The sequence below is a fragment of the Methanotorris formicicus Mc-S-70 genome (assembly GCF_000243455.1).
In the GTDB taxonomy this organism is placed as follows: Archaea; AGJL01; Methanococci; order Methanococcales; family Methanococcaceae; genus Methanotorris; species Methanotorris formicicus.
In genome coordinates this window covers 1-41,930 of sequence record NZ_AGJL01000011.1, presented here as the reverse complement: position 1 = coordinate 41,930, position 41,930 = coordinate 1, and the positions used below count along the sequence as shown (strand labels likewise).

At 34.3% G+C, this 41,930-nt stretch carries 38 protein-coding genes, 2 tRNA genes and 1 pseudogene; 13 read left to right on the top strand and 28 right to left on the bottom strand.

Features of this window, described 5'->3' with window-relative positions:
• Positions 1-198 precede the first annotated feature (198 nt).
• The 24 genes from METFODRAFT_RS02990 to METFODRAFT_RS02875 all read right to left on the bottom strand — a co-directional run bounded on the left by METFODRAFT_RS02990 (position 199) and on the right by METFODRAFT_RS02875 (position 25,469).
• A complete protein-coding gene (locus METFODRAFT_RS02990) occupies positions 199-2,112 on the bottom strand; it encodes an IGHMBP2 family helicase (protein WP_007044056.1) in 1,914 nt (637 codons plus the stop codon).
• A gap of 38 nt (positions 2,113-2,150) precedes the next feature.
• Positions 2,151-2,609, bottom strand: a complete 459-nt coding sequence (locus tag METFODRAFT_RS02985; protein WP_007044055.1) for a hypothetical protein — start codon at positions 2,607-2,609, stop codon at positions 2,151-2,153.
• Positions 2,563-3,555: a DHH family phosphoesterase gene (locus tag METFODRAFT_RS02980; RefSeq protein ID WP_007044054.1), complete on the bottom strand. Its 993-nt coding sequence runs from the start codon at positions 3,553-3,555 to the stop codon at positions 2,563-2,565. Before METFODRAFT_RS02980 ends, METFODRAFT_RS02985 begins: the two co-directional genes overlap by 47 nt.
• Positions 3,556-3,564: 9 nt before the next feature.
• Positions 3,565-4,062 (bottom strand): 4Fe-4S binding protein, encoded by a 498-nt coding sequence (locus tag METFODRAFT_RS02975; protein ID WP_007044053.1) that lies wholly within the window; start codon positions 4,060-4,062, stop codon positions 3,565-3,567.
• Positions 4,063-4,085: 23 nt separating this feature from the next.
• Positions 4,086-5,498, bottom strand: a complete 1,413-nt coding sequence (locus METFODRAFT_RS02970; protein ID WP_007044052.1) for a 4Fe-4S binding protein — start codon at positions 5,496-5,498, stop codon at positions 4,086-4,088.
• 16 nt (positions 5,499-5,514) lie between these two features.
• Positions 5,515-5,757: a hypothetical protein gene (locus tag METFODRAFT_RS02965; RefSeq protein ID WP_007044051.1), complete on the bottom strand. Its 243-nt coding sequence runs from the start codon at positions 5,755-5,757 to the stop codon at positions 5,515-5,517.
• Between the two features lie 146 nt (positions 5,758-5,903).
• Positions 5,904-6,677 carry a Na(+)/H(+) antiporter subunit B gene (locus tag METFODRAFT_RS02960; RefSeq protein ID WP_007044050.1) on the bottom strand — a complete coding sequence of 258 codons (774 nt, stop codon included), beginning with the start codon at positions 6,675-6,677 and terminating at the stop codon, positions 5,904-5,906.
• Between the two features lie 19 nt (positions 6,678-6,696).
• A complete protein-coding gene (locus METFODRAFT_RS02955; RefSeq protein ID WP_007044049.1) occupies positions 6,697-7,002 on the bottom strand; it encodes a hypothetical protein in 306 nt (101 codons plus the stop codon).
• A gap of 20 nt (positions 7,003-7,022) precedes the next feature.
• The gene (locus METFODRAFT_RS02950; protein ID WP_007044048.1) at positions 7,023-7,355 is read right to left on the bottom strand and encodes a DUF7132 family protein; all 333 of its coding nucleotides are present in this window, start codon (positions 7,353-7,355) and stop codon (positions 7,023-7,025) included.
• 10 nt (positions 7,356-7,365) lie between these two features.
• The gene (gene ehbF, locus METFODRAFT_RS02945; protein WP_007044047.1) at positions 7,366-8,811 is read right to left on the bottom strand and encodes an energy conserving hydrogenase EhbF; all 1,446 of its coding nucleotides are present in this window, start codon (positions 8,809-8,811) and stop codon (positions 7,366-7,368) included.
• Positions 8,812-8,823: 12 nt separating this feature from the next.
• Entirely contained in the window at positions 8,824-9,180 is a 357-nt protein-coding gene (locus METFODRAFT_RS02940) for a cation:proton antiporter subunit C (RefSeq protein WP_007044046.1), read from the bottom strand.
• Positions 9,181-9,467: 287 nt separating this feature from the next.
• Positions 9,468-9,773 carry a 30S ribosomal protein S10 gene (gene rpsJ, locus METFODRAFT_RS02935; protein ID WP_007044045.1) on the bottom strand — a complete coding sequence of 102 codons (306 nt, stop codon included), beginning with the start codon at positions 9,771-9,773 and terminating at the stop codon, positions 9,468-9,470.
• A 79-nt stretch (positions 9,774-9,852) separates the two neighbouring features.
• Positions 9,853-11,139, bottom strand: coding sequence for a translation elongation factor EF-1 subunit alpha (gene tuf, locus METFODRAFT_RS02930; RefSeq protein WP_007044044.1), 1,287 nt, complete (start codon positions 11,137-11,139; stop codon positions 9,853-9,855).
• 271 nt (positions 11,140-11,410) lie between these two features.
• Positions 11,411-13,594: an elongation factor EF-2 gene (locus METFODRAFT_RS02925; protein ID WP_007044043.1), complete on the bottom strand. Its 2,184-nt coding sequence runs from the start codon at positions 13,592-13,594 to the stop codon at positions 11,411-11,413.
• A gap of 92 nt (positions 13,595-13,686) precedes the next feature.
• Entirely contained in the window at positions 13,687-14,256 is a 570-nt protein-coding gene (locus METFODRAFT_RS02920) for a 30S ribosomal protein S7 (RefSeq protein ID WP_007044042.1), read from the bottom strand.
• 15 nt (positions 14,257-14,271) lie between these two features.
• Entirely contained in the window at positions 14,272-14,718 is a 447-nt protein-coding gene (locus tag METFODRAFT_RS02915) for a 30S ribosomal protein S12 (protein WP_007044041.1), read from the bottom strand.
• A 66-nt stretch (positions 14,719-14,784) separates the two neighbouring features.
• Positions 14,785-15,357 (bottom strand): NusA-like transcription termination signal-binding factor, encoded by a 573-nt coding sequence (locus METFODRAFT_RS02910; RefSeq protein ID WP_007044040.1) that lies wholly within the window; start codon positions 15,355-15,357, stop codon positions 14,785-14,787.
• Positions 15,357-15,674 (bottom strand): 50S ribosomal protein L30e, encoded by a 318-nt coding sequence (locus tag METFODRAFT_RS02905; RefSeq protein ID WP_007044039.1) that lies wholly within the window; start codon positions 15,672-15,674, stop codon positions 15,357-15,359. The genes METFODRAFT_RS02910 and METFODRAFT_RS02905 overlap by 1 nt, the downstream gene beginning before the upstream one ends.
• Before the next feature lie 201 nt (positions 15,675-15,875).
• The gene (locus METFODRAFT_RS02900) at positions 15,876-18,497 is read right to left on the bottom strand and encodes a DNA-directed RNA polymerase subunit A'' (RefSeq protein WP_007044038.1); all 2,622 of its coding nucleotides are present in this window, start codon (positions 18,495-18,497) and stop codon (positions 15,876-15,878) included.
• A gap of 56 nt (positions 18,498-18,553) precedes the next feature.
• Complete coding sequence (gene rpoA1, locus METFODRAFT_RS02895; RefSeq protein WP_048115411.1) at positions 18,554-21,220, bottom strand: DNA-directed RNA polymerase subunit A'; 2,667 nt, start codon at positions 21,218-21,220, stop codon at positions 18,554-18,556.
• Positions 21,221-21,311: 91 nt separating this feature from the next.
• Entirely contained in the window at positions 21,312-23,153 is a 1,842-nt protein-coding gene (gene rpoB / locus METFODRAFT_RS02890) for a DNA-directed RNA polymerase subunit B (RefSeq protein WP_141564047.1), read from the bottom strand.
• 88 nt (positions 23,154-23,241) lie between these two features.
• On the bottom strand, positions 23,242-24,753 hold the full coding sequence (locus METFODRAFT_RS02885) for a DNA-directed RNA polymerase subunit B'' (protein ID WP_048115409.1): 1,512 nt from the start codon (positions 24,751-24,753) through the stop codon (positions 23,242-23,244).
• A gap of 88 nt (positions 24,754-24,841) precedes the next feature.
• On the bottom strand, positions 24,842-25,075 hold the full coding sequence (locus METFODRAFT_RS02880) for a DNA-directed RNA polymerase subunit H (protein ID WP_007044034.1): 234 nt from the start codon (positions 25,073-25,075) through the stop codon (positions 24,842-24,844).
• A gap of 318 nt (positions 25,076-25,393) precedes the next feature.
• A tRNA-Met gene (locus METFODRAFT_RS02875) sits at positions 25,394-25,469 on the bottom strand.
• 151 nt (positions 25,470-25,620) lie between these two features.
• Between METFODRAFT_RS02875 and METFODRAFT_RS11360 the strand changes: the two genes are divergently transcribed.
• Positions 25,621-26,022 (top strand): transposase, encoded by a 402-nt coding sequence (locus METFODRAFT_RS11360; RefSeq protein ID WP_007044033.1) that lies wholly within the window; start codon positions 25,621-25,623, stop codon positions 26,020-26,022.
• A gap of 426 nt (positions 26,023-26,448) precedes the next feature.
• Here METFODRAFT_RS11360 and METFODRAFT_RS02865 read toward each other — a convergent pair whose 3' ends face one another.
• A complete protein-coding gene (locus tag METFODRAFT_RS02865) occupies positions 26,449-28,824 on the bottom strand; it encodes a Piwi domain-containing protein (RefSeq protein WP_052322764.1) in 2,376 nt (791 codons plus the stop codon).
• Between the two features lie 133 nt (positions 28,825-28,957).
• Between METFODRAFT_RS02865 and METFODRAFT_RS10585 the strand changes: the two genes are divergently transcribed.
• Both METFODRAFT_RS10585 and METFODRAFT_RS10580 read left to right on the top strand, forming a co-directional pair.
• A complete protein-coding gene (locus METFODRAFT_RS10585; RefSeq protein ID WP_007044416.1) occupies positions 28,958-29,380 on the top strand; it encodes a hypothetical protein in 423 nt (140 codons plus the stop codon).
• Positions 29,381-29,490: 110 nt separating this feature from the next.
• On the top strand, positions 29,491-30,009 hold the full coding sequence (locus METFODRAFT_RS10580; protein ID WP_007044031.1) for a hypothetical protein: 519 nt from the start codon (positions 29,491-29,493) through the stop codon (positions 30,007-30,009).
• Between the two features lie 134 nt (positions 30,010-30,143).
• Here METFODRAFT_RS10580 and METFODRAFT_RS02850 read toward each other — a convergent pair whose 3' ends face one another.
• Positions 30,144-31,262, bottom strand: a complete 1,119-nt coding sequence (locus tag METFODRAFT_RS02850) for a tRNA (guanine(10)-N(2))-dimethyltransferase (protein WP_007044030.1) — start codon at positions 31,260-31,262, stop codon at positions 30,144-30,146.
• Positions 31,263-31,410: 148 nt separating this feature from the next.
• On the opposite strand from METFODRAFT_RS02850, the gene METFODRAFT_RS02845 reads away from it, so the two are divergent.
• Together METFODRAFT_RS02845 and METFODRAFT_RS02840 are read left to right on the top strand one after the other, a co-directional pair.
• A tRNA-Sec gene (locus tag METFODRAFT_RS02845) sits at positions 31,411-31,500 on the top strand.
• A 105-nt stretch (positions 31,501-31,605) separates the two neighbouring features.
• The gene (locus METFODRAFT_RS02840; RefSeq protein ID WP_007044029.1) at positions 31,606-32,802 is read left to right on the top strand and encodes an argininosuccinate synthase; all 1,197 of its coding nucleotides are present in this window, start codon (positions 31,606-31,608) and stop codon (positions 32,800-32,802) included.
• A gap of 152 nt (positions 32,803-32,954) precedes the next feature.
• Here METFODRAFT_RS02840 and METFODRAFT_RS02835 read toward each other — a convergent pair whose 3' ends face one another.
• Entirely contained in the window at positions 32,955-33,179 is a 225-nt protein-coding gene (locus tag METFODRAFT_RS02835; RefSeq protein ID WP_048115405.1) for a TRAM domain-containing protein, read from the bottom strand.
• A gap of 179 nt (positions 33,180-33,358) precedes the next feature.
• Between METFODRAFT_RS02835 and METFODRAFT_RS02830 the strand changes: the two genes are divergently transcribed.
• The 7 genes from METFODRAFT_RS02830 (at position 33,359) to argC (ending at position 40,742) form a co-directional block, all read left to right on the top strand.
• A complete protein-coding gene (locus METFODRAFT_RS02830) occupies positions 33,359-34,093 on the top strand; it encodes a 7-carboxy-7-deazaguanine synthase QueE (RefSeq protein WP_007044027.1) in 735 nt (244 codons plus the stop codon).
• A gap of 166 nt (positions 34,094-34,259) precedes the next feature.
• The gene (locus METFODRAFT_RS02825; protein WP_007044026.1) at positions 34,260-34,889 is read left to right on the top strand and encodes an orotate phosphoribosyltransferase-like protein; all 630 of its coding nucleotides are present in this window, start codon (positions 34,260-34,262) and stop codon (positions 34,887-34,889) included.
• Between the two features lie 113 nt (positions 34,890-35,002).
• On the top strand, positions 35,003-36,085 hold the full coding sequence (locus METFODRAFT_RS02820; RefSeq protein ID WP_007044025.1) for a class II glutamine amidotransferase: 1,083 nt from the start codon (positions 35,003-35,005) through the stop codon (positions 36,083-36,085).
• 64 nt (positions 36,086-36,149) lie between these two features.
• The gene (locus METFODRAFT_RS02815; RefSeq protein WP_007044024.1) at positions 36,150-37,682 is read left to right on the top strand and encodes a glutamate synthase-related protein; all 1,533 of its coding nucleotides are present in this window, start codon (positions 36,150-36,152) and stop codon (positions 37,680-37,682) included.
• 66 nt (positions 37,683-37,748) lie between these two features.
• Positions 37,749-38,525, top strand: a complete 777-nt coding sequence (locus METFODRAFT_RS02810) for a GltB/FmdC/FwdC-like GXGXG domain-containing protein (RefSeq protein WP_007044023.1) — start codon at positions 37,749-37,751, stop codon at positions 38,523-38,525.
• Positions 38,526-38,606: 81 nt separating this feature from the next.
• The gene (locus METFODRAFT_RS02805; protein WP_007044022.1) at positions 38,607-39,677 is read left to right on the top strand and encodes a Coenzyme F420 hydrogenase/dehydrogenase, beta subunit C-terminal domain; all 1,071 of its coding nucleotides are present in this window, start codon (positions 38,607-38,609) and stop codon (positions 39,675-39,677) included.
• A 33-nt stretch (positions 39,678-39,710) separates the two neighbouring features.
• Positions 39,711-40,742 (top strand): N-acetyl-gamma-glutamyl-phosphate reductase, encoded by a 1,032-nt coding sequence (argC, locus tag METFODRAFT_RS02800; protein ID WP_007044021.1) that lies wholly within the window; start codon positions 39,711-39,713, stop codon positions 40,740-40,742.
• Here the strand turns inward: argC and METFODRAFT_RS09680 are convergent, their stop codons facing one another.
• A complete protein-coding gene (locus METFODRAFT_RS09680; protein WP_007044020.1) occupies positions 40,743-41,468 on the bottom strand; it encodes a CPBP family intramembrane glutamic endopeptidase in 726 nt (241 codons plus the stop codon).
• A 307-nt stretch (positions 41,469-41,775) separates the two neighbouring features.
• On the opposite strand from METFODRAFT_RS09680, the pseudogene METFODRAFT_RS11930 reads away from it, so the two are divergent.
• Positions 41,776-41,930 (top strand): annotated as a pseudogene (locus METFODRAFT_RS11930) (IS701 family transposase); the annotation flags it as partial.

Genomic DNA, 41,930 nt, shown 5'->3' with positions numbered 1-41,930 from the left:
TAAATCGATTTTAGATGTTGAGGGAAATTACCTAACGTACTGAAAAGAGCAATTATTGGGTTTGTTAGGTTTATAGCAATGGTATCAAACTGTATAGAATATTTAAGCCACAAATATGGATTATCATTCTATGAAGTGATTAAAGAGTGTAGTAAAGAACTAATAAAGAAAGGATTCTCGTAATCACACTGTCAGTTATTAATAACCCATAAACTCAGTTAATTTTGCTGATTTTATCAGTTCCCTATACGTCTCATCCTGACTCAGCAGTTCCTTACATCCAACAATTATGAGTTTTCTTTTTGCCCTTGTAATAGCAACATTCAACCTCCTCAAATCCTCTAAAAATCCAAATTTCTTAGTTCTTACAAAGGAGATTATAATGACCTCATCTTCTTTCCCCTGAAAACCATCTACCGTGTTAACTTCTCCATCACATAAATTTGATATCAACTTTACTTGAGCATCATATGGGGTTATTACACTAACTGGGATGTTGTATTTTTTAAATATTCCAACCAACTTTGCAACAACTTTGGCCTCCTCCTCATTGTAGTATGATGTTGAGTCCTTATCCCTCTTCTCCTTTCCTTTAACATCAATAAATACAATTGGTTCTTCATTTATGATAAATTTGTCTTCTTCATCAACCTCAACGTCTATTAAATCGAATATTGTGTGGGATTCTACTGATTTATGGGCTTTCAACTTGTTGTCATAAAATGCCTTATTTGGAAACTTCATGATCTTTTCATTCATCCTATATTGAATCTCTAAAATACTTGAGAAATTTGGATAAGTTTTTATTAACCTCTCAAATAATGTCTTTTTTAACTCCTCATCCTCACTTAAAACTGTTGGCGGAAGTTGCTTATGATCTCCTGCCATTATGAGTTTTTTTGACTTTACAATTGGTATTAAGGCAGATGGTTCCATTGACTGACTTCCCTCATCTATAACACACACATCAAACTCAAACTCCTCTAAAAAATCACATCCAGCCATGGAATTTGTGGCAACAACTACATCTGCCTTTCTTATGGTTTCTTTTATTATTTCATCCTCAATTTTTTTCATCTTTTCTCTTAGTTTTTTTATTTTTTCATTTGTTTTTATCCATTTTGCCATACTTTTAAGAATATCCCTTGGAATTCCCCTAATGTCTTTGTTTAATTTTGAAAATATAACTATTTCATCATCACTCATCCCCCTTCTCCATCTCGGTGTTGGTTTTTTATGCTTATCCCTCTCATCCATCAATCCTATCATATCTTCTTTTATTTTTTTAATGGCTTTGTATTTCTCATGCTTCTCTACCATATAAAATAAAGAATGCTCTATTAAATTCTTTGAAATCCTTGTTGGATGTCCAATCCTTACAACGTTTATGTTCTTATATTTTGATAGGTTACTCAATATGTTGTCTGCTGCTATGTTTGAATCTGCTGTTGCTAAAACTTTATTCTTCCTCATGCATTCTTGCACTATAACCTCTGTTATAGTTCTCGTTTTCCCAGTTCCTGGGGGGCCGTGGATTAAATATAAATCCATTGCCCTTAATGCATTTATCACTGCATTTTTTTGTGATTCATTTAAACTTTTATCAAAAAACCCTATTTTAACTTCTTTTCCCATCCTTGACTCATCAATACCCAAAATAATCCCAATTAACCTATTATCAATTTCTCTAAATTTATTTAGTGCTTTTTTCATTCTTTTGAAGGTTATATCATTAACATACAAATCAATCCTAACGTCCTTGTATGCCCATTTTGGTATCTCCTCATCAAACGCTATATCTATGAAGTTCTTTCCAATCTCCACAACATTTCCAAATAAATCACTATGCAATGGATTTCCCTTGCTTACTAAAACCACATCTCCAACAGATATTTCCAACCTCTTAAATGGCTTTTTTCTCCCATATCTAACAATTACACTTCCAAGTTCTTCTCTAAGTTTTCTACCTTTTAAATTTAATATTGCTCTTCCAACATCTTCCCTTTTATCTCCAAGTTTCTCTATTTCTTTCCTATGAAAATCCATCTCATATTTTCTTTCTTTTTCTATCAATTTTATAAATTTATCAACATAATACTCCTTTATATTCATAAATACCACCAAAATCGAAAAAATAAAAAAAAGTTTTTTTATTTTCTAACATATAATATGTAGGTAAGAATCAAAAGAATAGTGAGTATTGATTTAGGTGTTATTGGTGTTTTAATTGGCTCAATTATTTGAGTATCATCTAAGACATAATATCTTCCAGTTAAGTTTATCCCTTCAACTTTTAAAACATTTTTTCCATCTTTTAAGTAACTTGTTACATCAACAGAGGTATTTTTCTTATTTGCAGGAAATGCATCGTTGGAGTCATCAATCTTATAAACTAAATCACCATTTAAATAAATATTTATTTCCATACTTTCATTTATATTTCCGTAATGAACAAAATTAAGATAGTAAGTGTAGTTTCCAACCTTTTCAATATCGAATTCCTTTTCATATAGCGGATTACTCCCACTGACTTTTATGTACCCAAAGTAGTATCCAAAAACATTACCCATAATTAGAAAGATTATCAACATCAGTACAATTTTTTTCATAGGTATCCCTCTCAAGGATTTTCCAAAAATCCTCATCCCAAATACCAAAATATATATGTTTCCCTTTTAAATTTAGATGGTTTAATGTTAATCCATCTTTTAAATATATCAACTTAGGAACCTTTGCATAGACAGATACATCTTTTTTATCAACAAAAATAAACAATGGTTTTAAAAAATCAACTTTATCTGAGGAATAGGCAATATTAATCAGAGTAGGGTAGTATTTCAACTCAATTCCTTCTCCAAAGAATCCTTTAATAAAATCCCAAACGGATTGCTTTATGTAAATATATTGACACAAAAATTTCCTGCCCTTAAAATTCAAACTAAAATAACTTATTCTATATTCATCATTTAATTTCTTTTTAAATATCATTATTCTTTTTGCTACTTCCTTTTTATATTTTTTGATATCGCTCTTATGGGGAGTTTCCATATTAACAATTAAATTTTTAACTTTTCGTTTTTTTCCAATCTTGTAAAGACCATTTAAAGAAGAAACATACTCTCTCAACTCAATGCCTTTAAAATAATACTCCTTTCCAAAAACTACACTGGGGAGGTATTTTGAGTATTCTTTGGGAACATGCATTAACGCTTTGTTTAAAAATTCATTCCCCAATTTTTTCTTTTCCTCAAAACTCAATGATTTTAAAGTCCTATTGGGATCAATTCCAATCCTATTTAAAAATACGATAGCATCTTTTTCTTTTCTAAAAATCGGAACTTCATTAAAATAGCAAAGAGATCTAAAAATAGGATAATCTTTTCCATAAAATAACAATCCATTCTCTTCTTTTATATTTAGTTTTTTTAGTTTCGCCTTTTCTTCTTTTTCAAATTGTTCAAATTCATTCAGATAGGTTAATTTTATGATATGGGCGAAATCTTTAACCTCTCCTTCCTCTTCTTCAATAATCTCATCGCAAATATCTATAAGCATTAAAACCCCCTATTTCATAAGAATGCGACTCAGGTTTATAGAAAGCATCTTAGCAATTTTTCTTATGTGTTCTTCACTAATCTCAACTGGCTTTTTTAAAACTTGGGACAAATCAACCTCAACACATTCATCCCCCACATGTCTTGGATGTATTGGGGAGATTTCATTAAACACAGCAAATACTGGACAAAAATCATGGCAATACAAGCAATAAACGCATTTTTCAGGTTCTATTTTTGGGATTTTGTCTTTTGTATAGTATTCAGTTATCTTAACCGGCTCAATTGGAACCATCTCAATTGCCTTTGTTGGACATGCGTTTGCACAACCTCCACAACCAATGCAAAGTTCTTCAAAAACTGTCCTTGGTAATTTAATGCCTTTTAATATTTCATTCCTCATTTCTATTGAAGTACATCTATCCTTGCCAAACAAAATCCTTTCAAGATTCTCGTAGATTCCAGTAATGAATATTTTTGCCAAGTTTTTTAGCATCTTCTCTTCCATAATAACCCCTCAAAAGACCATTATTACTCTTTCTCAACCCAAGTTCTATAGATATAGATAGCGTGTGTTGGACAAATATTTGCACAGGCGGAGCAGAACTCACATTTTTCAATATCAATCTCTCCATCTTTAATAGCATCGTTTGGGCAGATTTTTGTGCATAAACCACATCTTGTGCAGAATGCAAAATCCGTCCTAATGAATGAATTTTCTCTATCAACTACCTTTTTATATCCGGTGGTATTTGGTAGTATATCCCTTGGGCAGTAAATGGAGCAGGTTTCACACATAATGCAGTTGTTGTTGAAGATGATTTCTTTACTATTTATTTTAACTGTTATGGTATCGTTTGGGCAGACATTTGCACATGTTCCGCAGGTTATACAATTCCCATCTTTAATATTTTCCCATTCAATTTCTTCAATTTTTATGGCTTTTTCTGGGCAAACATCTATACAAATTCCACAAAGGGAACATCCTCCTGAAATGTAATCTCCTCTATTAATTCTAACATTTTGTGGGCAAACATCGACACATTTATTACACTTCCAGCAGATTGAGGCATCATATAAAATTTTTCCATTTTCATTTTTTAAAGCCCCAGATGGACAGTTGTCAACGCAGAGACCACAATTTATACAATGTCTAAGTGAATTTATCCTTTTATCTTCCTTTATTTTAACAACTTTGAAATTCTCAACCTTCAATGCATCTTTTGGGCAGGAGTTTATACATTTAAGGCATAAAACACAATTTCCATCCTCTTTAATTATCCCATTTTCTATAGCGTTGTTTGGACAAACATCTCCACAAATATTGCAAAATGTGCATGCATCGACATCTTTGTTTGGGATTATGGTTTCTCTTGGGCAGAGATAGGAGCATTTCCCACAGCCAATGCATTTTTCTTTATCAATTTTGATTGAAACTCTAACCTTTTTGTTTTTTGTTTCGCATTCTACATTAATTTCTTCAATTTCTTCTTTTTTTATAATTTTAATGATATTGAAGATTCTTGTTGCATACTTCTCAGCATAGGCAGTTCTCTTTAAATCGATACATTCAATTCCTGAAACTCTTGCATTGTATGGACATGCCTCAACACACAAATCGCACATTATACAAATGCCCATTGGGAATTTTTTACCCTCTTTTTCCACCATTTTTATAATGCCAATTGGACAGACATTTGCACAAATTCCACATCCTGTGCATCTCTTCCTATCAACGTAGTAGCCACCAAACTCATTCTTCCTTATGGCATTGTTAGGGCATTCCCTTGCACAAGTTCCACAAGTTATACATGAAAATGCTTTGTTATCTAATAACATTATAGCATCCGTGGGGCAAACTTCCATACACTTTGATTTGGTTTTAAATGGACATGCTTCACATTTTTCCTCAGATCTGCATTTTTCTAAAATGGTTATTATCATCCATATCACCAAAATTTTATTCTACCCACTTTCCCCCAAATAAGAGATTTCCTACAATTATTCCAAGAATTGACAAAAAGTATGTTAGAGATGATGGCACTGGGAAGTTATAATAGGGGAGCGGTTTTAAAAAATACGCCATTATTCCTCCAACAATTAAATAAAATGAAATTACCTTTATTTTTTCCCTAAACTTAGTTCCAAGAACCATCCCAATTAAAAATCCAACGATTGGTGCGAAATATAAGTTAGCGTCCATTTTAACACCCGCAGAAATTATTGTTTCTTAAAAATCTATAAGAGGATACCGAGTGAAACGAGGTATCCTATTCCTTTGATGAAACTTTTTTAAAGTTTCGGTGCGAAATATAAGTTAGCGTCCATTTTAACACCTATTTTTTTATTTTATTTGTCCATAATCTTCTCAATAATCACTTTTTCACATGTTAATAGGAAGGTTAATGTTGATAAACCTGCAAGAACCTTTAAACCAACACTTATGTTTAAGTATGGGATTATTCCTGCTTTTTGTAATTCAACTGGTGATGGAAATACTGCAAATCCAAATAAATCATTGAAATTAAATAGATAGTACCCACTAACAACCATCCCCACTAAACCAAGTATCATAAACATCAAAGCCCCAAAGGTCTCAAGTTTTTCAAGGAACTTATGTTTAAACCACAATGGACTTTTTGAACCAAATGAGACGATGCTTAATATATAAGCCGCTGCTATTAAAGATCCTCCTTGGAAACCTCCTCCAGGTGTTATGTGTCCACCCAAGATAATTACAATCCCAAGTGCCATGAGGAATATACTCATAGGTAGTGCCAAGGTTCTTATTATTGGAGTGAACTCTTCCCATTTGCTTAAGGTTAAATAATCATCACCCTCTGGAGCATGGTAAACATCTTTTAAGAACTTATAATTGTAAAGGCCTTTCCCAAACACCATTCCAGTAACGAGAACTGAAGTAACCAGTATCAACGCCTCTCCAAGTGTATCAAACGCTCTCCAATCAAACAATACTGCAGTTACCAAGTTTGGGACGATGTACGTGTGAGTATAGATGTAATTAACTCCACTAACAACTTCCATGTGATATAATGAATAGACTATCGATGCTCCAAAGAATATGAATGACAATGAAACAGCAAGTTCTCTCCTTAAGCCCATAATATCCCTCATCAACATTTTATGCAAAGTAAATCACCAATGCCAAAATTCCGCAGAAAACTGAAAGCCAGAATAATTGATAGTTTATTGCATTGGAATTTTCCTTCTCAAATGCAAATATTGTTGGTGAGAAAGATATCAAAATTTCCATAACCATAAGTCCAAACAAAACCAGTGGAACCTTCCCAAATATCCTTCCCAACAAAAATGCAGTAATAATAAAGAATCCATAAAGTGTAAACTCCCCTGTCCATCCTGCTCCGACAGAGATTCCATCACCATGGGCATTCTTTTCCATTTCTCTTTGGAATTTGTCATAACTCATTTTCCCACCTAATTTTAAAATTAATAATCCTCAATCTCATCCTTAACATCCTCATATTTCTTATAGTCCTCACTTTTTAGTATTTCAGTAATAAATTCATCAATATCCTTCTTTTCAAGAATAGATCCTGCTAAGAGTTTTCCTGTGTATTTGTTGTTTTTTATCTCCCAAAACATGTAAAATTCAGGATATTTTTCTTTTAATTTTCTATATGCCTCCCCATATTTTGATTTTTTTAATAGGTTCTGTTCAATGAAGAAATGATTTTTTGAGAGTTCAATTACATAGAGTTCAGCACCAGTTTTTGTTATAACCTTTTTAAGTTTGATATCTTTGGTTTCTATTGTTTTCAATGCGACCACCTCATTTCAATGCCCAAGTCCTTCCAATTTCATAGGCGTAAGGATAAAGTTTCTCAACCACAATATCCGGATAAATCCCCAATAATATGCATAGGAAGGTTAAAATCCCTAATGAGAATATTGCAAGTTTTGAAACCTCTCTGCTTTTGTATTCGTTTATTTGCTCCTCACTGCATGGTTTTAGATAGATTAGATAAAATGCCTTCATCATGGAAACAAACGTCCCTATACTTACAATTATCATAATTATTGCCAATTCTGGCATATTCACTTGCATGGCCGCTTGGGCTAACATCCACTTGCTTTGAAATCCATTGAATGGGGGTACCCCACTAATTGCAAGTTTTGCACACAAAACCATAAACGCAACAGAGGGCATTAAAGGTAATAATCCCCCTAACTTTGCCAAATTGCTTCCTTTCTTTTTGTGAACAATGTATGCTCCTAAAAACAAGGCACTTTTATAAATAACGTGGTTTATCGCATGGAAAATTCCAGCAACAATTCCCAATGGAGTTCCCAATGCCAATCCAGCAGCAACATAACCCCCTTGACTTATTGCGTGATATGCTAAAAGTTTTCTATAATCACTCTGCATCAATGCCATTACAACTCCAAACACCATTCCAAATATCGATAATGCAATCAAAGCCCCATGTGTGGTGGTGAAGTAAGGTAATCCATAGAATAACTTTAATAGAACAAGCATCATTGCAACGAGGACAAATTTTGAATAGGTTTGCAACATAGCGGCGATGAATGGTTTTGCCCTTGCATATAAATCTGCCTTAACTGTGTGGAATGGTGGAAGACCTGAACCATAAGTTAGACCAATAACAAGCATTAACAATCCACCATAAATCATAGGGTTTGCGTTTAATAGGGCATTTCTCATGTCAGTTATGTTTAAAGTTCCTGTTGCAGATAATAGGAAGGCAACACCTAATAGCAACAAACTCCCAGCGACACAACCCATAAGCATGTATCTAAATGCAGCCTTATATGCCCTCTCTGTTCCAGAGGCAATAACCAATCCCGTTTGAGCAATTGCCGCTATTTCATAAAATACATACAAGTTAAATAAATCATCCGATAAAACAACAGCAGAAACACTCGCCAATCCCATCAACGTTAAAGCAGTGAACATCCCATTTGCATGCTTTTCTCCCATTCCTGTTATCAAAACCAATGAACCAATAAGCATTAAAGTAAAGATTATAACTTGCTTTGTTTGGTTGAATAGATATGCAATACCAGATATTAAGCCATTCTCAATACCATGTCCACTAAAGTAGTAGAATCCATACTCGCCAATGAATGGAAGAATAATTAAAGCCAACGCTACCAAAAAAGTCAAAAATCTAACAACTTTATCTTTCCCATGTAAATAATTCAATATTATTGCCATCATTAGTGGAAATACCACAATTAATGGTAAAAAGTTCATCATTTCCACCTTTTAATCTTCCTTTAAAATTACTGATGCCCTGAGTGTTTTGTATTTTTTGTATAGAACCATTGAAAGAGCCAGCATAATGGCTAACATCGATGCTTCAATGACGATATTTGTCAAAACCAGTGCTTGTGGCAATGGATAGGCACTCTTTGATGCGAAAACCTCAAGAGGCATATTTGGAAGTTTTATTGGAACTACTCCTCCGTTATAACCCATCGCAATTAAAACCAAATTAACTCCATTACCCATTGCAGATAAAGCAATAATCTTTTTAATAACATTATCAACAAAAAAAACGCCATATAAACCAATAACTATTAACACCCCTGCGGTTATAAATGATACTATTTGGAGCTCCATAATCCCACCAAATCACAAAATTTATCATTATAATTAATGACAAATTATCCACCACTATATATATAAATATTGCGGTATGTTGTATGCTCAAAGAAAAGTTAATTAAAGTAAATCATTATATTAAATATTCAAATATATCATATTAATATTTAAAATAAAAGAATGACCCTCTAATTTACAGGTTATTAAGAAAATGCATAAAATAATCAAAAAAAGAAAGTCGTTGCAATCCCCAATTGGATTGCAACCGTTAGTGAGCTTTTGCAAAATTAAACATCTAAAAAAGCCTATTTAAACTGAATCTCTATTTGGACTGAATCTGGTATTTTAACTTTCATTATGTGTCTTAATGTTCTCTCATCTGCTTCAATGTCAATTAATCTTTTGTGGATTCTCATGTACCATCTTTCATATGTTTCAGAACCTTCTCCATCTGGTGCTTTTCTTGTTACTATTTTTAATATCTTTGTTGGTAATGGAATCGGTCCTGAAATATCTACTCCTGTTTTTTCTGCAATTTGTTTTATTTGCCTACAAACTTCATCCAATTCTTTGTGGTTTGTACTGCTTAATTTTATCCTTGCTTTTTGCATACTCTTCCCTCTTTTATTTTTAATGTATTTAAAAAAAGAATTGGTATAAAAAAATAAAAAAAGAAATTAGTTAGTTAATTTATTTGTTTTTTGCTTTAACATCTATAGCCATACCTGCTGCAATTGTCATACCCATATCTCTGATAGCGAATCTTCCGAGTTGTGGAATTTCTTTTACGTTTTCAATGACCATTGGTTTTGTTGGCTTAACTTTAATGATTGCAGCATCTCCTGCTTTAATGAAGTCTGGGTTTTCTTCTAAAACTTCACCAGTTGCTGGGTTTAATTTTTTCATAATTTCTATGAATGTACATGCAACTTGTGCTGTGTGTGCGTGGAATACAGGTGTGTAACCAACTGTAATAACTGATGGGTGCTGTAAGACAACAATTTGTGCTGTGAACTCATCTGCAACTGTTGGTGGGTTGTCTGGGTGTCCACAAACGTCTCCTCTCTTAATGTCTTTCTTACTGACACCTCTTACGTTGAAACCAATGTTGTCTCCTGGTTCTGCTTGTGCGATTTGTTCGTGGTGCATCTCGATGGATTTAACTTCTCCTTGAACTCCTGCTGGTTCAAATACAACTTTGTCTCCTGGTTTCATAACTCCTGTTTCTACTCTACCAACAGGAACTGTACCTACCCCTGTAATTGAGTAGACATCTTGGATTGGGATTCTTAATGGCAAGTTTGTTGGTTTTTGTGGTGGGTTGAATTTGTCTAATGCTTCAACTAATGTTGGTCCATTGTACCATGGTGTTTTGTCTGATTTCTTAACAACGTTGTCTCCGTGGTATGAAGCAACTGGAATGAAGTCAATTGCATCTGGGTTGTAACCTAAGATTTTTAATAATTGGTCTGAGATTAATTTTTTCATTGCTTCATAAGCCTCTTGGCTGTAATCTACTGTATCCATTTTGTTGATTGCAACTGCAATTTGGTTAATACCTAATGTTCTTGCTAAGAACATGTGTTCTCTTGTTTGTGGTTGAATACCTGTTTTGTGGTCGTTTACGTCAACAACTAAAACAGCAGCGTCTGCTTGTGATGCTCCTGTAATCATGTTTTTAATGAAGTCTCTGTGACCAGGACAGTCGACAATTGTAATTTCGTATTTTGGAGTTTCGAATTTTTTGTGAGCAATGTCGATTGTAACTCCTCTTTCTCTCTCTTCTTTTAAACCATCCATAACGTAAGCAAACTCGAATCCTGCCTTACCTTTTTCTGCAGCTTCTCTTTTCAACCTTTCCAAAACTTGTGGGTCAATTGCTCCACTGTCGAATAAAAGTCTTCCAATTGTTGTTGATTTCCCAGCGTCAACGTGCCCAATAAATGCAACGTTCAATACTGGCTTTTGTTTTGCCATATTTCACAACCTCCATTTTTTATTTTTAATATTTTTTGCTTTTATTATTGTACTAAAATTATAATTAACAGTTCACAAAATTAGAAAATAATTTTATCATTCGGAAAAATTTGGTAAATAGTGAATAGTAGGAAGTGGTATATATATTTTATGGTGAGGCAATTGGCTGTTTTGCGGAATTTTTATTGTTTATTTGAGAATTGTAAAATTTTTGAAAGGGCGATTTTCACTTAAGTTTTAGTCAATTATAACGCAACGACCTACTTTGCCATTATTCAACTTTTAATCCCTTTCTTTCCCTTATCTGTTTTATTAGTTGGTCTTGCAATTCAGGTGGAACCTTCTCAAATCCAGCAAACTCTATACTCCAGAGACACCTACCTTGAGTTGCTCCCCTAATTGCCCCAGCAAATCCAAACATCTCTGCAACTGGACATTTTGCTTTGATAATTGCCATATCTCCTTCTTGCTCCATATCTAAGATTTGTCCTCTTCTGTTGCTGATTTCTCTTATTGCATCTCCCATGTAGTCCTGTGGGGTACTGATGAATACCATTTGCATTGGCTCCAATAAGACAGGTTTTGCTTCCATTATGGCATCTCTGATACCAAACCTTACTGCTGGGATTAACTGAGCAGGACCTCTGTGGATTGCATCTTCATGGAATACTGCATCTACTAACTTAACTTTAACTCCTTGACATTTCTCTGCTGCCAATGGTCCGTTTCTTACAGCCTCTTTGAACCCTTGTATAATTAACTCTCTGGATTCATCTAAGTGAATGATACCTCTTGTCATGTTGATTAACATGTTTCCTTCATAGATGGACATTACTCTTTTTGCCTCTTCTTTATCCAAACCTGCTTCAACCAATACCTTTTCAACTTCTTGTGGTGTTTTCTTCTTGAAGTCCTCATCTTTGAGTTTACCTTCTTTGTATGCTTGTAAAACACTCTCTTCTAATGGTTCAACAACGAAGTAGAGTTTGTTGTGTTTGTTTGGTGATTTACCTTCTATCATTGGTGATTGCCCAGTTACTGTTTCTCTGTAAACAACAATTGGATTACCCACTTCAACCTCAATTCCTGCATCTCTTCCAATCTTTGTCTTTGTAATAACTTCAATGTGCAATTCTCCCATACCGCTGATTAAGTATTCCCCAGTTTCCTCGTTAATTTCAACTTTTACTGTGTTGTCCTCCCTTGCTATTTGCCTTAAAACTTCAATTAATTTTGGCAAGTCCTTGTTGTTCTTTGGTTCAATAGCAACTGTAATGACTGGCTCACTGACGTGGGTAATTGCCTCAAATGGTGGCTCAATTATACTACTTGGTGAACAGATTGTTTCTCCTGCTATTGCCTCTTTCAATCCAACAATAGCACAAATGTTACCTGCTGAAATGCTGTTTACCTGTATTCTTTCTGCTCCCATGAAGACTGCAACTTGCTGTGCTCTTGCTTTTGATTTTGATGATACGAGATAAATTTCATCTCCTTGCTTTAACCTACCACTAAACAACCTACATGCTGAAACAGGTCCAGCGTGTCTGTCCATGATAATTTTTGTAATGACTCCTGCCAATGGACCGTTTGGATCACAATTGAGCATTGCCTTACCAATTTCTGAATCAAGATCTCCCTTCCAGATATTTGGAATTCTGTATTTTTGTGCCTCAACTGGGTTTGGCAAGTGCTTAATAACCATATCTAAAACAACTTCATGCAATGGTGCTCTCTCAGCAAGTTCTTTTTGATTTTCCTTTTCACAGTATTCAATAATATCCTTAAATGTTATTCCACTCTTTTGCATGTATGGGACTGAAATTGCCCAGTTGTTGTATGCTGAACCAAATGCAACACTTCCATTCATGACGTTGACGACCCATTTGTCTTTAAATTCTTCTGGAGCCATTTTTCTAATTAAGTTATTTACATCAGCAATTATCTTCATGAATCTGTTTTGCAATTCTTCTGGTGTTAATTTTAACTCGTTGATTAACCTATCAACTTTGTTGATGAATAAGACAGGTTTTACTTTTTCTCTCAATGCCTGCCTTAAAACTGTCTCTGTTTGTGGCATAACCCCTTCTACTGCACAAACAACAACAATTGTTCCATCAATTGCCCTCATTGCTCTTGTAACGTCCCCACCAAAATCAACGTGCCCAGGAGTATCGATTAAGTTAATTAAATAATCCTTACCATCATACTGGTGAACCATTGAAACGTTTGCAGCGTAAATTGTAATACCTCTTTGTGCCTCTTCCTCATCAAAGTCTAATGCTAATTGCTCTCCTGCTAAATCTTTTGAAATCATTCCTGCTCCTGCTAACAAGTTATCTGATAATGTTGTCTTACCGTGGTCAATGTGAGCACAGATACCAATGTTCCTAATTCTCTCGTGTTGTTCCATCAAGGTCTTAATTTTTTCAATCATCTTTGCCCTTCTACCCATAATCTCATCCTCACATTTTTGTGTTTTGGGTTTATTTTTAAATTTTTATTTTTGAAATAAAAGAGTTAATTGAAAAATTGTAGTTGGGAAAATTATCTTGCAGATTGAGCAACTCTCTCTGTCTCTTCTTTTTTCCTGACAGCGAAACTTCTTTGAATGTCTGCTTTTGCAGCAGCAATAATCTCATCTGCTAAGCATTCTGCAATGCTCTTTTTGTTTTTGTGTGATGTTTGCCATGCTCCTAAAGCGATATTTCTCAAAGCAATATCCAATCTTCTTGATGGTGATGAGTCAACGGATTGCAAGTATGTAATTCCACCGTAAGAGATTCTTGTTGTTTCCTCTCTTGGGCCGGCATTTTCTAAGGCATCAACTAAAACTTGGATTGGGTTTTGTTTTGTTCTCTTTTCAATAATTTCAAATGCCTCTTCAACAATCTGCAATGCTTTGAGTTTTTTCCCCGTGTTTGCTTCCTTCCTCATTACTTTGTTTGCCAATCTTTCAACAATACTCATCTTTGCTTTATCAAATTGTTTCTTTGTGAACCTACCTCCTGAATGCGGAACATAAACCGGTGTCAAGTTTACATATCTTCTCAAACTTGGGTCTTTAACAACAACTTCTGTAGGATCCCATTTACCGAATATTTTAATTTCTTCCAATATCTCACCTCAAATTTATCTTTTAACTTTTTCTTGTCTTCCTCTAACGAGTTCTCTTAATGAGTTCTTACCGACCATGATAACCTTATATTTAACCCCTGGAATGTCCCCTTTTGCTCTTGGCCCTTTTGGCCCACCAATACCTTCAATAATAACCTCATCGTGCTCATCAATGAAGTTTATAGCATGATTTCCTGGACAGAATGCTGTAACAACTCTACCATTTTTGATTAACTGAACTCTAACACACTTCCTAATAGCAGAGTTTGGCTGCTTTGCCTCTAAACCAACTTTTTCAATAACGATTCCTCTTGCCATTGGTGCTCCTTCTAACGGGTCGTATTTTTGCTTTAATCTCAATACTCTTTTAACGTAGTTGTAGTCGTGCCATCTACATTTTTTTCTTTTTAATCTCAACTTTCTTCCAGCAAATTCCCCTCTTGGTGATTTACTCCCTGACATCTTCTCACCATTTTATAAGTTTTTTATTTTTAGGTTAGATTTGTTTAATATTTTTTTGTTTAATATTTATTGATTTTCCCCTGTATTAGTTTCAGTTTGTTGTTCGTTTGTTTTTTCAGTTTTAGTTGCTTCAACAACTTTTGCTGATTCTTTATCTACATCTTTAGGTACTTTTTTGCCGCTGAATCTTTTTTTGAATGGCTTCCTTCTACTTCCCACAATGACCCTTATATTCTTTATGTCAGTGTGTCTTTTTGCAATTTCCACAGCCCTTTCAATGTTCTTTCCTCTGTTTCCAATAACTGTCCTTCTAAATTTAGGATTTATTCTTATATATGCTATTAAATCCCCTTTAACTTTCTTAAACCAAACATCTTCCAATTCTATTGGGGCAAATATATTTCTAATGAATTTTTTGAGATTTGATGAGTATTCTATAACATCAATTTTTTTACCAAATTTTTCCATAGCAGTCTTTACGTTTTCTCCGCCTTTCCCAATTGCTGCACCCATATCCCCTTCTTTAACAACAAACACAATCCTTTCATCATCACAAATACAATCAAGAACGGTTGCACCACTTAATTTTTCAAAATAGCCAATCTTCATGATTTCATCTGTCGTCAACCTAACTTTCATTAAATATCACCTGAATCTCCTTCTTTTATTAAGTTCATTATGTTCGAGTTCCCTTCTTCAAGAACAAGGAGTGCAGCAACTGGGAAAGGTTTTCCACAGATAGCCCCTAACTCTAATGATGTAGCTTTGTGGGTGTAGATTGGTATATCTGAAAGTTTTGCATAGTATTTTACATCTTCTTCAAGGTCTTTTGGGCAGTTGCCAGCAATAATAACCAACTTACCTTCTCCGTGTTTTATAAACTTTACCGTTCTTTTTGAACCCAATATGACCTTTCCAGTATCAACTGCAGTTCTAATTGCTTTGTTTACATCCATTTTCACTCCTCCTTCTCATTTTTTACTCCGGAGGTTTTTCCTCCAAGATGTTTTTGCTTTTTTGAATGTGTTGATTATAATAGTTCAAAGTTATTTTTATACTTTTTGCATAATTTTTTGAATTATCGTTTTAAAACAGCAAAAAGTGTTTAAACAATCAATTTAAAATATATATGAAAAATAAAAAAAGTTCAAAATATATTAGTTGTCTTCATCTTCAGCAACCTTATTATTCAAGTTAGTAGTATTTATACTTTTACCCTCCTCATAATCCCTATCAATATACAACTTAACACATCCAGTTCCTAAGTAGATTGGCTTACCCACAATAACGTTTTCAATAACACCCTTCAACTCATCCTTATAACCCCTAATCGCTGCAGTATATAAATGCTTAACTGTCTCCTCGAATGCAGCCCTTGCCAAAACAGATGCCTTCTCTCCACCAACTCCGTGCCTACCTATTGGCTTAACTTCCCCATCTGCTGTCATGATATCTGCAACAAGCATTAAGTGTCTGATATCAACATCAAGACCCTGATCATCCAAGGTTGATTTCATTTCGTTTATAATTGCGTTTCTTGCTGCCTCAATTCCAAGGACTTCTTGAATCTCTATAATGTTGTTTGTTGTTGTTCTTGTTATATCAACACCTTCAATTTTAAAGACCTCTTTTAAGTTTGAACCCTCACTATAGAGAACGTACTCATCCCCTTCCTTCTTAATTATTACCCTCTCGATATTTGGCACGCCTTTCAACTGCACAGCCCTAACTTTTGGCAACCTCTTTCTTAGATTCTTTAACGATGGATTTTTTATTTTTAAGTATAATCTATTTCCTTCAACATCAATTTTTAATTTTAATTTCTTTTTGATTGCCTCAACGACATCATCTATGGTCAAATCCCTACTTCTCAATCTATTTTCATCCAACTCAATAGTAATGCATTCCCTTATCAAATCAATACTGACACTTTTAGAAACTGTATCTATGGTTGTACTTTCAATTTCTTTTGCAACTTTCTCTGCCTTTTCTCTATCGTATCTATAACCCTCTTCCAAATAAATTGTCATCATTGGTGTTGATGGCTCTTTTCTTGCATCGACAATCTCAATCATCCTTGGCAAACCAAGAGTAACGTTAAGTTCCGCGACCCCTGCATAGTGGAACGTTCTCATTGTGTTGTGAGTTAAAATTCCATCAAAGGTTGTAAATGTCTCCAATCCCTCGACACTTATATCATAGACATATTCTTTACCATAAACTATTTCTTCAATTTCAACAATCTCATCCCAGACAACATCTCCTTCAACTGCCTTATTTAATAAATAATATTCTTCCATTTTCTCTAAGTTTACGCCTTTTTCAATTGCAAGTTCTTTCATTTTATTTAAATGCCTCTTTAAAGTCCCTCTTCCAATTTTTTGGGTCTTTTCAAATTTCTTTAAAATTTCTTTTGGATAATTAACTTTTTCTCCCAATTTTGTTAGTGCATCTCCAATTGAAGGAATCATATCAATTGAATCATAGGTTTTTTCATCATCCAATGCATTTACAAGTTTCTCTAAAGCATTTCTTTTCTTCTCTACTGTAAAGTTAATTTCCTCATAGAAGATCTTTGCATATCTATGTGGAATTATTAATCCAAATTGCTCTTTTATTTTTGTTTTTATACTAAAGATGTTGAATCTTGCCAACAATATAGCAATTCCATCAATCAACTCTTTTGAATTCGAGGAGATTCTTATAACCCTTCTCTCTGCATTTACGTTTCCATCCCCATCAAAGTATCCCCTAAGCAAACCCCTAACAAACTCCTTATTTGCTCCAAACACAAAGTCAGATATTTTTTTGGTTTTTGAGGAAGTTCCAAAGTTAGATAAGAACTCCACCAATGTTGATGAATAAATCCTTATGTCATGACTTTCAGCAAATCCGCTATTGTTGTCATATTCTCCATAGTTCAGGTTAAATCTATCTGCAAATACCTTAATTTTATTTAAAACATTTTCATCAACATTTGAAATTGAAACAAAGTATTTGGTTAATGAACCTTCTGCCAAATACATTCCAATGAAATAACCAAAGTCGTAATCTAATTTTATGTTGTTTGGAATGGATTTTCCATTTATTTTTGGAGTTATTTTGTTGTTAAGTTCATCTATAACATAGTTTCCAGAAACATAGTCGGAGATATTTATTGCCTCAACACAGTTTGCTGGAATATGCTTTACAACTGGGATTCTATCTCCAACATTCAACTCACTACCTTTAACTGGAACTATTTTGTTATCTTTCCTTATAACAAATGAGTGGTATGGGGTTGCAGTTATCTTCCTACCTGATTTTGTCTTTAATTTGATTAATTTTCCATTATGCTTATGTCTTATACAACTTATTATCCTCTTCCAGCGTATTTTCTCATCCTGGTCTAAACTTGGAACATAAATATCTATTGGCAAATCACAAACCTCACTATTTCCAATTTTCTCAAACCCATAGTTTTCAATCATTTCATCAACTAACTTTCCAATTTCAATGCCTTTTATAAATTCCCCTTCTTTGATTATTATTCTTTCTTCATAAGGCAAAGACATCTGAGTACCTGGCTCACCAATGGACTGTGCTGCAACAACCCCAACCGCTTCCCCTGGTTCAACAAGTGTTCTTTTGTATGCCTTAACTGTCTCTTCAATAATTTCATCAATGATTTTTTCATCTGTTATATTTTCTTTTACAAGTTTCTCTACCAATTCCTCTTTTAATGAGAGTGGTAACTCTGCATTTTCAACCTTCTCCTTAATCATTTCCGCCAACTCCATGCTATCCACCATGTTTTGATATAAATAAAATTTAAAAATCTTTAGAAGATATCCAATTATTCATACTTTGCCTTAACTTTGTTTATTATCTTATCAATATCCACTGCCTTACCATGGTCTGCTTTTGATGGATCTACTCCATCCTCTCCATAGACAAATTGAACTATTGTTCCTCTTGAATCCCTTACAGTTCCATCATATTCTGCCTTTAAGTCCTGCAAAGCATTAACCAATCTTCTCTGCATGTAACCAGATTGTGCAGTCCTGACTGCCTGGTCAACAAGACCTTCTCTTCCTCCCATTGCGTGGAAGAAGTATTCAATTGGAGATAATCCTTTCTTATAACTACTTCTAACAAACCCGTGGGATTTTGCATCCAAACTACCTTTTTTGAAGTGAGGGAGAACTCTGTTCCTATAACCCCTAAAAATCCTTCCCCCCCTAACTGACTGCTGCCCAACACATGCAGACATCATGGTGATGTTTAAGAGAGAACCTCTTGCCCCAGTCCTTGCCATTAACGCTGCATGGTTATCCTTACTTAAGTACCTCTCTGCAACAGCCCCTGCTTCGTCCCTTGCTTTACCTAAGATTTTCATGATGTATGCTTCCCTACTCTCTTCCAAACTTCTCCCTGGCAATGGTTCAAGTTCTCCATTTTCATATTTTCTAATAATTTCATTAACCTCTTCCTCTGCCTTATCGAGGATTTCTTGAATTTCTCTCTCTGCATCTTCTGGGATATCCTCATCATCAATACCTGTTGTAAATCCTTTTATCATTATTGCTCTTATTGCCATCTTTGTTGAACTATCAAGGAATTTCCTTGCTTCCTCTGAACCAAATTCCTTAACTATTGTATCTAATATAATACCTGCCTCTGCCCCAAATCCGTTTTTATCAACAACCCCTTTTATTAACTCTCCATTCTTAATTACAACATAGGCATCGTGTGGACAGTCCTCTTTTTTACATTCATCACATTTTTTACAAATCTTTGCTCTATACTTCAAGTTCAATCCTTTTGGTAATGCCTTGCTGAATATCTTCTTTCCACTGTACAGGGGAACTCCGTTCTCAATCTTATCCGGCTCCCATAATTCCTCTTTAATTCCTCCGCCTCTCAAAATGATTGATGCCTCATCTTTTGTGAAGTATGAGGATGTCAATAAATACGCCCCAGTAATAAAGTCATGGATTGCCCCAATAATTGGTCCTCCAAATCTTGGGGAGAGTATGTGTTTCTCAACCAACATCAATGCCTCTGCTTCTGCCCTTGCCTCTTCTGATTGTGGAACGTGGAGGTTCATTTCATCTCCATCAAAGTCAGCGTTATAAGGAGGACAAACACAAAGGTTGTGCCTAAATGTTCTATATGGGAGAACTTTAACCTTATGTGCCATAATAGACATTCTGTGCAATGATGGCTGCCTGTTGTAAAGGACAATATCCCCATCCATCAAATGCCTTTCAACAACCATTCCTTCCTCAATATTTTCTACCCAGAAGTCCTTGTTTTTATCAGTTATTTTTATTTTTACCTCTTCCTCCCTTCCATCCCTCAACTTTACTTTTCTAATAACGTAGTTTACTCCCGGATGCTTTTCAGAACCGTTTTTGAGGAGTTCTCTAATTTTATTAATATTGTATTTTGTAACCTTTTCTGGGACAGTTAATTCCTTTGCAACAACCTCTGGAACCCCAACTTCGTTAATACTCAAACATGGGTCAGGAGAAATAACTGTCCTTGCTGAGAAGTTAACCCTCTTACCAGCAAGGTTGTGCCTAAACCTTCCTTCTTTCCCTTTCAACCTTTGAGCAAGTGTTCTCAAAGGTCTTCCGCTTCTATGCCTTGCTGGAGGAATGCCCGGGGCTTCGTTGTCAAAGTAAGTGTTGACATGATACTGCAACAAATCCCACAAGTCCTCAATAATTAAGTTTGGAGCCCCTCCTTCAATATTCTCCTCTAATCTTTGGTTAATTCTTATAATATCAACTAATTTGTGTGTTAAATCATCCTCACTTCTCTCTCCACTTTCCAATGTAATGGAAGGTCTCACTGTGACAGGTGGGATTGGGAGAACTGTTAAAACCATCCACTCTGGTCTCATAACCTCAGGATTCAATCCAAGTAATACACAATCCTCATCTGGAATTTTCTCAAGGATTTCTCTAACATCTGAAGGAGTTAATAACTTTTCAGTTTTTCCATCTATTTGGTAGTAGGTTGTTGGTTTTTCATATTTAATATCATATTTTATTTCTCCACAGTGTGGACAGACGTTTGCTTTTGCTGCATCTCTCAAAATCTCTTCACAAATTTCCCACTTGTCCCCACCATCTTCTTCCAATTTTTTCATTTTTTCAAGATATTCTTTTACCCTAACTTCATTTATTGCCACTCTTCCACAGTGCGGACAAACCGCCTTCAAAATCCTATAGATGTCCTTTGCAAACCCTATATGAATTACTGGCTTAGCCAATTCTATGTGCCCAAAGTGTCCTGGACAGGTTCCTACTCTACCACCACATGTTTTACAAACCAAACCAGGGTCAATAACACCCAATCTTGTGTCCATTAAACCTCCATCAATAGGATAACCATCATCATCATAAGTGTCTGCAGTTACAATCTTAGCAACAGACATTTTCCTAATGTACTCAGGGGACAACAAACCAAATATAATTTCCCCAATCTCTTTTGGGATTTCATATCTGTCCATCATTTCACCGTTATCCTAAGTTTTGATAAATTAGATGCAATTTAAATTCTTTTAACTAAAACAAAAAATGGTTTAAGAAAATTTAAGGAAATTAATCAACTTTATCCTTTATCTTTAACTTTGGATATACACACATACTCTTCAACTCATCCAACAACAACTTGAATGCATAAGGTATCCTAACTGATGGTATCTTTCTGTTGTCATGCAATTCCTCTGTTTCTCCACAAATTGGACAATATTTTATTCCTCTTCTATGGTCAAAGATTGCTATCTCACCACAATTTACACACACATATTCGTCATCTGGGTCTGACTCATCAAGCAATCTCTCCTTCAACAACATAGCAGCCCCATGACCAACGAGAACATCCCTCTCCATCTCTCCAAACCTCAAACCTCCTTCTCTTGCCCTACCTTCTGTTGGTTGTCTTGTGAGAACTTGAACTGGACCTCTACTTCTTGCGTGGATTTTTCCTGCAACGAGGTGGTGCAATTTTTGGTAGTAAACGACTCCAATGAATATCTCAACTTCAAATTTCTTCCCAGTTTTCCCATCATACATGACTTCTTTACCATGATGCTTAAATCCATGCTCCTCAAGTGCTTTTCTTAAATCCCACTCCTTCTCTCCACTGAATATTGTCCCATCAACTCTTCTACATTCCAATGATCCAACTTTACCTCCAATCATCTCCAAAACTTGCCCAACAGTCATCCTTGATGGAATTGCGTGTGGGTTGATTATCAAATCAGGGACAATTCCACTTTCGGTAAATGGCATATCTTCTTGTGGGACAATAAGTCCAATAACCCCTTTCTGACCGTGTCTTGATGCAAATTTATCCCCAAGTTCAGGAATTCTCAAGTCCCTAACTCTAACCTTTACTAATCTGTTTCCTTCTTTTGTTTCAGATAATATAACACAATCAACAACACCCTCTTCCCCATGCCTTACTGTTACAGAGGTGTCTCTTCTTTGGGATTTTGTTTGGAGGGATATCTCATGCTCCTCTAAGAATCTTGGTGGGGAAGTCTTACCTATTATAACATCTCCACTCTTAACTTCACATTCAGGTTCAACCAAACCATCTTCTCCAAGGTTTCTGTATGCTTCCTCTGCCCTATAACCCCTAACACCCTTCTCTGGAATCTCAAATCTATCAACTTGCCCTCCTGGATACCTCTTCTCATAACTATCGTAGGTTCTGAAGAATGTACTTCTCCCTAATCCTCTATCGATTGATGCCTTATTAATTATAAAGGCATCCTCCATGTTGTATCCTTCATAACTCATTATCGCTACAACGAAGTTCTGTCCTGCTGGTCTCTTATCGAAACCTAAAATCTCCTGGTGTTTAGTCCTCACAATTGGAACTTGTGGATAGTGGAGGATGTGTCCTCTTGTATCCAATCTCCATCTAAAGTTACTCATTGGAATTCCAAGGGATTGCTTACCCATTGCCGCTGCCATCGTAATCCTTGGAGCAGAGTTGTGCTCAGGATATGGAGCAACCCCTGCCCCAATCCCAAGTATCACCGATGGATCGATTTCAAGGTGGGTGTGTTCCTCGGTCAACTCATCCTCATAAACAGCAATGTATGCATTTTCTTCTTCCTCAGCATCCAAATATTCAATAACTCCTTCTTTAACCAAATCAGAGAATTTTATTTCTCCATTCTTTAATTTTTCAATATGTTCTTGTGTTAATTTTGGTTTCCCATTTTCTACAACAATCAACGGCCTAACAGCCCTACCACCATCTGTAGAAATATGAATATCACCACTTTCTTCGTTATATGCCACTGAAGTGAATGGAGAAAGTTCCCCCTTTCTTCTCTTTTCTCTCAAAAATTTAACCAATTCTTCTGGCTTATCTGTTGTACCCATCAATTTTCCATTGACATATACGTTTACTTGTTTTTGAACCAAGGTTTTCACCTTTCAAATTTGAGGTTTTTAGGATTTTATTTTGGGCATGCTGTAAAGAGTAACTTCATAAAAATGATAATTGTGTAAATTAATTATCAAAGGTTTCATTTTGGTTTAATCCAAATTCCTTAAGTAGTTCTATAACCTTGCCATCATCTTCATCTGTTGTAACCTTACACATCAATGCGAAGTTCTTAACAAGACCACAGTTTGGACCCTCTGGTGTCTCTGATGGACAGATCTTACCCCATTGTGTAGCGTGCAAGTCCCTTGCCTCGAAGTGAGGTTGGGATCTTGACAATGGTGAAACTACCCTTCTCAATTGAGAAACTGTTGCTAAATAACTTGTTCTATCTAATAATTGGCTAACTCCTGTCCTTCCACCTACCCAATTACCAGTAGCCATTGCGTGTCTTATTCTTTCTGTTAAAACATCACTCCTAACTGCTGCCTGAATTGATGGTTCTTTTTTTCTTAAAGTTTGTCTTTCTAATTGGTATTTTATATCTTTTACAAGTTGGGAAAATGCATACCTAAACAAGTCCTCCATCAATTCCCCGGCCAATTTTAGCCTTTTATTTGCATAGTGGTCTTTGTCACCCTCAACTCTCAAACCCAAATAGAGTTCAATGGCATTTTTAGCCATCTTTCCTAAATACCAGCATTTCTTTATTAAATCTTCCTTTTCAATTCCAACGTGTGGGAGGAGATAATTGCATAAAATAGTTTCTGCTCTCTTTAACCTATAATCCTTTGGCTGTCCTGGGGCTACCCTTTTACCAATGTATTCCAATGCATCCTCTTTTGTATAAACGTTATGTCCTTCCCTCATATCCTGTAGGTTTGCAACTAACTGCATAACAACATCTGGATCATCTGAAATCATCTCAATTATATCCCTATCGCTCTCTGCCCCAAGTGCCTTCATCAATATCATAAGTGGAATGTTCCCCGGCATTCCTGGGAAGGTTGCGTATAAAAGCCCATCTGAATGCCTCTCAACTGTACACAATGCTCTAAAGCCATGCCTTGTGGAGAATACCTTTGCAACATCAATTATTTTGTTGTTTCTCTCAACCTTCTCACACAAAATTCTATTTGGAATTAAATCTTCCTGAGTAACTAAAACCTTCTCTGAACCGTTGATGATAAAGTACCCAAATGGATCTTCTGGATCTTCTCCAAGTTCAATTAACTCCCCTTTTGATTTTCCATAAAGATGGCAAATCTTTGAACCAAGCATCACTGGAAGTTCTCCAATATAAACCTCTACAGTTTCCCCTTCTCTCTCGTCCTCACCTTCTTCAATTATTGGGGTCATTTCAAGATATAGTGGGGCAGAATATGATAAATCCCTAATTCTCGCTTCCATAGGAGTTATTTTTCTAACAGAACCATCAGCCTCTTTTGTTATTGGCTTTCCAACCCTTACTTTCCCAAATTTTATTTTATATCCGCCTTTAATTTCTGTCTCCAATATGCCAACTTCATCGACAATCTTTTGAAGTTTGTTCTCTATAAAATCGTTGTAAGAGTCAATATGGTGCTTAACTAAACTATGTTCTTTAAAAAATGCATCAACAAGGATACGGGATTCCATAATAGCCACCTTATATTTTTTAGAAGTTAACCACATGCAGTCGATCTCCTAACGACTATTAAATAAAACTAAAATAAAATCTCCCTATTTAAGGTTTCCTAATGACCAACCTATAGACAATAACCTCTCCTGCTGTTGAACTTTTTCTTGTAATTTTAATTACATCTCCCTCTTTAGCCCCAATTTCCTTTACAACAGGGTCAATATCCAAAATTTTAGGCAGTTGCTGTATTTTTATACCATACCTTCGCAATAACTCTGGCACCTCTTCTTTTGGTACTATCTCATGTTTTGGAACCAGTATGTGGGATGACACTTTCACGGTTAGGCCTCCTTAAAATAAGTCTAAATTAAAATTTTAAAACTTTATAAATATTTATGCAGGGACGAATCTTAAATTTATAAATATGATGAAAACCAAAATCTTATAAGTAATATTCCAAAAACCATAATCAACGCATCAAATAAGATAATTAATTCTTATATTTATTGTTTTCTATTATTTATATATCTGTATATATAATTTCTTAGTTTTTAGATCTTAAAAATCTTTGATAGCAATTTGTTGGAGTTAAATTTTTCTATCATAATATCCATTTATTCGGGTTTATCAATATTAACATAATCAAATATAAAAAAGTAGCGGGGGGTGGATTTGAACCACCGATCTCCGGGTTATGAGCCCGGCGGGATAGACCTGGCTACCCTACCCCGCTTCTCTCATGACGTGCGTAATTAAGGATATACTTTTTAATATATGTATTTTTCGATTTTGTTCATATATATGACACAACCATACTGAAACAATAAAACGCTCATCTTCACTTACAATTACATATACAAATAATAATCGCGATATATAATTTTATGAGCGTCGAAGTATATAAGTTATTCATACCAAAGGATGAGGAGTGTATTGCAATTATAAGGGAGATTAGATGGAGTGATAAGTATATTTGCCCATATTGTGGTTCGAAAGATGTTGTTTTAAAAGGCAAAGAGCGATATAAACCTTACATTCAAAGATACAGATGTAATTCGTGTAAAAGACACTTTAACGACCTAACTGGAACTATATTCGCTAAAAGGCGAATACCTTTAGGAGAGATGTTTTACATAATTAAAAATCTCAAGAATTCATCGATTAATCAAATATCCGAGGAGTTAGGAAGAGATTATAGAACAGTTCATTCGTTTGCAAAAGAAGTTATGAAATCGTCTGAAAAAGACAACATTTTAAAAAAATTACTGGAAACGAATTGGAGATAGATGAATTTTACATTAACTCTGGAGATAAAGGCATTAAAAAGAATAAAAAACGAAGAAGGGGATTAAAAAAGGGGCAGAGGAACGTACAAAATCGAAAGACCTCCAATAATAACACTGTATAGTTGAAACGAATTTAAGCAAGGCTAAAATTTGAGAAATGATTAACGAAGTTAATTCAGACGATTTAATCGTTAATACGGATGAATACGCTATTTATGATGGCTTAAACGTTAATAACTGCGAATGCTTCCATTCGATAATCAAACATTATCTAAGAAAACATCGAGGCATTAGTCGAAAAAATCTCCACCTATATGTAAGCTTCTATACATTTATATACAACTATAAATCGAATTGGTTCTCTGAATTACTTAACAAAAACTAATAATCATGTTAGGTAATGATACTTGAAGATGAGCGTAGAAATTAAATTGTTGGCAAACACCCACTCCGTAATATGCTCACGTCTTTTATCTTCCAACCTCTCCTAACAGCATTCACATGTTTATGAGCATAGTGCACAGGGGCAGGTAACCTCATCTTATCAGGCATAAGTTGGGAATAATTAATTTTGGTTAGTAATACGAGTTGCTTAATGTCATTTTCTTCAATTTCTACTCTTTTATAATTCCCTTCATCAATGTGATACTTTTCTACAATCGCAATCGGTTGTTTGAAAAATCTATTATAATAGTGGGAGGAAATGTAATAAGCCCTTCCGAACTTCCCATAGGAGTTTTTATATTCTGGGACAACTTTTCCTCTCCTAACTCCCCAAAATCTTAACAATGTTGATTTTCTGACATCAATGTAGGTAATCTCAAAATTATACTTTTTTGAGATTTGGGATAATTTTTCCAATTCTTTCTTGAATATTCTCCCATCCTTTAATAAGAGAATTTTAATTTTTCTTTTATTATTTAAATTCAAATGTGGGATTAATTCGCTATGAACTTGTGCGAATAATAAATCATACCTCCCAATCTCACTCGAACCAACATCATCAAAAGTAATTATAGATTTAACATGCCCATAATTATTATAAATTATTGCAGAGCCACCGATTCCCTTGATTTTACCAATGTCGTCCTTTTCTCTACTAATATCATACCCAATTATAAAATCATAATTTCCCAACTCATCACTTAAAGAGAATAAATACATTCCCATTTTATGAAAGAATTGAGACAGAATGCTATTAATGAATGGTTTTTTAAAACTCTCTTTTTCTAAACATTTTCTCAAGTTGAATGGATACATAAATTGGTGGAATATTAGTTGTGGGTGAGAAAAAAGATGCATTTTTAACTCATCAAACTCATTATTTGGGAGTAGTGGAGAAATGCAGATTAAGAATGGCTGTTCCCCATCTTCTAAATTGCTTAAAACTGTTTGAGTTATTATAATCCGTGAGTTTGCATAATCCTCAAAGTCAACCTCTTTTTTTAATTTAACTTCAATTTTTGGGACTGATTTATTTATAGCACAAATAAGTCCTAATTTTTTAAAAATTCCCTCTATAAATCTTAATTCTGGATCTGAAATATTAGAATAAAAAATATACACTCCAATCTTCTTTTTATCATTTAGTATTGGTGGGATAGACAATGGGAGATAGCAGTTTTTTGGTTTAAGGGGGTTAAAACTTTTGTCAAAAATCCAATCAAATATTTCCCTTAATTTTTGATAATCTCCCGTTATAATTCCAGATTCAGTTTTTAACTTCACTTTTATATCTGAAAGTGTGGAGAGTAGTGTTAGAGTGTAATCATCTTTAGTAGAAATGTTTAGAAATTCCCTACTAAAATCAATGAGGTTACCTTGTTTTAATATTGATTTTGCAGTTTCTAACTCCTCTAAAAATTTTCCCATGTCTAGAAGTATTTTTTGAACATCTTCTGTAACTCCTTCATACAGTAAAGAATTTTTTGTATGATATGCATAGTCATCTTCCCCAATAAAAATGTAGCAGTGGATGTCATCTCCTCCCACACTAATAGGCACTCCTTCTTTTTCATAATGTTCATTTATGTCTTGAGTGTGTTGCCAATACTCTTTCTCTTTTGGACTTATGATTTTTTTAATTTTTACGTATTTTCTCCTTCCCACAGCTCTTGACGTTGTGATAAGTGCACTCCCATTTAGAAGTTTTCTTTCAAGAGTTTTAAAATCAATTTTGTTGTTTTTTAGCATGTTATAAATTGTTTCTGAACTTATGATTTTGTGTTTTGGTTTGACAATTAAAAAATAATTCTCATTCTCATCAGAAGTAATTGTTATACTAAAGTAAGTAAGTATCTTTTTGCCAATTTTATCTATGAATTTTTCATTTTTGTATTCGATTAGTTTTCTTATTGTTGGATGAGTCTTAATAGCCCCTAACACTATTTTTTCTTTAATTTCCCAGTCCAAATTACTCCATTCGATTTTTTCTTTTTTGATAATATCAAATTTAATGTCTTTTTCATATTTTTTCTTTACATAATTTAATAAGGTTTTGTTTTCTGGATCTTTAAATCCCATGTTTTTCATTTTGTTTATTAACCATTCACTTCCGTAGGATTTAATTTTTTTATTTAGGATACCCTTCCAAATATAGAATGAGAATTTATTTTTCATAGGATTGTAGTCATCAATGTAAATCCCCCCAAGAGTTGCAGAGATTGAATATAAAAGTTCCTCAATTTTTTCTTTCTTTTCTAATTTTGTAATTTTGCATAGACATCTTATGCAATTTTCTGAAATGATCCTATTAATGAAATATTTATTTATTGGAAAAGCGTTTGTGTAATATTCATCCATAATCCCACCACTATAAAATATTATTTTATGTTTCTTAATTGACTGATAGTGTGATTTAACAATATTAACTTTAAAACCAAAAAATAGAAATATGTAGTACTTAAATAACTCGTTAAAAAACGGTGAAACCTCCATGCTAACAGCACTTAATAGTATACTCACTAATTCTATAAATAGTTTAGGATTTAACTGTTCGGAGGAGTTATCTAAGTTCGCACAAGTTAGAACACTAACGCCAATAAAAACTATCAAAGCATTTTCAGAGTATGTCTCGGGAATTCACAGAACGACTATCGTTAAAAACCTACAAAAACTATCAGAAAATGAGTTTTGTTTGTATACTCAACTATCCAACCTTCCCGATATTTTTGATGACAATAGATTTAAATACACTGCAATAATCGATTCAACGCTACTAAGGAGATGGAGTAAAAAGGTTTATGGTTGCAATATTCGATATAACTACATCGAAAGACATAGCAAACCATATCAAGAGCAGATAAACTGCTGTATTTATCACGAAAAAAAGGGATATATTCGATTTACACTACAATAAAACCACTTGGCAAAAAATCCACAGACATATTCATCGAAATTATTAGATTCTTAACTCATATAGATATCGGGACGGTCGTAGGAGACACTTTTGTAACGACAAAGAAAATTATGAAGGAATCTAAAGAATTGGGAATGGAATATATTGGTAAACTTAGGAAAAACCTGATAGTTGAATATTTCGGTAAGAAGGTTAAGGTAGAAGGACTATTTAAGAGGGATTTCGAGAAAGAAAAGCTTAAATTAAGGACTATTAATGGAATAAAGTTTAGATTATCCGAGAAAGTGGTCAATATTCCCGATGTTGGTAGAGTTAAAATCGTTGCAGTGTTGATGGAAAATCAGAAAAAACCTAAGTATCTGGTCTCTACAAACCATAAAAAGAAGGCAGAGAACATAATAAGCGAGTATATGAAGAGACCAAAGATAGAAGAAAAGCATAGAAGAGATAAATCGATTTTAGATGTTGAGGGAAATTACCTAACGTCTGAAAAGAGCAATATTGGGTTTGTTAGGTTTATAGCAATGGTATCAAACTGTATAGGATATTTAAGCCACAAATATGGATTATCATTCTATGAAGTGATTAAAGAGTGCAGTAAAGAGCTAATAAAGAAAGGATTCTCGTAATCACACTGTCAGTATCTTAAATTTCAATTTTAGGATGTTTAAGAACATATAATCCAAATTGAAGTTAAATGTCATTTAATTGTAGAATTACCATACATAAAGAAAACAACAAAAAATAGAAATTAAACTAATTCCTATACTGCTTCTAAAATAATCTCTATTATGTCAGATAATTTAGCATCGCTTTTGATTCCTTTTGGATTGTAGTGGACTTTTGATACTCTAAACCCTCTTTTTTTTAACTTTTCAATTATAACTGCCATTGAAGGTGCTGATTTTTTAATATTACTGCAGATTTCATGGATATCATAGCATCCCAATTGATTAATTTCACACTCATCGCAGAGGACTTTTAATATGTTCTTTGCCTTTTCAGAGCAATTCCTTTCAACTGCTATTTTATATGCCTCATTAACGATTTCTTTATCATATATCTCCCCCAAATATAGGGGTCCTCCAAAGCCCTTCTCATAACCCTCATAGAAGGATTTTATTATTTTATCCCCTCCAATATCCTTAACATATCCAAGTTTTTCTAATGCATCATCTGCCTTTTTTGCCCCTCTCTGAGTTAAGAGGTAGGTTCTAACATAGTGGTCAGTGGCATGGGAGAAAATTGGTTTCAATCCAATATCATACTTAGCAGCAACCCTTATGGCATAGCCGACTAAAATCCTTATTGCCATCTCGTGACAATCTTCACTGTTTATTGGGAATGCATTGTATTTTCTAACGCAAGATTTTTTAAACCTCCCGCATAAAACAGATGTATCTGTTGCAGTTAAGCATAAAAGACCATTTTTTGTTATAGTTGCCCTAATTCCACTATCTAAATAAGGACTTGGAGATCCAAATGGATCTAAATCAACCACGTTGAACATCCTGAAATTTTTTGATAAGAGGACGTTTGCATCCCCCCTACAAACTTCAACGTTATTTAAATTGTTCAATTTTATGTTTTCTTTGATTAGTTCTACGGCTTTTGGGTTTATATCATTTATAAAAACCTTAACTTTCCCATGTTTAAATTCCAACTCATTTGCATATCTCAATCCTCTCGCTCCACTACCTCCCAAAGGGTCGCAAATTAAAAACTCCTCTCTTTTATAATTTTTGAGGAAAGTTTGAAGGACACATACGGAAATATCCCTATTAACTTCCATTTTTGGGTTATAAAATACCTCATCCTTCTTAGTTATTGTTAAAGTATCTGGAATTGTCAGTTTTGTTTTCCCCTCTACAACGATCATCATTTCACCACTATATCACATTAAATTAATCATTTATTCCGATTTTTAAATTTATATTATATATTACATTTTCTAATATGATGTTTCAAAATTATTTTGCAATAATGTATTTATATGAGGTTTTAATAAGGTATCTTTGCTAAGTTTTAGTGGCGCAGGGTGCTGGGCTTGGTAGCCCAGGGCGGACTTCAGATCCGTCGAGTTCCATGGGAACTCGGGGTTCGATTCCCCCCCTGCGCCGTTTTATAATTATTTTATTTTTTAGTTTTAAATAAACCTAATTTTTATTCAATTGATATTATATTCAAATTGTTCATGAATTTTACTTATTTCTAAAGGTGGGATAGTGAGTGAAAAAATTGCTGTGTTGGCATACTCTGGAGGATTGGATACAAGTTGTTGTTTGAAGTTGTTGGAAGATAATTATGGGTACAAAGTTGTTTCAGCATGTGTTGATGTTGGACAGCCCGAGGAAGAGTTAAAAGAACCAGAAGAGAAGGCAAAAAAATTAGGAGTTTTGGAGCACCATACAATAGATGCAAAAGAAGAGTTTGCAAGAGATTATATATTTAGGGCTATTAAGGCAAACGCAATGTATGAAGGTTATCCATTATCAACAGCATTGGCAAGACCGTTAATTGCATTGAAAATCGTTGAACTTGCAAAGAAACTTGGTGCTGAGGCAATAGCACATGGATGTACAGGAAAAGGAAACGACCAATTTAGATTTGAGACGGTTATCAGAACGAAAGCACCAGAAATAAAAATAATTGCTCCAATAAGAGACTTAAACTTAACAAGAAAAGAAGAGATTGAATATGCAAAGCAAAAAGGCATTCCAATCCCAACTGAGAGTAAATCATTCAGTATTGATGAAAATTTATGGGGAAGGAGTATTGAAGGAGGGGTCTTAGAAGATCCAATGGTTGAGCCTCCAGAGGAAGCATTTGCCTGGACAAGGAATCCAAAAGAATGTAAAGAGGAAGAAGTTGTTGAGATTGAATTTGAAAATGGAGTTCCAGTTGCAATAAATGGAGAAAAATTAGAACCAGTTGAATTGATTAAGAAGGCAAATGAAATTGCCGGAAGAAATGGAGTTGGGAGAATAGATATCATTGAAGATAGAATCATAGGCTTAAAATCAAGAGAGAACTACGAATGTCCAGGAGCAGTTTTGTTAATAACCGCACATAAGGCACTTGAGCAGTTGGTATTAACAAGGGATGAGTTGAGGTTTAAAGAAATTGTAGATGCTCTTTATGGAGAGTTGATTTACAAGGGGTTATGGTTTGACCCATTCAGGGAAGATTTGGATGCATTTATTGATAAAACACAGGAAAGAGTAACTGGAAAGGTTAGATTGAAGTTATATGCAGGAAGTTTAAGAGTTATTGGAAGAGAAAGTCCATACGCATTGTATTCAGAAAGTTTAGTTTCATTTGATGATAAAGAATTAGACCAAAGAGAAATCGTTGGGATGGTTAAATACCATGGATTGCAGGCAGCATTGTATGAGAAAGTTAAAAATAAATTGCAAAAATAAAAATAAATTTTCCATTTTTTAAATTTTTTAGAATTTTTAGAATAAAACCACATAATTATGAGATATATAAAAAAATAAAAAAGAATCCACAAAGCCAATATCTGCGCTTTTGGTCTCTCCAAAGAATGAATTGATGAAGGGATGAGGAGAATTTAAACCTTTTCAGCAAAGGCAAATTTACTTTTGACTGAGGTTATCCTAATTGAAACTGTATCTCCTTTTTTGGTGTCAGGGACAAAGACGACAAAGCCTTCAATTCTTGCAATGCCGTCCCCTCCCCTACCCATATCTTCAATCATTACAGTGTATTCCTGACCTTCTTTAACTGGAATATTTCTATCCATACTTCTTCTATTATTATTTCTATTAAAAACCATTTCATTCACCATAGTAGATTCGTATGTAGTCACACCCTGTAGGATGTTCTAAACCAATAGTTGTTTTCATAGTATATAAACCTATGTATGTGTATTTTTGCCTGTATTTTCGGAACAACCGAATATAAATATATAACAAAGAATAAAATTTGTTTAAAAAATAAAAAAAGTGAAAGAACATGATAAGAGAGATATTTTCTTCAATAATGGGTGAAGGAAAATATATAGGAAGGAGATTTATATTTGTTAGATTTAAAAAATGCCCCCTAAACTGTATCTACTGTGATGAGGTTTCAAAAGGGGAAGGAGAATGCAGGGTTGAAACAATCCCTGGAACAAGGAATTTTGAAATTTATAATGAGGAAGAAATTGAGAATAGATTAATTAATGTGATAAACTCGTTAAGAACTCCAGATTTATTTGCAATTTCATTTACAGGTGGAGAACCACTAGTCTATGCTGAATATATAAAAGAATACTCAAAAATTCTGAAAGAGGACGGATATAAAACCTATTTGGAGAGCAATGGTATGTATCCAGAGAGAATTTCATTCTTTGATTATGCATCTATTGATATAAAACTCCCTGAGCATTTTGAAGGTATGAAAGATGAAGATTATAAAAAACTCTATAAGAATGAATTGAAAACCATAGAAAAACTCTACAATCTTGGTTCAGATGTATTTGCGAAGATAATAATCATGGAAAACACAAGTGTTGAATTTGTAGAAAATATTGCAAAAGATTTAAGTGATATTGGCAATATAATGCTATGCATCCAACCAGTAACACCCTATGGAAAGGTTAGGAGAATGCCAACCCAAAAGAAGATATTTGATATTATGTCTGCATGTGGAAAGTATGTTGATGTTATGTGCACTCCACAGATACACAAACTTTTAGGGATGCTTTAATTTCAATATAATAACAAAATTAAAATACATGTAGGGTATATATTAAGCATATAAAATTTCGAAAGAACAATAAAATAAGTAATAAACTAGTGATTATGCATCCTAATCTATTTGTGATTGTAGCCACATACGGGACTGTAATCCTTTATCATAAAAGAGGGATACTATGAAAAAAAAACTTATCAAAAAAGTAATAAAGTTAAAGGATAAGGGTTTAACAATTGGAGAAATTGCAGATGAACTAAATGTATCAATGGATACTGCACTTTATTTGGTTTTAAATGCTGAAAAATTGCTAAGTGAAGAAGAAGCTAAGGAAACTCCAGAAAAAAGGAAAAAATTGGACATATTTGTTGAATGGAATACCGTAGGGGATTCATCAAAAAGATTGAAACATATAACATCAATCATGTGTGATATTCTAAAAGATGTCGAATTTGATGTTGTCATAGGTATTGCTACAAGTGGTATCCCCCTTGCAACAATGATTTCTGATGAAATGGATAAAAAGTTATCAATCTACATTCCCAAAAAACATGTTCATGATGAAGGGAAGAAGATTACTGGTATTATAAGCCAGAACTTTTCAAGCATTGAGCATAAAAACATTGTTATTATAGATGATGTCATGACCACTGGGAGTACAATAAAAGAGGCAATAAAATATTTAAGAGAAATTGCAAATCCTAAAATGGTTGTTGTAATGATAGATAAGAGTGGGATAACTGAAATAGAAGGAATTCCAGTGGTTTCCTTATTTAGAGTAGGTATCGTTGAGATAGAAGATAGAGAATAAAGAAAATATATGCCGGTTTTTTGTTGAATATTTAAATATGTTTATAATCATAAAATTATATAAACAACTTTTTTCATAATAGATTATTCCAAATTTTATAAAGGAGGAAGATTATGTGCGGGATTATCGGTTTTATTAGTAGGGAACAAAAACTCATCAGTGGAGAGAAGATAGCAACAGCACTTAACTGTTTAAGGGAGAGAGGAAATGGTAAAGGTGCTGGATACGTAGGATATGGAATTTATCCAAAGTATTCTGACAAATATGCAATACACGTTTTTCTCGATCCAAAGGATTGTGATGAAATAAGGGAGAAGGTAAAATACACACTTGAAAAATATGGATACGTTGTCAAAGATGAGGAAATTCCAGTTGAAGAAGGAGTTCTTGATAAGGAATTTGTTTCATGGAGATTCTTCTATGAGTTTGATGAAAGATACAAATTGTTTGAAGAAGACAAGATGGTCGAATTGGTAATGGAAATCAACGATAAAATTGACGGAGCGTTTGTTTTCTCAAGTGGTAAAAACCTTGGTGTCTTTAAAGCAGCGGCATGGCCACATGAGGTTGCAGAGTACTTTAAAATAGACAAATACAAAGGCTGGATGTGGATTTCCCATGCAAGATATCCAACAAACACAAGAGGTTGGTGGGGAGGAGCACATCCATTCAATCTATTAAATTGGAGTGTTGTACATAACGGAGAGATAACAAGTTATGGAACAAACAAGAGATATGTTGAATCATTTGGATACAAGTGTAAGTTATTAACCGACACTGAAGTTGTTACCTACTTACTCGATTTACTTGTTAGAAAGCATAAATTGCCAATAGAATATGCAGCAACAGCATTAGCACCAAGATTCTGGGATGAGATTGAGAGAATGCCAGAAGAAGAGAAAAAAGTACATGAAGCAATAAGAATGACCTATGGAAGTGCAATGCTCAACGGACCTTTTGCAATCATTGTTGGAACTCATGAGGGAATGCTCTTTATGAATGGAGATATTGAAAGTGGAAATGCAATGCTTGGTTTAACTGATAGAATCAAACTGAGACCATTAATTGCTGCTGAAAAAGATGACTTGTTCTTTGTTTCAAGTGAAGAAGCAGCAATCAGAGCAATTTGCCCTGATTTGGATAGGGTTTGGATGCCAGACGCTGGAAAGATGGTCATTGCAAAAGTAAACAAATAAATTCATTTCTGTAAAATCTGCTTTTTTAAATAAAATTATAAAACAAAATTAACGGAGTGGAAACATGATACCATCAACAGTGCCACCAAAATTTAAGGTAGAGATTGACCATGAAAGATGTATGCTTTGCGAGAGATGCACAATAGAGTGTTCATGGGGAGTTTTGAGAAGACAGGGAAACAGAATAGTTGCATACTCAAATAGATGCGGTGCATGCCACAGATGTGTTTCAATGTGTCCAAGAGATGCTATAAGAATTGTTCATCAACCTGTCTCATATAGACCACACCCATTATGGACTGAAGAGGCAAGAGAAGACATCTATAACCAAGCAAAAACCGGCTGCATATTGCTTAGTGGAATGGCAAACGCAAAGGACTTCCCAACATACTTTGATAGAATTGTTTTAGATGCATGTCAAGTTACAAACCCATCAATAGACCCACTGAGAGAACCAATGGAGTTAAGAACCTACGTTGGAAAAAAACCAAAACAGTTAGAATTTGAATTTGTTGAAGAGGAAGTTGATGGTAAAAAAATCAAAAAAGCAAAATTAAAAACAAAAATCGCTCCTAACTTAAAGTTAAATACGCCAATAATGATTGCCCACATGTCATTCGGAGCGTTATCTTTAAATGCCCACAAGGCAATGGCAAAGGCAGTTAAAGAATGTGGAACATTCATGGGGACTGGAGAAGGTGGATTACATAGAGATCTTTATCCTTACGCAGACCACATGATAACACAGGTTGCAAGTGGTAGGTTTGGAGTTAATGAGGATTACTTAATGAGAGGGGCAGCAATTGAAATTAAAATTGGACAGGGAGCAAAGCCAGGTATTGGAGGGCACTTACCAGGGGAGAAAGTTTCAGCAGAAGTTTCAATGACAAGGATGATTCCAGAGGGTTCTGATGCTATCTCTCCAGCACCACACCATGACATATATTCAATTGAGGATTTGGCTCAGTTGGTTAGAAGTTTAAAGGAAGCAACAAGATGGAAAAAGCCAGTATTTGTTAAGATTGCTGCTGTCCATAACGTAGCGGCTATTGCTGCAGGAATAGCAACATCTGACGCTGATGCAGTTGTTATTGATGGATTTAAAGGAGGAACTGGAGCAGCACCTAAGGTATTTAGAGACAACGTAGGAATTCCAATTGAGATGGCAATTGCTGCAGTTGATGAGAGGTTGAGAGAAGAAGGATTGAGAAATGAAGTAAGTATTATAGCGAGTGGTGGGATTAGGAATTCTGCTGATGTGTTTAAGGCAATAGCATTAGGAGCAGATGCTGTCTATATTGGAACTGCAGCAATGGTTGCAATGGGATGTAGAGTCTGTGGAAGATGTTACACTGGATTATGTTCATGGGGAATAGCAACACAAAAACCAGAATTGGTTAAAAGGTTGGATGTGGAAACTGCTGCACAAAGGGTTGCAAACTTAATCAAGGCATGGACACATGAAATTAAGGAATTGCTTGGAGCAGCAGGGATAAATGCAATTGAAAGTTTAAGAGGTAACAGAGACAGGTTGAGAGGAGTAGGATTAAATGAAGTAGAATTGAAAGCACTTGGAATAAAGCATGCTGGAATGTAAATTTAATTTGATTAATAATTTGTAATTAATTTTAACACTCTTTTTAAAATATGGCGTGGTGAAATGATGAAAGAAATTACCATAGACGCTAAGGGCATGGATTATAAAGAATTAAATGAAAAAATACACAAAGTTTTGGAGGAAAATCCTGATTTAGAGAAGATTATATTAAAGAATGTATTGGGGCAGAGGTTTATAGGCAATGGAATCCAAAGAAAAAATTTAACCATTGAAATTTACGGAGTTCCTGGTGGAGATTTGGGAATGTTTATGAATGGGCCAAGGATAATTGTTTATGGAAACACAGACCATGCTCCTGGAAACACGTTGGATGATGGAGTTATTGTTATCCATGGAAGTGGAGGAGATGTTACAGGACACTCCATGAGAGGAGGGAAAATATTCGTTAGAGATGATGTTGGGTATAGAAGTGGTATCCACATGAAGGAATATAAAGATAAAATCCCTGTTTTGGTTATTGGAGGAACTGCAAAGGACTTCTTAGGAGAATATATGGCTGGAGGAATTATCATTGTCTTAAACATTGATAAAGAAGGCAACGACTTAGGAGAAATAAAGGGAAGATTTATAGGGACTGGAATCCATGGAGGAAGTATTTACATAAGGGGAGATGTTGATAAGTCCCAGTTGGGTGTTGCAGCAGATATTAAAGAATTTACTGAAGAAGACAGGGAAAAAATAAAGCCATATATTGAAGAATTCTGCAGAGAATTTGGTTTGAGTGATGAGGTTAAGGAGAAATTAATAAACTCAAAATACACAAAAATTGCCCCAATATCTAAGAGACCATTTGGAAAACTCTATACTCCAGATTTGATGTAAATGGTAAAGCAATATTCTGTCATTTAAATAAATAAAATTTTTTTAAAAATTCATGAAAAAACATGGACTAAGGTGAAAATAATGAAATCATATTTGAACTTAAAGGAAGAGGTTTGGGATAAGAATATATGCTCTGGATGTGGAGCTTGTGTTGCAGTTTGTCCAGTGGAAAATATATACTTCAAACAGCAGAGTCCAGTGAAGTTTAAGTGCGAGATGTGTGCATGCACAATAGACCCTGCTGAAGAATCTGAATGCCCAGCATCTGCTGAATTTTGTAAGGTAACCTTATATGATGTACCTTGTGGAGCATGTTATGATGCATGCCCAAGAACGGAGGAAAAGTTAAAAATCCCAATTGAAGAGATTGGGAAATATATTGAGATATTTGGGGCAAAATCAAAGATGGATATAAAATATGCCCAAAGCGGTGGAGCAGTTACTGCAATATTGTGCAATGCCCTTGATGAGGGCTTAATTGATGGGGCTATTGTTGTAAGTGAAGATAGATGGACAATGGAACCAAAATCAGTCCTTGTAACAACAAAAGAAGAACTAATAAAAGTAGCAGGTAGTAGGTACAACTGGAACGTCCCAATATTGGAGGCATTAAAAGAGGCAGTTATGGTTAAAAAACTGGAAAAGTTGGCAATAGTTGGGACACCTTGTGTTATAAATGCAGTTTTCCAAATCTTGGCATCAGATAATGATTTATTAAAACCATTCAAAAAGGCAATTAGATTGAAGATAGGATTGTTCTGTACTGAAACATTCAAATATAGTGAATTAACGGCTAAAATTAAAGATATGGGTATAAATCCATGGGAAATAAAAAAGATGGAAATTAGAAAAGGAAAGTTGGCAATTGATCTATTAAATGGAGAAACAAAAGAAATCTCATTAAAAGAAATTGAACATTGCATTAGAAAAGGTTGCAGTATATGTAGGGACTTTACTGCATTAGCATCAGACATCTCCGCTGGTAACGTAGGAACTCCAGAAGGAGTGACAACATTGATAGTAAGGAATGAGTGGGGTAAAGGGTTCGTTGATAGAGCAATACTCAATGGTTACTTAGAGAAGGTTGATTGTGAAGTAAATATTGATGCAATCAAAAAACTCTCTAAGAAAAAGTTGGAGAGAGGGGAATAACCTTAACTAATTTTTTAAAATTTGGTGGTTAAGATGATAACTGCATCAATAATTGGAGGTACTGGCTACACAGGGGGGGAATTGTTAAGATTGCTGGCAAACCATCCTTATGTAGATGTTGAGTATGTAACATCAAGAAAAGAGGCAGGCAAAAAAATAACAAAGATACATCCTCACTTAAGAGGCATAAAAAAACTTGAGAATTTGGAGTTTATGGATGTCGATGTTGATAAGATAGATTCTGATGTTGTATTCTGTGCAACCCCACATGGAGCATCGATGAAAATTGTCCCTCAATTGATTGAGAAGGGATTGAAGGTTATTGATTTAAGTGGGGACTATAGGTTTGAAAATATTGGAGTTTATGAAGAATGGTATGGATTAAAGCATACTGGTGTTTTGGAAGGGATTAAAATTGCCTATGGATTGCCTGAATTGCATAGGGATGAGATAATAGATGCCCAACTTGTTGCAAACCCAGGATGTTTCCCAACTGGAGCAATATTGGCAGTTGCCCCATTGGTTAAAGAAAATATTATTGAGGAGAGAATAATAATCGACTCAAAAACAGGAGTTAGTGGAGCAGGGGTTAATCCAACAGAAACAACACACTTTCCTAATGTAAATGAAGACATAACCCCCTACAAAATAACCACACACAGGCACACCCCAGAGATAGAGAAGGAATTAAAAAAAATAGGTAATGCAAGGGTTTCCTTCACCCCCCATCTCGCACCAATAACAAGGGGGATCCTAACAACTGCACATACGTTTGTAAAAAAAGAAATAAATAAAGAAGAACTCATTAAATTATATAAAAAATTCTACAAAGATGAACCATTTGTAAGAATCTTTGAAGATGGAAAGGTTTCTTTAACAGGCGTTAGGGGAACAAACTTCTGTGATATTGGTGGGTTTGAAATAGATAGGAATGGAAGGTTGGTGATGACATCAAGTATAGATAACTTGGTTAAGGGAGCGAGTGGACAGGCAATCCAGAACATGAACATAATGTTTGGATTCGAGGAAACGTTGGGTTTATTATTTGGAGGTCTTAAGCCATAATTAATGGCATAGAATTACTGAGAGTGGTATAACCACATAGAGTACAAAATCCAACGAAAAGTGGGATACCATTGCATATTCTAATCCTTTTTTCCAATAGATGTATCCAAAGACTAAACCAAATATGAAATTTGAGACAAACAACATTGACATAATTGTTTTTTTAGATATAAATTCCATAGAAACTGGTGTATGTCCAATTGCAAATAATATTGGGGAAGTTACAAGAGATACCTCCACTGCTCTTTTTATCCCAAGTTCTGATAGTAGATAAGCAAACGATCCCATTAAAAACAATCTAAATATGACTTCTTCATTTATCCCCCCATAAACAGACAAAAACATCCCACAAATTGTTAAGTGAGTACTCATTGACCTTAAATTCAGTATCATTGAATACTCTGCGATTGTGGATATTGCTCCTAATATTACCCCCAAGAATAATCCTATTTTCATTGAAAATATGACCTCTTTTATATTAATTTTACCTAAAACTCTAAAACCCATTTTTTTCGAGCAATACAATCCAAGTAATATAGCACCCACATACAACACAGCATTTCCAACTAAGGCACCTAAGGATTGTGCCATCACCAATACTGTAAATGGAAAACCAAAATTTAAACTACTTCCAACTACATATAACAAAACCATAAACAATCCAAATATCGATGAGATATACAAGATAAGGAACCTTTTCCAATCTACAATAACATTTATATCCATATTATGCCCTCCACCCACAATATCGTACTTTAAAATCTCCTACATCCAAAGTAGGGATTATACTATTGAATACCATATTATCCATCTATTCTAAATATTCGAGATTTTTATGGACTTTGTAAATAAAAATCTATTATTATCTTTAAATGTTAGTTATAAAATACAATAAACCACTTAATCGCTTATATTTAAAGATTAATAGGACTTTCGCAAGCATATTCGAATATAATGATATAGCATTTATGATAAGATATTTCTACCACAACATTTTACTATTTTTCGAATAAAAATTGTTTATGGTGAGAATATTCTCAAAAAAGCGAATGCAATTGTTTATATGCTCTTTCTTCTATTGTCAGAGTTTAATTCGTGTATAGAACTATCTAAAACATTACGCATTTTCGGAATAAACGTATCTCACGATACCATAAAATCGAATTCTTTGGAATGAGGGTCTTAACC

Bases quoted from the DNA above. Each gene is read 5' to 3' on its own strand.
- METFODRAFT_RS02805 (WP_007044022.1), top strand. From the start codon at position 38,607: ATGAAATCATATTTGAACTTAAAGGAAGAGGTTTGGGATAAGAATATA.
- METFODRAFT_RS02970 (WP_007044052.1), bottom strand. From the start codon at position 5,498: ATGATAATAACCATTTTAGAAAAATGCAGATCTGAGGAAAAATGTGAA.
- METFODRAFT_RS02960 (WP_007044050.1), bottom strand. From the start codon at position 6,677: ATGGGCTTAAGGAGAGAACTTGCTGTTTCATTGTCATTCATATTCTTT.
- METFODRAFT_RS02830 (WP_007044027.1), top strand. From the start codon at position 33,359: ATGATAAGAGAGATATTTTCTTCAATAATGGGTGAAGGAAAATATATA.
- METFODRAFT_RS02810 (WP_007044023.1), top strand. From the start codon at position 37,749: ATGAAAGAAATTACCATAGACGCTAAGGGCATGGATTATAAAGAATTA.
- METFODRAFT_RS02980 (WP_007044054.1), bottom strand. From the start codon at position 3,555: ATGCTTATAGATATTTGCGATGAGATTATTGAAGAAGAGGAAGGAGAG.
- METFODRAFT_RS02985 (WP_007044055.1), bottom strand. From the start codon at position 2,609: ATGAAAAAAATTGTACTGATGTTGATAATCTTTCTAATTATGGGTAAT.
- METFODRAFT_RS02975 (WP_007044053.1), bottom strand. From the start codon at position 4,062: ATGGAAGAGAAGATGCTAAAAAACTTGGCAAAAATATTCATTACTGGA.
- tuf (WP_007044044.1), bottom strand. From the start codon at position 11,139: ATGGCAAAACAAAAGCCAGTATTGAACGTTGCATTTATTGGGCACGTT.
- METFODRAFT_RS02940 (WP_007044046.1), bottom strand. From the start codon at position 9,180: ATGGAGCTCCAAATAGTATCATTTATAACCGCAGGGGTGTTAATAGTT.
- METFODRAFT_RS02955 (WP_007044049.1), bottom strand. From the start codon at position 7,002: ATGAGTTATGACAAATTCCAAAGAGAAATGGAAAAGAATGCCCATGGT.
- METFODRAFT_RS10580 (WP_007044031.1), top strand. From the start codon at position 29,491: ATGAAGGAATCTAAAGAATTGGGAATGGAATATATTGGTAAACTTAGG.
- METFODRAFT_RS02835 (WP_048115405.1), bottom strand. From the start codon at position 33,179: ATGGTTTTTAATAGAAATAATAATAGAAGAAGTATGGATAGAAATATT.
- METFODRAFT_RS02910 (WP_007044040.1), bottom strand. From the start codon at position 15,357: ATGAAAGTTAGGTTGACGACAGATGAAATCATGAAGATTGGCTATTTT.
- METFODRAFT_RS02900 (WP_007044038.1), bottom strand. From the start codon at position 18,497: ATGGAGTTGGCGGAAATGATTAAGGAGAAGGTTGAAAATGCAGAGTTA.
- METFODRAFT_RS02915 (WP_007044041.1), bottom strand. From the start codon at position 14,718: ATGTCAGGGAGTAAATCACCAAGAGGGGAATTTGCTGGAAGAAAGTTG.
- METFODRAFT_RS02925 (WP_007044043.1), bottom strand. From the start codon at position 13,594: ATGGGTAGAAGGGCAAAGATGATTGAAAAAATTAAGACCTTGATGGAA.
- METFODRAFT_RS02815 (WP_007044024.1), top strand. From the start codon at position 36,150: ATGATACCATCAACAGTGCCACCAAAATTTAAGGTAGAGATTGACCAT.
- ehbF (WP_007044047.1), bottom strand. From the start codon at position 8,811: ATGAACTTTTTACCATTAATTGTGGTATTTCCACTAATGATGGCAATA.
- argC (WP_007044021.1), top strand. From the start codon at position 39,711: ATGATAACTGCATCAATAATTGGAGGTACTGGCTACACAGGGGGGGAA.
- rpoA1 (WP_048115411.1), bottom strand. From the start codon at position 21,220: ATGGACAGATATGAAATCCCAAAAGAGATTGGGGAAATTATATTTGGT.
- METFODRAFT_RS02850 (WP_007044030.1), bottom strand. From the start codon at position 31,262: ATGATGATCGTTGTAGAGGGGAAAACAAAACTGACAATTCCAGATACT.
- METFODRAFT_RS02865 (WP_052322764.1), bottom strand. From the start codon at position 28,824: ATGGATGAATATTACACAAACGCTTTTCCAATAAATAAATATTTCATT.
- rpsJ (WP_007044045.1), bottom strand. From the start codon at position 9,773: ATGCAAAAAGCAAGGATAAAATTAAGCAGTACAAACCACAAAGAATTG.
- METFODRAFT_RS10585 (WP_007044416.1), top strand. From the start codon at position 28,958: ATGCTAACAGCACTTAATAGTATACTCACTAATTCTATAAATAGTTTA.
- METFODRAFT_RS02885 (WP_048115409.1), bottom strand. From the start codon at position 24,753: ATGGAATCCCGTATCCTTGTTGATGCATTTTTTAAAGAACATAGTTTA.
- METFODRAFT_RS02905 (WP_007044039.1), bottom strand. From the start codon at position 15,674: ATGGATGTAAACAAAGCAATTAGAACTGCAGTTGATACTGGAAAGGTC.
- METFODRAFT_RS02820 (WP_007044025.1), top strand. From the start codon at position 35,003: ATGTGCGGGATTATCGGTTTTATTAGTAGGGAACAAAAACTCATCAGT.
- METFODRAFT_RS09680 (WP_007044020.1), bottom strand. From the start codon at position 41,468: ATGGATATAAATGTTATTGTAGATTGGAAAAGGTTCCTTATCTTGTAT.
- METFODRAFT_RS02990 (WP_007044056.1), bottom strand. From the start codon at position 2,112: ATGAATATAAAGGAGTATTATGTTGATAAATTTATAAAATTGATAGAA.
- METFODRAFT_RS11360 (WP_007044033.1), top strand. From the start codon at position 25,621: ATGAGCGTCGAAGTATATAAGTTATTCATACCAAAGGATGAGGAGTGT.
- METFODRAFT_RS02825 (WP_007044026.1), top strand. From the start codon at position 34,260: ATGAAAAAAAAACTTATCAAAAAAGTAATAAAGTTAAAGGATAAGGGT.
- METFODRAFT_RS02965 (WP_007044051.1), bottom strand. From the start codon at position 5,757: ATGGACGCTAACTTATATTTCGCACCAATCGTTGGATTTTTAATTGGG.